The organism is Streptomyces sp. NPDC006739 (assembly GCF_042869815.1).
Classification (GTDB): domain Bacteria; phylum Actinomycetota; class Actinomycetes; order Streptomycetales; family Streptomycetaceae; genus Streptomyces.
This window is the reverse complement of sequence record NZ_JBIAGM010000011.1, coordinates 226984-284654: the sequence shown is the minus strand read 5'-3', so window position 1 is coordinate 284654 and position 57671 is coordinate 226984. Positions and strand designations below refer to the sequence as shown.

49 protein-coding genes, 3 pseudogenes and 1 riboswitch (2 of these 53 only partly in view) are annotated in these 57671 nt (G+C 71.9%); of the genes and pseudogenes, 37 read left to right on the top strand and 15 right to left on the bottom strand.

Annotated elements, in window-relative coordinates:
* Nucleotides 1-343 (top strand): annotated as a pseudogene (locus ACFYMM_RS23230) (NADPH-dependent F420 reductase) (its annotated part extends 335 nt beyond the left edge of the window); the annotation flags it as partial.
* A gap of 16 nt (nt 344-359) precedes the next feature.
* Here the strand turns inward: ACFYMM_RS23230 and ACFYMM_RS23225 are convergent.
* Nucleotides 360-2294 carry a beta-N-acetylglucosaminidase domain-containing protein gene (locus ACFYMM_RS23225; RefSeq protein ID WP_388389509.1) on the bottom strand — a complete coding sequence of 645 codons (1935 nt, stop codon included), beginning with the start codon at nt 2292-2294 and terminating at the stop codon, nt 360-362.
* A 259-nt stretch (nt 2295-2553) separates the two neighbouring features.
* On the opposite strand from ACFYMM_RS23225, the gene ACFYMM_RS23220 reads away from it, so the two are divergent.
* The 6 genes from ACFYMM_RS23220 (at nt 2554) to ACFYMM_RS23195 (ending at nt 11429) form a co-directional block, all read left to right on the top strand.
* Nucleotides 2554-3522, top strand: coding sequence for a hypothetical protein (locus tag ACFYMM_RS23220; protein ID WP_388389507.1), 969 nt, complete (start codon nt 2554-2556; stop codon nt 3520-3522).
* The gene (locus tag ACFYMM_RS23215; protein WP_388389505.1) at nt 3519-5912 is read left to right on the top strand and encodes a hypothetical protein; all 2394 of its coding nucleotides are present in this window, start codon (nt 3519-3521) and stop codon (nt 5910-5912) included. Before ACFYMM_RS23220 ends, ACFYMM_RS23215 begins: the two co-directional genes overlap by 4 nt.
* A complete protein-coding gene (locus ACFYMM_RS23210; protein ID WP_388389503.1) occupies nt 5909-7753 on the top strand; it encodes a hypothetical protein in 1845 nt (614 codons plus the stop codon). Before ACFYMM_RS23215 ends, ACFYMM_RS23210 begins: the two co-directional genes overlap by 4 nt.
* A gap of 70 nt (nt 7754-7823) precedes the next feature.
* Nucleotides 7824-8504, top strand: coding sequence for a hypothetical protein (locus ACFYMM_RS23205; protein WP_388389500.1), 681 nt, complete (start codon nt 7824-7826; stop codon nt 8502-8504).
* Between the two features lie 7 nt (nt 8505-8511).
* Entirely contained in the window at nt 8512-9699 is a 1188-nt protein-coding gene (locus ACFYMM_RS23200) for a protein phosphatase 2C domain-containing protein (protein WP_388389498.1), read from the top strand.
* Nucleotides 9696-11429: a lipopolysaccharide kinase InaA family protein gene (locus tag ACFYMM_RS23195; protein WP_388389495.1), complete on the top strand. Its 1734-nt coding sequence runs from the start codon at nt 9696-9698 to the stop codon at nt 11427-11429. The genes ACFYMM_RS23200 and ACFYMM_RS23195 overlap by 4 nt, the downstream gene beginning before the upstream one ends.
* Before the next feature lie 21 nt (nt 11430-11450).
* Here the strand turns inward: ACFYMM_RS23195 and ACFYMM_RS23190 are convergent, their stop codons facing one another.
* The 6 genes from ACFYMM_RS23190 to gcvT form a co-directional block, all read right to left on the bottom strand.
* The gene (locus ACFYMM_RS23190) at nt 11451-12128 is read right to left on the bottom strand and encodes a Crp/Fnr family transcriptional regulator (protein WP_388389493.1); all 678 of its coding nucleotides are present in this window, start codon (nt 12126-12128) and stop codon (nt 11451-11453) included.
* A 45-nt stretch (nt 12129-12173) separates the two neighbouring features.
* Entirely contained in the window at nt 12174-12731 is a 558-nt protein-coding gene (locus ACFYMM_RS23185) for a glycoside hydrolase family 25 protein (protein WP_388389490.1), read from the bottom strand.
* 128 nt (nt 12732-12859) lie between these two features.
* Nucleotides 12860-14227 carry an L-serine ammonia-lyase gene (locus tag ACFYMM_RS23180; RefSeq protein WP_388389488.1) on the bottom strand — a complete coding sequence of 456 codons (1368 nt, stop codon included), beginning with the start codon at nt 14225-14227 and terminating at the stop codon, nt 12860-12862.
* A 61-nt stretch (nt 14228-14288) separates the two neighbouring features.
* A complete protein-coding gene (glyA, locus tag ACFYMM_RS23175) occupies nt 14289-15566 on the bottom strand; it encodes a serine hydroxymethyltransferase (protein ID WP_388389486.1) in 1278 nt (425 codons plus the stop codon).
* 15 nt (nt 15567-15581) lie between these two features.
* Nucleotides 15582-15959: a glycine cleavage system protein GcvH gene (gene gcvH, locus ACFYMM_RS23170; RefSeq protein ID WP_388389484.1), complete on the bottom strand. Its 378-nt coding sequence runs from the start codon at nt 15957-15959 to the stop codon at nt 15582-15584.
* A 137-nt stretch (nt 15960-16096) separates the two neighbouring features.
* On the bottom strand, nt 16097-17224 hold the full coding sequence (gcvT, locus tag ACFYMM_RS23165) for a glycine cleavage system aminomethyltransferase GcvT (protein WP_388389482.1): 1128 nt from the start codon (nt 17222-17224) through the stop codon (nt 16097-16099).
* A gap of 153 nt (nt 17225-17377) precedes the next feature.
* Nucleotides 17378-17476: riboswitch (glycine riboswitch) on the bottom strand.
* Between the two features lie 176 nt (nt 17477-17652).
* Here gcvT and ACFYMM_RS23160 point away from each other — a divergent pair.
* The 10 genes from ACFYMM_RS23160 (at nt 17653) to ACFYMM_RS23115 (ending at nt 29868) form a co-directional block, all read left to right on the top strand.
* Complete coding sequence (locus ACFYMM_RS23160; RefSeq protein ID WP_388389480.1) at nt 17653-18321, top strand: AAA family ATPase; 669 nt, start codon at nt 17653-17655, stop codon at nt 18319-18321.
* A gap of 66 nt (nt 18322-18387) precedes the next feature.
* Nucleotides 18388-19191, top strand: coding sequence for an enhanced serine sensitivity protein SseB (locus ACFYMM_RS23155; protein ID WP_388389478.1), 804 nt, complete (start codon nt 18388-18390; stop codon nt 19189-19191).
* Nucleotides 19192-19384: 193 nt separating this feature from the next.
* Nucleotides 19385-20143: an enhanced serine sensitivity protein SseB C-terminal domain-containing protein gene (locus tag ACFYMM_RS23150; protein ID WP_388389570.1), complete on the top strand. Its 759-nt coding sequence runs from the start codon at nt 19385-19387 to the stop codon at nt 20141-20143.
* A gap of 356 nt (nt 20144-20499) precedes the next feature.
* Nucleotides 20500-21498, top strand: a complete 999-nt coding sequence (locus tag ACFYMM_RS23145; protein ID WP_388389476.1) for an ABC transporter permease — start codon at nt 20500-20502, stop codon at nt 21496-21498.
* Nucleotides 21499-21530: 32 nt separating this feature from the next.
* Complete coding sequence (locus ACFYMM_RS23140) at nt 21531-23300, top strand: ABC transporter substrate-binding protein (protein WP_388389474.1); 1770 nt, start codon at nt 21531-21533, stop codon at nt 23298-23300.
* Between the two features lie 72 nt (nt 23301-23372).
* Nucleotides 23373-24380: an ABC transporter permease gene (locus tag ACFYMM_RS23135; protein ID WP_388389472.1), complete on the top strand. Its 1008-nt coding sequence runs from the start codon at nt 23373-23375 to the stop codon at nt 24378-24380.
* Nucleotides 24377-25471, top strand: coding sequence for an ABC transporter ATP-binding protein (locus tag ACFYMM_RS23130; protein WP_388389470.1), 1095 nt, complete (start codon nt 24377-24379; stop codon nt 25469-25471). The genes ACFYMM_RS23135 and ACFYMM_RS23130 overlap by 4 nt, the downstream gene beginning before the upstream one ends.
* The gene (locus tag ACFYMM_RS23125; RefSeq protein ID WP_388389468.1) at nt 25468-26973 is read left to right on the top strand and encodes a dipeptide ABC transporter ATP-binding protein; all 1506 of its coding nucleotides are present in this window, start codon (nt 25468-25470) and stop codon (nt 26971-26973) included. The genes ACFYMM_RS23130 and ACFYMM_RS23125 overlap by 4 nt, the downstream gene beginning before the upstream one ends.
* A 784-nt stretch (nt 26974-27757) precedes the next feature.
* On the top strand, nt 27758-29149 hold the full coding sequence (locus ACFYMM_RS23120; protein WP_388389466.1) for a M1 family metallopeptidase: 1392 nt from the start codon (nt 27758-27760) through the stop codon (nt 29147-29149).
* Between the two features lie 56 nt (nt 29150-29205).
* Nucleotides 29206-29868 carry a trimeric intracellular cation channel family protein gene (locus ACFYMM_RS23115; protein WP_388389463.1) on the top strand — a complete coding sequence of 221 codons (663 nt, stop codon included), beginning with the start codon at nt 29206-29208 and terminating at the stop codon, nt 29866-29868.
* Here the strand turns inward: ACFYMM_RS23115 and ACFYMM_RS23110 are convergent.
* Nucleotides 29777-31042 (bottom strand): alpha/beta hydrolase, encoded by a 1266-nt coding sequence (locus ACFYMM_RS23110; protein ID WP_388389461.1) that lies wholly within the window; start codon nt 31040-31042, stop codon nt 29777-29779. The genes ACFYMM_RS23115 and ACFYMM_RS23110 overlap by 92 nt on opposite strands.
* A gap of 158 nt (nt 31043-31200) precedes the next feature.
* On the opposite strand from ACFYMM_RS23110, the gene ACFYMM_RS23105 reads away from it, so the two are divergent.
* The gene (locus ACFYMM_RS23105; RefSeq protein ID WP_388389458.1) at nt 31201-32076 is read left to right on the top strand and encodes a thioesterase family protein; all 876 of its coding nucleotides are present in this window, start codon (nt 31201-31203) and stop codon (nt 32074-32076) included.
* Here ACFYMM_RS23105 and ACFYMM_RS23100 read toward each other — a convergent pair.
* Nucleotides 32063-32284, bottom strand: a pseudogene (locus ACFYMM_RS23100) (TIGR03086 family protein); the annotation flags it as partial. The gene ACFYMM_RS23105 and the pseudogene ACFYMM_RS23100 sit on opposite strands and share 14 nt — an antisense overlap.
* Nucleotides 32285-32288: 4 nt before the next feature.
* Here ACFYMM_RS23100 and ACFYMM_RS23095 point away from each other — a divergent pair.
* A pseudogene (locus tag ACFYMM_RS23095) lies at nt 32289-32753 on the top strand (WYL domain-containing protein); the annotation flags it as partial.
* Between the two features lie 135 nt (nt 32754-32888).
* Here ACFYMM_RS23095 and ACFYMM_RS23090 read toward each other — a convergent pair.
* Nucleotides 32889-33515 (bottom strand): TetR family transcriptional regulator, encoded by a 627-nt coding sequence (locus ACFYMM_RS23090; protein WP_388389456.1) that lies wholly within the window; start codon nt 33513-33515, stop codon nt 32889-32891.
* A gap of 133 nt (nt 33516-33648) precedes the next feature.
* Here ACFYMM_RS23090 and ACFYMM_RS23085 point away from each other — a divergent pair, with 133 nt between their 5' ends.
* The 3 genes from ACFYMM_RS23085 (at nt 33649) to ACFYMM_RS23075 (ending at nt 35440) form a co-directional block, all read left to right on the top strand.
* On the top strand, nt 33649-33816 hold the full coding sequence (locus ACFYMM_RS23085; protein WP_388389453.1) for a hypothetical protein: 168 nt from the start codon (nt 33649-33651) through the stop codon (nt 33814-33816).
* Between the two features lie 90 nt (nt 33817-33906).
* A complete protein-coding gene (locus tag ACFYMM_RS23080; RefSeq protein ID WP_388389451.1) occupies nt 33907-34173 on the top strand; it encodes a DUF4190 domain-containing protein in 267 nt (88 codons plus the stop codon).
* A gap of 103 nt (nt 34174-34276) precedes the next feature.
* Nucleotides 34277-35440, top strand: a complete 1164-nt coding sequence (locus tag ACFYMM_RS23075; protein ID WP_388389448.1) for a cysteine desulfurase family protein — start codon at nt 34277-34279, stop codon at nt 35438-35440.
* A gap of 50 nt (nt 35441-35490) precedes the next feature.
* Here ACFYMM_RS23075 and ACFYMM_RS23070 read toward each other — a convergent pair whose 3' ends face one another.
* Nucleotides 35491-36153 carry an N-acetylmuramoyl-L-alanine amidase gene (locus tag ACFYMM_RS23070; RefSeq protein ID WP_388389446.1) on the bottom strand — a complete coding sequence of 221 codons (663 nt, stop codon included), beginning with the start codon at nt 36151-36153 and terminating at the stop codon, nt 35491-35493.
* Between the two features lie 60 nt (nt 36154-36213).
* Here ACFYMM_RS23070 and mnmA point away from each other — a divergent pair, with 60 nt between their 5' ends.
* Nucleotides 36214-37344 (top strand): tRNA 2-thiouridine(34) synthase MnmA, encoded by a 1131-nt coding sequence (gene mnmA / locus ACFYMM_RS23065; RefSeq protein ID WP_388389445.1) that lies wholly within the window; start codon nt 36214-36216, stop codon nt 37342-37344.
* Nucleotides 37345-37602: 258 nt separating this feature from the next.
* Here mnmA and ACFYMM_RS23060 read toward each other — a convergent pair whose 3' ends face one another.
* Entirely contained in the window at nt 37603-38385 is a 783-nt protein-coding gene (locus ACFYMM_RS23060) for an alpha/beta fold hydrolase (RefSeq protein ID WP_388389443.1), read from the bottom strand.
* 36 nt (nt 38386-38421) lie between these two features.
* On the bottom strand, nt 38422-38745 hold the full coding sequence (locus ACFYMM_RS23055) for a DUF427 domain-containing protein (protein ID WP_388389440.1): 324 nt from the start codon (nt 38743-38745) through the stop codon (nt 38422-38424).
* Between the two features lie 50 nt (nt 38746-38795).
* Here ACFYMM_RS23055 and ACFYMM_RS23050 point away from each other — a divergent pair, with 50 nt between their 5' ends.
* The 5 genes from ACFYMM_RS23050 (at nt 38796) to ACFYMM_RS23030 (ending at nt 45715) form a co-directional block, all read left to right on the top strand.
* A complete protein-coding gene (locus tag ACFYMM_RS23050) occupies nt 38796-39335 on the top strand; it encodes a TIGR00730 family Rossman fold protein (protein ID WP_388389438.1) in 540 nt (179 codons plus the stop codon).
* Between the two features lie 7 nt (nt 39336-39342).
* Nucleotides 39343-40041, top strand: coding sequence for an SDR family oxidoreductase (locus tag ACFYMM_RS23045; RefSeq protein WP_388389437.1), 699 nt, complete (start codon nt 39343-39345; stop codon nt 40039-40041).
* Between the two features lie 43 nt (nt 40042-40084).
* Nucleotides 40085-41092 (top strand): methionine synthase, encoded by a 1008-nt coding sequence (locus ACFYMM_RS23040; protein ID WP_388389435.1) that lies wholly within the window; start codon nt 40085-40087, stop codon nt 41090-41092.
* 15 nt (nt 41093-41107) lie between these two features.
* Entirely contained in the window at nt 41108-43303 is a 2196-nt protein-coding gene (gene ligA / locus ACFYMM_RS23035; RefSeq protein WP_388389434.1) for an NAD-dependent DNA ligase LigA, read from the top strand.
* Between the two features lie 162 nt (nt 43304-43465).
* Nucleotides 43466-45715 carry a putative bifunctional diguanylate cyclase/phosphodiesterase gene (locus tag ACFYMM_RS23030; protein WP_388389432.1) on the top strand — a complete coding sequence of 750 codons (2250 nt, stop codon included), beginning with the start codon at nt 43466-43468 and terminating at the stop codon, nt 45713-45715.
* Between the two features lie 178 nt (nt 45716-45893).
* On the opposite strand, the gene ACFYMM_RS23025 is transcribed toward ACFYMM_RS23030, so the two are convergent.
* Nucleotides 45894-46184, bottom strand: coding sequence for a TetR-like C-terminal domain-containing protein (locus ACFYMM_RS23025; protein ID WP_388389431.1), 291 nt, complete (start codon nt 46182-46184; stop codon nt 45894-45896).
* A 589-nt stretch (nt 46185-46773) separates the two neighbouring features.
* Between ACFYMM_RS23025 and gatC the strand changes: the two genes are divergently transcribed.
* From gatC to ACFYMM_RS22980, 9 genes are all read left to right on the top strand, one after another.
* On the top strand, nt 46774-47070 hold the full coding sequence (gene gatC, locus ACFYMM_RS23020; RefSeq protein ID WP_018531282.1) for an Asp-tRNA(Asn)/Glu-tRNA(Gln) amidotransferase subunit GatC: 297 nt from the start codon (nt 46774-46776) through the stop codon (nt 47068-47070).
* A gap of 5 nt (nt 47071-47075) precedes the next feature.
* Nucleotides 47076-48578: an Asp-tRNA(Asn)/Glu-tRNA(Gln) amidotransferase subunit GatA gene (gene gatA, locus ACFYMM_RS23015; protein ID WP_388389430.1), complete on the top strand. Its 1503-nt coding sequence runs from the start codon at nt 47076-47078 to the stop codon at nt 48576-48578.
* Nucleotides 48575-48817 carry a hypothetical protein gene (locus ACFYMM_RS23010; RefSeq protein WP_388389429.1) on the top strand — a complete coding sequence of 81 codons (243 nt, stop codon included), beginning with the start codon at nt 48575-48577 and terminating at the stop codon, nt 48815-48817. Before gatA ends, ACFYMM_RS23010 begins: the two co-directional genes overlap by 4 nt.
* 15 nt (nt 48818-48832) lie before the next feature.
* On the top strand, nt 48833-50347 hold the full coding sequence (gene gatB / locus ACFYMM_RS23005; protein ID WP_388389427.1) for an Asp-tRNA(Asn)/Glu-tRNA(Gln) amidotransferase subunit GatB: 1515 nt from the start codon (nt 48833-48835) through the stop codon (nt 50345-50347).
* A 260-nt stretch (nt 50348-50607) separates the two neighbouring features.
* A complete protein-coding gene (locus tag ACFYMM_RS23000) occupies nt 50608-52836 on the top strand; it encodes an MMPL family transporter (RefSeq protein ID WP_388389426.1) in 2229 nt (742 codons plus the stop codon).
* The gene (locus ACFYMM_RS22995; RefSeq protein ID WP_388389425.1) at nt 52814-53386 is read left to right on the top strand and encodes a GNAT family N-acetyltransferase; all 573 of its coding nucleotides are present in this window, start codon (nt 52814-52816) and stop codon (nt 53384-53386) included. The genes ACFYMM_RS23000 and ACFYMM_RS22995 overlap by 23 nt, the downstream gene beginning before the upstream one ends.
* 48 nt (nt 53387-53434) lie before the next feature.
* On the top strand, nt 53435-54037 hold the full coding sequence (locus ACFYMM_RS22990; protein ID WP_388389424.1) for a hypothetical protein: 603 nt from the start codon (nt 53435-53437) through the stop codon (nt 54035-54037).
* A gap of 230 nt (nt 54038-54267) precedes the next feature.
* Nucleotides 54268-54468, top strand: coding sequence for a hypothetical protein (locus ACFYMM_RS22985; RefSeq protein ID WP_388389423.1), 201 nt, complete (start codon nt 54268-54270; stop codon nt 54466-54468).
* 59 nt (nt 54469-54527) lie between these two features.
* Nucleotides 54528-57548, top strand: a complete 3021-nt coding sequence (locus tag ACFYMM_RS22980) for an AAA family ATPase (protein WP_388389568.1) — start codon at nt 54528-54530, stop codon at nt 57546-57548.
* On the opposite strand, the gene ACFYMM_RS22975 is transcribed toward ACFYMM_RS22980, so the two are convergent.
* On the bottom strand, nt 57541-57671 hold the final stretch of the coding sequence (locus ACFYMM_RS22975; RefSeq protein ID WP_388389422.1) for a PQQ-dependent sugar dehydrogenase. It continues 964 nt past the right edge of the window; the window shows 131 of its 1095 coding nt (coding positions 965-1095); the start codon falls outside the window, past its right edge; it ends in the stop codon at nt 57541-57543. The genes ACFYMM_RS22980 and ACFYMM_RS22975 overlap by 8 nt on opposite strands.

Here is a 57671-nt window from a genome sequence, read left to right as displayed (position 1 = left end):
CGAGGGGCTGACCGAGAGCCGCTGGACCGAGCAGCACATCGGCCACCCGGTCATCAAGGCCTTCAACGGCACCTACGCCCAGGACATCCTGGAACGCCCCCGCCCGGCCGGCGACCCCGAGCGGATGGCGCTCCCGGTCGCCGGTGACGACGAGGCCGCCAAGGCGGTCGTCCGCGCCCTGATCGACGAGCTGGGCTTCGACACGGTCGACGCGGGCGGCATCGACGACTCCTGGCGCCAGCAGCCCGGCACCCCGGTCTACGGCCTCCGGGAGGGCGTGGACTCCGTCAAGAAGGCCCTGACGGCGGCCTCCCCCGAACGGCCGGCGGACTTCAGGGGATAGCTAGCCCCTACGGCGCTCACCCCAGCGCCCGTGCCACGAACGCGTCCAGTACCCCCGCTCCCACCTCCACCGACCGTGTGCGGTCCTTCCAGTCCACGACGGTGTGGGAGCGGGCCGCGCCGCGCAGGGACAGCACCCGGGCACGGGAGCCCCTGCCCGCGCGCAGGTCCAGGGCTGCCAGCGCGGCCTGGGCCCAGTCGCGGGTGGCGGCGAGCCAGGGGGCGGCCGAGGTGCGCAGCGCTGCCGGGACCGCGTCCGGTGCCGAGGCGAGGACACCCAGCCGCTCCCGCAGCGCCCTCTCAGCCTGCGCGCCGCCGCGCCAGTACGCCGCCGTCAGCGCGGCCAGCTGCGGCGCCTGCGCGGAGTCCAGGCGGGAGGCGTGGTTGACGTCGGCGAAGGCCCGAAGGGCGGTCAGCGCGCGCCCGTCACCGCCGGCCAGCGCGGCCAGACCCGCGTCGAGCGCGTCGGCGGGCCGGTAGGCGGCCGGGTTCCAGGCGTACGCGGCGACCGAGAACAGGGCCGGCTCGGAGGCGGCGGCCTGGGCCATCGGGTTGGCCAGCACACCCGCCACCGCGCCGGGCAGCGACCGGTCGCGGCCGGTGTAGGGGCCGAGCAGGAGATCGGTCGCCGTGTAGTCGTTGACCGGGTAGTTGTCCCACACCATCACCTGGTGGCCGTAGAGCACGGCCGCCTCACGGGCCTGGGCGGCGGTCAGCGACGGCGAGACGACCAGGGGGCCGGTCCACATCACGGTGACGTCCCGGTCCAGACCGCCGGCCAACGCCGTCTTGTAGGCGCTCGCCCGGGCCCCGTCGTACTCCGTCGGCACCGTGATCAGCGGCGCCGCGCCCGTGCGCGGGGCGAGGAACTGGCGCCGCACCTTGTTCAGCAGGTCCGCCTGCGCCCGCCCGACCGCGCCCCGCCCGGTGCCGTACACCGCCGCGTCCCGGGCGCAGTTGAAGCGGTCGACGCCGATGTCGTCCAGCGGCACGGCGAACGCCCGCACCCCCGCCCCGTCCCACAGCTGCCGGAACTTGGCGATCAGCGCGGCGGCGTCGGACGCCGAGGAGTAGCAGACGGACGGCCCGGGGGAGAGGGCGTACACGAAGGACACGTGGTCGTCGGCGGCCCGGCGGGCCAGGGCGCGCAGCTCGGCGAGGCGGTCGGCGGGGTAGGGGTCGCGCCAGCGGTCCCGCAGGTACGGGTCGTACTTGGGGCTGTAGAGGTAGGTGTCCAGTTTCCAGCGGGCGGCGAAGTCCAGCTGGTCCAGGCGGTCCCGCTGCGACCAGGGGGTGCCGTAGAAGCCCTCGACGACGCCACGGGAGGCGGTGGCCGGCCAGTCGCGGACGCGGACGGCGGGCAGGGCCGTGCGGGCGGCCGGCGAGCCGACCGGGCGGACGAGCTGGGCCAGGGTCTGGGCGGCGTGGAAGGCGCCGTCCGGGTCCACCCCGTCGAGGACGGCGCGCGGCCGGCCGTGGTCGGTGCCGACGGCCAGGACGTAGCCGCCCGCGGCCAGGCCCCGGGGCGGATCGACGTCGAAGGGGGCCAGGGCGGTCGCCGAGCCGTCCGACACCACCGTGACCAGCAGCTCCCCCGAGCGGGGCGCGTCCCCGACGCGGACCTCCCGGGCACCGCCCGCGCGCAGCGCCCGCGTCACCGCGTCCAGCGTCGACGGATCCGTGCCGGCGTCGGCCCGCAGCGCCACCCCGCGCCCGATGGGCACCGACCCCGGGTCCCGGCGCACGCTGCGGGGCGCCGGCCACAGCGCGGGCAGCCCGCCCGGGGCGCCCGCGGCGCGCGTGACGCGCTCACCGGCGCCCGACGAGGAGGACGGCGGGGCCGCCGCCGGAGTGCCGGCCGGGCCGCCGCCCCAGGAGCGGGCGAACACCACGACGACCAGCCCGAGCACGAAGCCCGCCAGCAACTGCGGCGCGATGCGGAACTGTCGCAACCGTCCCCCCGACCCAGCGGTTGACAACGAACTCATTCATCCGCCACAGAATATGACGGAACGCCAGTTTTGGATCGAAGGTTTCGGTGAATATGGGCGGGGCATCGTACGCGTCCGTGTGACGTTGTGACGAAAACGCCTGCGAACGGGCTGACAACAGGGCACTGTGCGCCAGATGGCGTAGACACTGCCGCCAGCAGGTTCTATCCAGATATGCGCGGGGCGCACGCGGCCCCTGCTCCAGCTCGGGAGGGCGCACATGGTGGTACAGGACGATCCGCTCAGCTACTGGATCGTGCTCCTCGACATCGAGGACTTCAGCCTGCGCCCGGAAACCACCCAGGCGACACTGCACGACGCCCTGTACCAGGTGGTCGAGTTCGCGCTGGCCCGCGCCGGACTGGAGGCCGGGGGCTACGAGGCACAGGACCGCGGGGACGGCATGCTGCTGCTGCTCCCGGCCGGCACCGGCCCCACCCGGCTGCTGCGCGAACTGGTGCGCGGACTGGACGACGCCCTCGTCAGGCACCGCGACACCTACAACCACGAACACCGGATGCGCCTGCGGGTCGGCCTGAACCAGGGGCTGGTCATCCGCAGCGGGCAGCGCTGGACCGGCACCGGCATCAACGACGTCGCCCGCCTGGTGGACGCCGGACCGGTCAAGGAGGTGCTCGCCCGCGCCGGGCGCGCCCAGCTGGTGCTGGTCGTCTCCGACGAACTGCACCGCCAGGTGGTGCTGGGCCGCTACCCGGGCATCGACCCGGCGGCGTACCTGCCCGCCGACTTCGTCACCAAGCACGGCGAAACACGCCGGGGCTGGGTCACCGTGCCCGGCTATCCGGCACCGCCCGGACTTCCCGTGGGCTCGGGGGAGCCGCCGCGCGTCGCAGGGAGATCCGCGGATCTCCCCGGCACGGGCGGTACCACGGGGACGGCCGGCGGCGGGACCGAACCGGGGAGCCCGGTCCCGCCGCACGCGCCGCGCCCCCTGGGCACCCGTGCGGGAGGCGACCGGCCAGGCACCTACGCGGCCGGTGACCAGATAGGCACGTACGTGGGCGGTGACCAGATAGGCACCTACGTGGGCGGCGATCAGATCGGCACGTACGTCGCCGGTGACTACGTCAACGGCGACTACGTCAACGGGGACAAGATCATCGGCGGGAAGGCCGACGGCCCGAGGGCCGCCCACCGCCCCGGCGCCACCCCGGCGGACGGCTCGTGAGCACCCCGCCCCCGCCCGGCGGCGCCACGACGGCCGCGCCCACGACGACGACGGCCGCGCCCACGACCGGCCCCACCACCCCGGGATCCCCCGCGAACCCGCCGGGCGGATCGACCCCCGGCGGCGCCACGCCTTCCAACGGAGGCCCAGGCTCAGGTGGCGGCGAGGCGGGCGGCGCGGACAGCGGCGGAGCCACGGGCGGCGCCCAGCAGACCACCGCCCCGGCCGCCCCCGACAACACCGTCGGCAAGGGCGAGGGCGCCGGCAACGCCACCGCCCGCGTCGGACTCGGCAGCCTCCGCGCCGGACTGCTGCGCACCGCCTGGACCCGCATCGGCGGCGACCGGGTCGAGGGCGACAAGATCGTCATCCAGGCCGGCAGCGAACGCGGGGTGGTGCTGCGCACCCTGGCCGCGCAGTCCGTCGAGACCGTCCGGCACACCTTCCAGCCACCGCCCCGCTGGGACGACATCGTCGCCGACGCCTGGCGGCGCCGCTCGGTGGTGCTGCGCGGCCCCGTCGGCGCCGGCAAGACCGCGGCGGCCCTGCGGCTGCTGATCGCCGCCCAGGCCAAGACCGTCTACCTGCTGGACTCGGTGGCCGAACTGACCCGGCTGACCGAGGCCGCCCAGCTGACCCAGCTCGGCGGCGGCGCCGGCCTGGTCGTCGACCGGCCCGTCGACCTCGCCGAGTTACGCGGCCCGCAGCTGGCCGGCCTGGAGGACCTGCTGCTGCGGGCCGACGCCCACCTCGTGCTCATCGCCGGACCCGAGGCCGACCTCGACCGGGACGTGGCCGAGTACGTCCAGCGCGTCACCCGCCCCGACCTCCTCGACGACGTCCTGCGCGCCCACCTCACCCACCGGCTCGGCGAACCCGACGCCGACGGCGCCCTCACCGCCCTCGGCGTCGCCGACCTCGCCACCGAACTCCTCGACCGGGCCGCCGCCTGCCGCGACGCCGCCCGGCTCGCCGAGGTCCTCGCCCACGAGCACGGCGCCGGCGCCATCGACCTGGAACGGGTCCGCGCCCGGATGGACCACACCGGCGGCGAGAGCCCCGAGGAGTGGTTCGAGGGGCTCGGCGACACCGGACTGCGCACCCAGGCCGTCGCCCTCGCCGTCCTCGGCGGACTGCCCCAGGAGCACGTCTCCATGGCCGCCGCCTCCCTCCTCAACCGCTTCCGCAGCGACCGGGGCGTCCTCGCCGACAGTGTCCAGAACGGCCCCGTGCCGCTGCGCCAGGACCCCTTCAGCCAGTCCACCCGCCGCCTGCTCACCGAGCAGCTGCGCGCCCGCACCGTCTCCGCCGTCACCCGGGGCGACTACGGCCTGCTGCCGTGCACCGTCGCCGAGTACCGCAACCCCGACTACCCGGCCCGGATCATCCGGCACGTCTGGTCGGAGTACCGCATCCAGCGCGAACTCGTCTCCTGGCTGGGCGAGTTGGTCGACAAGCAGTCCCTGCCGGTGCGCAGCTTCGCCGGCACCGCGCTCGGCCTGATCGCCACCGAGTCCTTCGACCACATCGCCACCGAGGTCTTCCCCGCCTGGATCACCGACGAGGCCACCGGCTACCTGCGCCGCGAGGCCATCGCCTACGCCCTGCGCGTCTGCCTGCGCGACCCCCAGGTACGGCACGGCGTGCGGGCCCTGGTGGACGGCTGGTACATGAACTCCCGGTGGGAGTTCCAGGCCGCCGCCGCCCGCGCCTACGGCCTGTGCCTGGGCGGCGCCGACCTGCCCACCGCCGTACAGCGCCTGTCCCGGCTCGGCACCGTCGACCACATCAAGGTGGCCATCGAGATCGGCGACGCCTTCTCCGACCTGATGGAACAGAACGTCGAGGCGCACGCGCCGGTGGTCCTGCGGGCCATCGCCGAGATGGCGGACGGCTCCGCCAGCCGCCCCTCCGGCCACCTCGCCTTCCTGATCCTCGCCAACGCCCTGCTCACACCGGCGCCGCCGGCCGCCGGCGCCGCCGGCCGCGACCGGCCCACCCTGCTGAAACTGGCCGCCGAACGGCCCCCCGGACACGAACTGCGGCGCCTGCTCGGCTACCTGTGGGCCGAGTCGATCAACGGCGAGCTGTTCTCCGACGAGGCCGGCAACGTCCTCCAGGCCTGGGCCGCCCAGGCCGAGACCGACCCGCAGCTCCTCGACGACCTGGTCCAGGTCTTCGTCCAGGACGTGGCCGTCCGCGGCCCGCGCACCGCGATGCTGCTGCAGCGCTACGTCGCCTCCTGGACCGACCGCGACCACTTCCTCCCCCTGCCCCGCTCCGCCCAGGTCCTCGGCGCCGCCCTGAGCGCCGCACACCCCGAGGCCCAGCCCCCCGTCCGCCTCTTCGCCCAGCCCGTCCGTACCAGTCAGCCAGGAGGTGGCCGGTGAGCGAGCCGGTCTCGTTGATCGCCAACCAGGAACCGGTGCCCCGCATGGCGGTCGCGCCGACCAAGGCGAAGCAGCCGCACCTCGCGGTCGTCTACGCCACCGCCGCCGGCGAGGTGGAGTGCTTCGAGGGCCGCCCGATGACGCCCTCGCAGCAGTGGTTCTCCAGGTTCCGCACCCGCTACGAGGTCGACCTGCGGCCCCGTCAGCGCAGCGCGGTGCTCGGCCGCAACCCCGTCGTCTCCCAGGACGGGGTGCACGCCTTCGAGGTCAAGGTCGACTTCGCCTTCCGGATAGACGGCTGGGAAGGCGCCAAGAACTGGGTGCGCTCCGGCATCGAGGACGCGCTTCCCCTGGTCCACGGCTATCTGGTCAGCCGCTTCCACGGCGCCGGCCAGCGCTTCGCCATCGAGCACTCCTTCGAACTGCAGCGCTACCTCAACCAGTTGTGCGCCCAGCAGGTCACCCTCCCGGAGGGGCTGGTCGTCTACGGCTGCCAGGTCTCGGTACGGCCCGACGCCAAGTCCCTGGCCTACCTGGAGTCCCTGATCCAGGCGGGCCGCCAGGAGACCCTCGGCCAGGCCAACCACACGACCAACATGGGCGACGTGGTGCGCCAGGGCCAGCTGGAGGCCAAGCAGCAGGAGCTGGCCATGGAGGCCTCCGCCCGCCAGGCCAAGGCACTGGAAGGCGTCCGCATCGACAGCGAGGGCCTGATCAGGCAGTACATCAACACCCACCCCGAGGACGCGGCAGGCGCCTTCGAGATGCTGCGCAAACTGGAGGAGGCCCGGTTCGCCACCGCCGAGCTGCAGAACCAGCGCGCGCTCGCGCTGTTCCAGGCGATGGCCGACAAGAACCTGGTGCAGGCCGGCGACCTGGAGGTGATGCGCCAGCTGCTGACCGACGTCGTCGGCCGCGCCGCCGGCGCCGGACCCCAGCTGCCGTCCGCCGCCACCCCCCAGCTCGCCGGCGCCCGGCCCTGGGACGCCCCGCCGGCCCAGCTCCCGTCCGGGCCGGCCCAGGCCCGGCCGCCGTCCGCCGCCCCGGCGTACCCGCCGCCGGCCGCCGGGCCGGCCGGCTCCTCGTACAGCCCCTCGTACGGCTCCTCGTACACCCCGACCCAGACGCAGCCGGCCCATCCCGCCGGCTCCCCGATCACCCCGCCGTACTCAGGCCCGGCCGCCACCCCGGCCTACACCGCGCTGATCTACCTCGTCCTCGACGAGTCCGCCCGGGACTGCCTGGAGGAACTCAACCGGGGCCTGAGCGATCTGCACGCGGCCCTGTCCGGTGCCCCGGACGTCTCCCTGCGGGTGCGCCTGTCCGTGCTCGGCGTGGCCGCCACCACGGAACCCCGGCTGCAGCTCGCCACGGTGACCACCGCCACCGCCACGCCCCTGCTCACCGGCCGCCCGGGACTGTCGTACGGCCACGCCTTCCAGCTGCTGCGGACGGTCGTCGGCCAGGACGTCGGCGTGGTCAAGGCCGAAGGGGTGCAGGTGCTGCGGCCCATCGTGTACTTCGTCACCGGCGGCGCGCCCGACGACGACTGGCGGGGCGCCCACCACGCGCTCACCGACATCGGCGGCAACCCGGCCGCCCCGCACGTGATCGCGCTCGGCCTCGGCCGCGCCGACCCGCGCGCCGTACGCGCCGTGGCCACCCGGCCCGAGTTCGGGTTCATGGCCCCGCCGCACCAGGACGCCGTCTCCGCCGCCCACAGCTGCGCCGCCTTCCTGCGCGACAGCGTCGTCGGCTACGCGCGGCGCATCGCCTCCGGCGACCCGCAGTTCTCGGTGAGCCCGCCCGACGGCTTCCGGCAGGCCGAGGACGCCTACTGAGACCCAGCCACTCCCCACGCAGGCACCACGCAGTCGACAACAGTCCCCATCACGCAAGAACGGAACGACGATGATGGAAAGCAACCGGGGGCACTTGCTCCCCATCTACGTCCTCGCCGACGAGTCGGGCTCGATGACCGAGCACATAGACGACCTCAACGACGGCCTGCGCTCCCTGCACCAGGCGCTGCTCGGCGAGCCCATGGCCGCCGCCAAGGTGCGCTTCTCGGTGCTGGGCTTCTCCGACGACGTCGTCGAGCGCGTCCACCTGGTCGACCTGCGCAGCGCGGGCGAGTTCCCGCAGCTGCGCACCCGCGGCATGACCAGCTACCGCAACGCCTTCGAGGACCTGATCCGGCGCATCCCGAACGACGTGGCCGCCCTCAAGCGCGAGGGCTACCAGGTGCACCGGCCCGCCGTGTTCTTCCTCAGCGACGGCCTGCCCAACCACGGGGAGGACTGGCAGGACGCGTACCGCAGGCTCATCGACCGCCAGGCCACCCTCGGCGCGCCGAACATCATCGCCTGCGGCATCGTCGACGCCGACGCGCACACCATCAACCAGGTCGCCACCGAACCCCAGTTCGGGTTCGTCGCCAACCAGGGCGTCGACGTCGGCGCGGCCATCGCCAAGTTCTGCACGGCGCTCACCAAGAGCGTGATCTCCTCGGGCCGCTCGCTGGGCTCGGCCTCCCCGCAACTGGTGGTGGACAAGCCGGAAGGCTTCACCGTCGCGATCGACGTGATCTGAGGTGCCCTTGTTCCACAACCGCCGCTCCGAGGACGACCGTGGCGAACAGCGGCGCGAGCCACCCCACCCGCCCGCTCCGGCCCCGGCCCTGTACCGGGGACAGGAGCACGGCGCCGGGTACCCCGCGCAGGATCCGGCCCCGGCCGAGGGTGGGCCGGCGCCCGTCTACGACTGGCAGCGGGACGGCGCCTGGCCGCCCGGCGGCCCCACCGCCCGCCCGCCGGCCCCCGCCCCGGCCCCCGCCCCGGCGCCCGAACGCCAGTCCGCTCCCCGGCACGCGGGCGCGCCGGGCACGGTGGCCGCCGAGTGGCGGCCGATCCACCTCGGCACCGCGGCCCCCGAGTTCGACACCAAACCGCCCGCCCGTGTGCTGTCGTACCGCCCCGACACCGTGTGCGACGGCTGGTCCACGCCCGCGCTCGACGTGCGGCTCGCCTCCGTGCGCGGCTACGCCCACCGGGCCGAGGGCCGCCCCCGCGAGGACGACGTGGCCGCGGCCTGGGAGGAGACCACCGGCGCCGTGGTGTTCGCGGTCGCCGACGGCGTCTCCGACGCCGGCCAGCCGCACATCGGCTCCCAGCTGGCCTGCCGCAGCGCGATCGACGAACTGCTCAGGCAGGTGCGGGCGGGCGACGGCTTCGTCACCGACTGGCCCACGCTGCTCGGCACCGTCCACTGGCAGCTGCGCGCGCAGGCGGCCCGGCTGCTGAAGCGCCGGGACGGCCAGGACGCGAGCGTCGAGGAGACCGCCGACCTGCTGGCCACCACGCTGGTCGCCGGCGCGGCCACACCCACCCGGGACGGCGTGCGGGTGGCCCTGGTGTCGGTGGGCGACTCCGGGGCCTGGGCGATCAAGTACCAGGAGCTGTACCCGCTCAAGGGCGGCAAGACCCTCGGCGCCGACGGCCTGGTCTCCTCGGCGGTGCAGCCGCTGCCCTATGTGCCGGCCGATATCGAGCCGTTCCACTTCCATCTGGACCCGGCCAGTGTGCTGCTGCTCGGCACGGACGGCTTCGGCGACCCGGTGGGCGACGGCCGGGGCATGGTCGCCCGCCTCTTCGCCGAGGAACTCGGCGGCCCGCCGCCGCCGCTTGCCTTCGCCTACCTCCTCGACTTCTACCGGGAGACCTTCGACGACGACCGTTCCCTGATCGCCCTGTGGCCGCGCGCGGGGGCGCCGGGAGGGCAGCGATGAGCAACGTGCAGATGGCCTGGGTGCTGCCCGACAAGCTGGGCAGATACACCGACCACAGCCTGGGCAACGGCGGTCAGGGCGTCGTGTACGGCGTGCCGGACCCGCCGGGCCGGTTCGCCGGGGAGTACCTGGCGTACAAGGAGTACCTGCCGGTCGTGTCGTACGACGGCGACGCCCTGTACGACATGGTCTGCTTCCGCCAGCTGCTCGCCCCGTCCGACCGCGCCTTCCTCGACGAGCGGCTGACCTGGCCGCTCGCCCTGGTCTACCGCGGCGACACGCCCACCGACCCGCTGCCCTCCCGCAACCACGGGACCAAGGTCGTCGGCTTCCTGATGCGGCGGGTGACGTCGGCGTACGAACTGCACAGCCCCCAGCTGGGCGGCGTGAAACTGCAGGCGCTGGAGTTCCTGCTCAACGAAGACTCCTACGCCGTGAAGATCGGCCTGGACGTCGACGACGCCCAGCGGCTGGAACTGCTCCTCGACCTCGCCCGCACGGTCGAGCGGCTGCACCGGCACGGGGTCGTGGTGGGCGACCTGTCCCCGAAGAACGTGCTGTTCACGCTGAGCGGCGCGGCCCGCTGTCTGCTCATCGACTGCGACTCGATGCGCTACCGGGGCAAGGACGTGCTGGAGCAGGTCGACACCCCCGGCTGGGAGGTGCCCGAGTCGCAGAAGGCCACCTGGGCCTCCGACTCCTACAAGTTCGGGCTGCTCGCACTGCGCGTGTTCAACCGCGACCAGGACAGCCGGGACCCCGGTCCGCTGCGCGCCGTCTACAGCGAGCTGGCCGCCCTCGCCAACCGTGCCCAGAACCAGGACCCGCAGCGCAGACCTGAGCTGAAGGAGTGGCTGGGGCCGCTGGAGCTGGCGCACGGGCGGGCGGTCAAGCAGCGCGCGAGCGCCGCGATGCGAGCCCAGGCGCAAGCCCAGGCCCAGGCGCAGGCCCAGGCCCGGGCGCAGGCCCAGACGCAGACGCAGGCGCGGCCCCAGGCGCAGACTCCGACGGCGGCGTCCTCCATGCCGGGCCCGGCCCCGCTCTACGTCCCCTCGCCCCGGCCGGCCAAGCCCTCCTCCATCGGCAGCCGGGTGGTGGGCTGGCTGCTCGTCGCGGTGCTGGTCGGTTCGGTCGGCGGTTACGCGGCCACCCACATGGGCTCCACGGGCGACTCGCCCTCCGACTCCACGTCGACGGCCACCGGCACCCCGTTCTCCGCCGGCGGCTCCGGCGGCGGGACCGGCACGAGCTCGGGGGGCGAGACCACCCCTGGCCCGTCCACGGAGACCACCGCTTCCACGGTGGCCGAGGACTCGGGAGCGAGCGTCGACTTCTCCCAGGTCTCCTCCGACTCCTCGGCCCGGGAGATCGCCGGGATGTTCGCGAAGTTCTTCGGCGCGATCAACGAACACCGCTACGACACCGCCCTGAACTACTACGACCCGTCGACCAGCGTCGTCGACCTCGGCTCCGCCTCCGCCCGGTCCAAGTGGAAGGACGTCATGTCCACCACGAAGGACAGCGACTTCGTCCTCGGCAAGCTGGACACGGACGGCCAGTACACGCTCGCCACGCTGAACTTCACCAGCCACCAGGACGCGGGCTACGGGCCCTCGGGCAGCGCCGACGACACCTGCGACCAGTGGACGGTGACCTACCAGCTGACCGACAGCAACGGCTACCGGATCTTCAAGGCGCCGAGGGACGGCGTCAGTTACACCAGCTGCTGACGCCTCCCCGGCCCGGTTCCCTCACTCGCCGGCGGCCTGCCGTTTCAGCTGGTCCACCGAGCGGACCACCAGGGACTGACGCCCCGTCGTGATCCACCCCTGGGCCCGCCACTGCTCCAGCACCCGGCTCACCGTGCGCCGGGAGGTCAGCAGCAGCCCGGCCAGGTCGTCCTGGGACAGGGACAGGCCGATCCGGCGGCCCAGTCCGTCGCCGTCCGGCCGGCCGCAGCGCTCCACCAGGTCCAGGAGCAGCGCGGCCAGCCGGGCCGGGACCGGCTCGGTGATCCCGGCCCGCTGCCAGTCCGCCTCGCGCAGCCGCTGCGACAGCGTCTGCTCCAGGGCGGCGGCTATTCCGGGCCGGGCCCGGGCCAGGACGTGGAAGCGGGTGGCCGGGACGTGCAGCAGGTCGGCCGCGGTGGCCGTGAGCAGGGAGGCCGAGCGCCGCCCGCGCTCCACGGCGGCCTGCTCGCCGAGGAGTTCACCCGGGCCGCGCAGGGCGAGCAGGGCGCGGTAGCCGGCGTGCGACTGCGCGACGACCTTGACCCAGCCCCGGACCACGACGATCAGGTGGTCGGAGTCCTCGCCCTGCGTGACGAACTGCCGGTCGGGGTCCAGCGAGACGCGGGTCGCCGCCCGTTGCACCGCCGCACGGTCACCGGGGTCGAGAGCCTCCCAGAAGGGGGCGGGACGGATCGCCACCACGGCAGTGTGGCCCCGCCGTCGCGTCTCGAAACCTCCTGGGACTCATGTTCCCGTGGCCCACTGCCGCAGCGCGGCCCCGCTCGAGAAGGCGGCCACGTTCTCGTCGCGCGGATCGCTGGTGTACTGGTGGAAGCGCCACTTGGCCTTGATGCGGGGATGGCCGGCGGTGACGTAGTCGGCGATCCAGAGTCCGTCACCGGCGTAGGAGGTGCTGTCGATGTCCAGCCAGAAGTTGCGGTTGCAGTAGAGGACCACCCGGTTGTGCGGCCGCAGTGCCTTCAGCTCGCGGATGAAGCGGTCCTTCTCGGCGTTGCTCGCGTGCGTGCCGTCGCCGGTGGTCTCCCAGTCGACGGCGAGGACGTCACCCGCCTTCTCGGGCGTGTGCTGGAGGAAGTACTGCGCCTGCGCGGTGAGATCGCCGGGCCACAGGAAGTGGTAGAACCCGACGACCAGTCCGGCGTCCCGGCCCCGCTTGGTCTGGGCGGTGAGCCGGGGATTGACGTACGAACGGCCCTCCGTCGCCTTGATGAAGACGAAGGAGAGGCCGTCCGTGTCGTACGAGGACGACTGGTACGCGCTTACATCGATGCCGTGCAGCATGGGGGGACTCCCGGAGTGCCAGTGGGGGGAACAGGAGTTGACGGGAGTATGCCCACCCGGACTCCGGTTCAGCCCGCCCGGCAGGGCGGCCCGCCGCGCGCGACGAGGGGTTCCTGCCGACGGCGGTGTCAGCACTCGATGATGTTCACCGCGAGCCCGCCGCGGGCCGTCTCCTTGTACTTGACGCTCATGTCCGCGCCGGTGTCCTTCATCGTCTTGATGACCTTGTCCAGGGACACCATGTGGGAGCCGTCGCCGCGCATCGCCATGCGGGCCGCCGTGACGGCCTTCACCGCTGCCATGCCGTTGCGTTCGATGCAGGGGATCTGGACCAGGCCGCCGACCGGGTCGCAGGTCAGGCCGAGGTTGTGCTCCATGCCGATCTCGGCGGCGTTCTCGACCTGTTCCGGGGAGCCGCCGAGGACCTCGGCGAGGGCGCCGGCCGCCATGGAGCAGGCGGAGCCGACCTCGCCCTGGCAGCCGACCTCGGCGCCGGAGATGGAGGCGTTCTCCTTGAAGAGCATGCCGATGGCGCCGGCGGCGAGCAGGAAGCGGACCACGCCGTCCTCGTCCGCGCCGGGCACGAAGTTGATGTAGTAGTGCAGGACGGCCGGGATGATGCCCGCCGCGCCGTTCGTGGGGGCGGTGACCACGCGGCCGCCCGCCGCGTTCTCCTCGTTCACCGCCATCGCGTAGAGCGTGATCCACTCCATCGCGTACGCCAGGGGGTCGCCCTCGGCACGCAGTTGGCGGGCCGACATGGCCGCGCGACGGCGGACCTTGAGGCCGCCGGGCAGAATGCCCTCGCTGGACAGGCCGCGCGTCACGCACTCCCGCATCACCCGCCATATCTCCAGCAGGCCCGCGCGGATCTCCTCCTCGGTACGCCAGGCCCGCTCGTTCTCCAGCATCAGGGAGGAGATGGACAGGCCCGTCTCCCTGGTCAGGCGCAGCAGCTCGTCGCCCGTGCGGAAGGAGTACTTCAGGACCGTGTCGTCCAGCACGATGCGGTCCGCGCCGACCGCGTCCTCGTCCACGACGAAGCCGCCGCCGACCGAGTAGTACGTCTTGCTGAGCAGCTCCGCGCCCGAGGAGTCGTACGCCCACAGGGTCATGCCGTTGGCGTGGTAGGGCAGGGCCTTGCGGCGGTGCAGGAGCAGGTCGTCGTCGAAGGAGAACGGGATCTCGTGCTCGCCCAGGAGGCTGATGCGCCCGGATTCCCTGATGCGGGCCACCCGGTCGTCGGCCGTCGCCACGTCCACCGTGCGCGGCGAGGAGCCCTCCAGGCCGAGCAGCACCGCCTTGGGCGTGCCGTGGCCGTGGCCGGTCGCGCCGAGGGAGCCGTACAGCTCGGTGCGTACCGACGTGACGGAGCCGAGCAGCTCCTCGTTGCGCAGGCGCCGCGCGAACATCCGCGCCGCGCGCATCGGGCCGACCGTGTGGGAGCTGGACGGGCCGATACCGATCGAGAACAGGTCGAAGACCGAGATGGCCACGGTGACTCCTCAATTGCGGGGGTGGCGGGGCACCCGGTGCGTCCGGGTGCCCCGCCGGGGCTTACTTGTTCAGACCCGGGTACAGCGGGTGCTTGTCCGCCAGGGCCTTGACCCGGGCGGCCAGGGCCGTCGCGTCGGCCGTCCCGAAGGGGGAAGGCGCCTTCAGCGTCTCGGCGATCACGTCCGCCACCTCGGCGAAGTCCTCGGCCTGGAAGCCGCGGGTCGCCAGGGCCGGCGTACCGATGCGTAGACCCGAGGTCACCATCGGCGGACGCGGGTCGTTCGGGACGGCGTTGCGGTTGACCGTGATGCCGACCTCGTGCAGACGGTCCTCGGCCTGCTGGCCGTCCAGCTCCGACTCGCGCAGGTCCACCAGGATCAGGTGCACGTCGGTGCCGCCGGTCAGCACGTTCACGCCGGCCTCGCGGGCGTCCGGCGCGGTCAGCCGCTCGGCGAGCAGCCTGGCACCCTCCACCGTACGACGCTGGCGCTCGGCGAACTCCTCGGAGGCGGCGACCTTGAAGGAGACCGCCTTGGCCGCGATCACGTGCTCCAGGGGACCGCCCTGGAAGCCCGGGAAGACGGACGAGTTCAGCTTCTTCGCGAAGTCCTTCTTCGCCAGGATGATGCCGCCGCGGGGGCCGCCGAGGGTCTTGTGGGTCGTGGAGGTGACCACGTCCGCGTACTCGACCGGGTTCGGGTGCAGTCCGGCCGCGACCAGGCCCGCGAAGTGCGCCATGTCGACCCACAGGTACGCGCCGACCTCGTCGGCGATCCGGCGGAACTCGGCGAAGTCCAGCTGCCGGGGGTACGCCGACCAGCCCGCGATGATCACCTTCGGGCGGTGCTCCCTGGCGAGCTTCTCCAGCTCGGCCATGTCGACCAGGCCGGTCTCGTCCACGTGGTAGGCGACCACGTCGAACTGCTTGCCGGAGAAGTTCAGCCGCATCCCGTGGGTCAGGTGGCCGCCGTGCGCCAGGTCCAGGCCGAGAATGGTGTCGCCGGGCTGGGCCAGCGCGAACAGCGCGGCCTGGTTGGCGGAGGCGCCGGAGTGGGGCTGCACATTGGCGTACTCGGCGCCGAACAGCTCCTTGACCCGGTCGATCGCGATCTGCTCGGCGACGTCCACGTGCTCGCAGCCGCCGTAGTAGCGGCGGCCCGGGTAGCCCTCGGCGTACTTGTTGGTGAGGACCGAACCCTGCGCCTCCATGACCGCGAGCGGAGCGAAGTTCTCCGAGGCGATCATCTCGAGGGTGGACTGCTGGCGGCGCAGCTCGGCGTCGACGGCGGCGGCGACGTCCGGGTCGAGCTCGTGCAGGGGCGTATTAAGAACGGACATCAGATGTACGACTCCTCAGCCGGCGGAAAAGGCGGTGTACTCGTCGGCGGACAGCAGGTCGGCCGGCTCCTCGGTGACGCGTACCCTGAACAGCCAGCCGCCCTCGAAGGGGGCGGAGTTCACCAGGGACGGATCGTTGACGACGTCCTCGTTCACCTCGGTGACCTCGCCGGCGACCGGGGAGTACAGGTCGCTGACCGACTTCGTCGACTCCAGCTCGCCGCAGGTCTCGCCCGCGGCCACGGTGTCACCGACCTCGGGGAGCTGGACGAACACGACATCGCCGAGCGCGTTGGCCGCGTGCTCCGTGATGCCGACCGTCGCGACGCCGTCCTCGGCGGCCGACAGCCACTCGTGCTCCTTGCTGTAGCGCAGCTGCTGCGGGTTGTTCATGGCCTGGATTCTCCTGTACGCGGGGGAGTGCTGCTGAATCGGGGACTGCGGGAAACACTGGTGAGCAGGCGAAATGTGCGCAGGGTCACGTCCGGCCCGGCGGGCCGCGCCCAGTGTCCGCCTCTGGCGCCCAGTGTCTACTTCTGGCGCTTGTAGAACGGCAGTGCCACGACCTCGTACGGCTCGTGCCTGCCCCGGATGTCCACGGCGACGCCCGCCGTGCCCGGCGCCGAGTGCGCCGCGTCGACGTACGCCATGGCGATCGGCCGGCCCAGCGTGGGGGAGGGCGCGCCGGAGGTGACCTCGCCGACCACCTCGCCGCCCGCCACCACCGGGTACCCGGCGCGCGGCACCCGGCGGCCCTCGGCGACCAGGCCGACCAGCACCCGGGGCGGGTTCGCCCGGGCCCGCTCGGCCGCCTCGGCGAGCGCCTCGCGCCCCACGAAGTCGCCTTCCTTGCCGAACTTCACCACCCGGCCGAGCCCGGCGTCGAAGGGGGTGAGGGAGGTGCTCAGCTCGTGCCCGTACAGCGGCATGCCCGCCTCCAGGCGCAGGGTGTCCCGGCAGGACAGCCCGCAGGGGACGAGACCGACGCCCTCGCCCGCCCCGGTCAGCGCCTGCCACAGCTCCACGGCGTGCTCGGGCCGCACGAACAGCTCGAAGCCGTCCTCGCCGGTGTAGCCGGTGCGGGCGATGAGGGCCGGTACGCCGGCGACCGTGCCCGGCAGACCGGCGTAGTACTTCAGACCGTCGAGGTCGGCGTCGGTGAGGGACTTGAGGATGCCGGGGGACTCCGGGCCCTGGACGGCGATCAGCGCGTAGGCGTCCCGGTCGTCGCGTACCTCGGCGTCGAAACCGGTCGACCGCTCCACCAGCGCGTCGAGCACGACCTGGGCGTTGGCGGCGTTGGCGACCACCATGTACTCGGCCTCGGCCAGCCGGTAGACGATCAGGTCGTCCAGGATGCCGCCGTCGGCCCGGCAGATCATGGTGTAGCGGGCACGGCCGACGCCGACGGCGGCGATGTCGCCCACCAGCGCGTGGTTCAGCAGCTGGGCCGCCTGCGGCCCGGTGACCGTGATCTCGCCCATGTGGGAGAGGTCGAAGAGGCCGGCCCTGGTGCGCACGGCCAGGTGCTCGTCGCGCTCGGAGCCGTAGCGCAGGGGCATGTCCCAGCCCGCGAAGTCGGTCATGGTCGCGCCCAGCGCGCGATGCACGGCATCGAGCGCGGTGAGCCGCGTCTGTACGGGGTCGGTACTGCTCATCGGACGGTCGTCTCCCAAGGCATGACGGGCGAGGTCGTTCCTCCCCATCTGTCATCGGAACCTGAGAGGTTCGCCATGATCCGCCCGCAGGGGAGTTCATGGTTTGCACCTTGGGTGGAGCCACTGACACAGCGGCCCGCTTTTCAGATGTGCCTCGCCCGCGCGGTAACGGGGCCTGAGAGATTCAAGGGAGGGACTTGCTCCTTCGGCGCCCCAGAGCGCTGCTGCTGGGGACTCTCCCGCGCGGATTCAAGCGGCCGGTATGCAGTTGGCGCGGCCATCATTGCATGCCCCGCCGCCGCCCGACAGGGCGATCCACTTGTGACAGCCCTGTGGCCGGACGCGGACGGAACCGCGAGACCCGTGCATTACCTTCTCTTTACATTAGGTGGGGAGAACCTTTCCTGAGCACAGGGAGGACGATCACGGTGAACAGGACCACGGCCTACGCGACGGACACGGGCCTCGCGGTGCCCCGGCAGCCCGCCGCCCCGGCCCGCGAGCGCCACGCCCGGCGGCCGGCGCCGGTCGTCCGCGATCTGCGCGACCGCGCCGGCCACAGCCCGCACGCCCTGCTCTTCGGCCCCCGCGACCTGGTCGTGGTCACGGGCCTGCCCGGCAGCGGCAAGTCGACCCTCATGCACCGCGCGGTCCAGGGCGTACGCGTCGACTCCCAGGACGCCCGGGACGGCTGGGCCCGCCGCATGCCCCGCTTCCTGCCGTACGCGCTCTACCGCCCCCTGGTCCGCCTCGCCCACTTCGCCGGACTGCGCCGCGCCCTGCGCGGCGGCGGGGGAGTCGTCGTGCACGACTGCGGGACGCAGGCCTGGGTGCGCGGCTGGCTGGCCAGGGAGGCCCGCCGCCGGGGCGGCACCCTCCATCTGATCCTCCTCGACGTCACCTCCCGGACGGCGCTCAAGGGCCAGCGCGAACGGGGCCGCGGCGTCTCCCGGTACGCCTTCCTGCGCCACCGCCGGGCGGCGGCCCGCCTCTTCGCCGGGGTGGAGAAGGGCGAGCTGCCCGGCGGCTGCGGCTCGGCGGTGCTGCTGGACCGGGACGCGGCGGACGTCCTGCACCGCATCGGCTTCACGGGATGAGGCCCTGTCACAGGCACCCGCTAGCCTTTCTGGCCACAGCAGTGGTTACCAGCAGGCGGTAGGCAGATGGACTTCCCGGATCTCCCGGCGGATCTTCCCGCGGGCTTCCCGGCACAGACACACCCCCACCCACACGGCGGATGGCCGGGCAACGAGCTGGAGGAGGTGCTCTCGGCGTCCCTCGGCATACCGGCGGCCGCCGGCCGGATCGTCGAGGTGCTGGGCCGCAGCTTCCTGTGGATACCGCTGCCCAGCGGCGGCGGCCCGCACAGCGGCCCCCTCGACCTGCCCACCCTGGAGATCGACGGCCAGGCCTACGTCCCGGTCTTCAGCTCCGAGGAGCAGTTCCGCCAGGCCGCCGGCTCCCACCTGTCGTACACCATCGCCCCCGCGGTGGAGTTCGCCCGCGGTCTGCCGCCGCAGGTCGGCATCGCCGTCAACCCCGACGGCGTGGTCGGCGTCCCGCTGCCGCCGGAGGCGGTGGCCGAGCTGTGCCGCGCCGGCCGTACCCCCCTGGACGGCCCGGCCAGTGGCGGCCGGGTCCGCCTCTTCGAGCCGGACTGGCAGGACGACCCGGTCGACTTCCTCGCCGCCGCGTCCGCCGAGTTCGCCCTGACGGGGGTGGTCGTCACGGCCCGCCGCTGCCTGGCCGTGATCGAGACGGCGGACCCGGTGATGTTCGTGGGAGTGGAACTCTCCCAGTGGGAGGGCGATCTGCGCGCCCTGCCCCTGGAGGCCCTCGGCAAGGCCCTGGGCCGGATCCAGGTCCCCTGGCCGGTCAACCTGGTCCTCCTGGACGTGACCGAGGACCCGGTGGCCGACTGGATGAAGCACCACGTCCGCCCCTTCTATCAGCACGGTCACCTCTGATCCCACCGGTCCTGCTGGGGGCGGTGCCGTGCGGAGCCGCGGCGCGCGGGCCCGGCAGGTCACGAACGAACCGCACCCGCGGAGGAACCTCAGGTCCCGGGCCCCCGGGCGCTTAAGCTGATTCCACACGCGGGCCATCCTCGAAGGGGCGGTACAACAGGTGAGCGCGACCGGCAGCGGCAGCGTCGAGCACATGCTGCGCCAAGTCACTCCTGGGCGCTACGACGCCTACGAGGCACTGCTGCGCGCCCTCGCGACCCCCTCCTCCGGCCAGGTCTGGATGCTCCTGTGGCACGGCCAGTCCGGCTCCCCGGACGCCCAGTACGGGAACATGGAGGTCGACGGCTACGGCTACGCCCCCTGCGTCACCTCCGCCCAGGAACTGTCGGCCAGCGGCTGGAACCGTTCCTACGAGGTGGCCGACGGGATCGACGTCGCCCGCACCCTCTACCCGGACCACTTCGGCCTCTGGCTCAACCCGCACGCCCCGGGCGGCGGCGTCGGCATCCCCTGGCTCGACCTGCGCCGCATCGCCACCGGTCTGGACCGCCAGCCCGCCGGCCCGCTGCGCCTGTCCGAACCCGGCATCGAGGTCCCGCAGTTCTACGCCCTGCTCACGCAGAACGCGCACCGAACCCCCGCGCTGCGCTCCCTGCGCCGCGCCTGGGTGCAGCCCGCGCTCGGGGCGCCGTACCTCGCCATCGGCCTGGACGTCTTCGACACCTCGCCGGCCGCCGTCGACTCGGTGCGCGCGATGATGCAGCAGTCCGTCGGCGCGGTTCCGGACGGTCTGCCGGTGTCGACGGTCGCGATGACCGACGAGTACGACCCGGTCGTGATGTGGATGAGAGCCAACGCCCGCCCGTTCTACGACCGTGAGGCGCACGCCGTCGCCCAGCCGCCGGCCCCCACCGCCGGATACGGCTACCCGCCCGCCCGCGGCGCCTACTGACCGTCGGCCGACCCCCGCGCCGAACGGCCTCGGGTCGCCCGTAGAGTTTTCCGTGTCGTCGGACCTCTTCGCGCGTAGATGACCGCCGAAGGACCCGATGTGCGAGGAATCAGCGTTTTGTCACAACTGCCCCGCGTCCGAGGGGCGTTACCCACTGTTCGGATAACGGAATCCTCCGCACTGCATCACGGTTGCGCATACTTTCGCCGTCAGCTCTGGCGGGTGATCGCGGCCACGCTGAAGACTCGCGAGTCAGACACGAGGTCGACGGCCTCGTGATCGAGTGCAAGTCGACAAAGCCGCTAATCCGCGGCAGGCACAGGCCGGTCACCACCGGCGAGAGGGGTCGGGTCATAGTGACCGCACCGATCGAGACCACCGGGGCGGCAGCCGAGGTACGGCCGGAGGCCGTGCTGGAGGGTGCCGATAAGGGGCAGATCGAGGGCCGTTCCCTTGGACAGATCGCCTGGTCCAGATTCAAGCGGGACAAGGTCGCGGTGGCCGGCGGCATCATCGTGATCGTGCTGATCGTCGCCGCGATCCTGTCGCGGCCCATCCAGGCGATGTTCGGCCTCGACCCCAACGCCTTCCACCAGGACCTGATCGTGCCCGACACCTCGCTGCCCAAGGGCAGCTGGGGCGGCATGAGCCTGTCCCACCCGCTGGGCGTGGACCCGAAGTTCGGGCGTGACATCGCCACCCGCGTCCTGGAGGGCTCCTGGGTCTCCCTGGTGGTCGCCTTCGGAGCCACGATCCTGTCCAACGTGATCGGCGCGGTCATGGGTGTCGTAGCGGGCTACTACGGCGGACGGGTCGACTCGATCATCAGCCGGCTGATGGACATCTTCCTGGCCTTCCCCCTCCTGCTGTTCGCGATCGCCATCTCCGCGACCCTGCAGGGCGGTGCCTTCGGCCTCAACGGTCTGCCGCTGCACCTGAGCGTGCTCATCTTCGTCATCGGCTTCTTCAACTGGCCCTATCTGGGCCGGATCGTGCGCGGACAGACCCTCGCCCTGCGCGAGCGCGAGTTCGTGGACGCCTCCCGGGGCATGGGCGCCAAGGGCCCGTACATCCTGTTCCGCGAGCTGATGCCCAACCTGGTCGGCCCGATCATCGTCTACTCGACGCTGCTGATCCCGACCAACATCCTCTTCGAGGCGTCCCTGAGCTTCCTCGGCGTCGGCATCCAGCCGCCGCAGGCGTCCTGGGGCGGCATGCTCCGGGAAGCCGTCACGTACTACCAGGTCGATCCCCAGTACATGATCGTGCCAGGGCTCGCCATCTTCGTCACCGTCCTGGCGTTCAATCTGCTCGGCGACGGTCTCCGCGACGCTCTCGACCCCCGCGGCCGCTAGGCAGCTCCGAGAGCCCATCAAGTTTTCCGATTATGGAGGGGAAGCAGACCATCATGCGAAGGTCAGCGCTGGCCGCGGTCGCGGCCATCGGCTCCGCGAGCCTGCTCGTTGCAGGCTGCAGCAAGGCCGATGACAACAACAACAACCCGAAGGCGGCCGGTGCCAACGCGGCGACCAAGGGTGTCGTCAACGCGTCCGACAAGAAGGGTGGCACGGTCACCTACGAGATGTCGGACGTTCCGGACTCGTTCGACCCGGGCAACACGTACTACGCGTACATGTACAACTTCAGCCGGCTGTACGCCCGTCCGCTGATGACGTTCCAGCCCGCGCCCGGCGAGAAGGGCAACACCCTCGTCCCGGACCTCGCGGCGAGCAAGGGCGTCTCCAGCGACGGCGGCAAGACCTGGACGTACAAGCTGCGTGCGGGCCTGAAGTACCAGGACGGCACGCCGATCACCTCGAAGGACGTCAAGTACGCCGTCGAGCGGTCCAACTTCGCGCGTGACGTGCTGTCGCTCGGCCCCAACTACTTCCAGCAGTACATGCAGGACGGCGACAAGTACAAGGGCCCGTACAAGGACAAGGACCCCAAGGGCCTGTCCTCGATCGAGACGCCGGACGACACCACGATCGTCTTCCACCTGAACCGTTCCTTCCAGGAGTTCGACTACCTGGTGGCGGCCCCGCAGACGGCCCCGGTGCCGCAGGCCAAGGACACCGGCGTCGACTACGTCAAGCACATCGTGTCCTCCGGCTCCTACCAGTTCCAGAGCTACGAGGACGGCAAGCAGGCCGTTCTCGTCCGCAACAAGAACTGGGACCCGAAGACCGACCCGCTGCGCAAGCAGCTGCCGGACAAGATCGTCGTCAACCTGAAGGTCAACCAGGAGACGATCGACAAGGACCTGCAGTCCGGTGACGCCACCGTCGACCTCGCCGGTGCCGGCGTCCAGGCCTCGACCCAGGCCAGCCTGATCAACTCGGCGGACGGCAAGGCCAGCACGGACAACACCTACGGTGGCCGCCTCGTCTACGCGGCGCTGAACACCAAGGTCAAGCCGTTCGACAACGTCGCCTGCCGCAAGGCCGTCGAGTACGCCATCGACAAGGTCTCGGTGCAGACCGCAGAGGGCGGCCCGATCCGCGGTGACATCGCCTCCACCGTGCTCCCGCCGGACATCACCGGCTACCAGAAGGCCGACGCCTACGCGACCCCGGGCAACAAGGGTGACGTGGCCAAGGCCAAGGAGCAGCTGAAGGCCTGCGGCCAGACGACGATCAACACCAACATCTCGGCCCGCTCCGACCGTCAGTCGGAGGTCGACGCGGCCACGGCGATCATCAGCTCGCTGAAGAAGGTCGGCATCAACGCCTCCCTGAAGCAGTACCCGCAGGGCAAGTACTTCACCGACTACGCGGGCGTGCCGAAGTTCACCGAGCAGCAGAACATCGGCATCATCATGATGCAGTGGGGCGCCGACTGGCCGTCCGGCTACGGCTTCCTGCAGCAGATCCTGAACAGCAAGGCCATCAGCCAGTCCGGCAACACGAACCTGTCGCAGTTCCAGAACAACGACGTCGACGCCAAGCTGGCCCAGGCCATCGCCTCCCCGGACGTGGCCACGCGCAACGGCCTGTACGCGGACATCGACAAGATCGCCATGGACCAGGCGGTCATCGTCCCGCTGACCTACTTCAAGGTCCTGCTGTACCGCTCGCCCTGGGCGACCAACGTGGTCTCCACGGCCGCCTTCAGCGGTCAGTACGACTACCTCAACCTCGGCACCACGAAGAAGTAGCAGCCCCGGAAGGCAGGTGAAGGCATTGGTGCCCGCGGGCTTCGCGGCCCGCGGGCACCAGCGCCGGTCCCCGTGATCTCGTACATCCTCCGTCGGACGCTCGCGGCAGTGATCCTGCTGCTGGTCGTCTCCGCGGTCACCTTCGCCATCTTCTTCGTGCTGCCGCGACTCGCCGGCCAGACGGCGGACCAGCTGGCGCAGCAGTACATGGGCAAGAGCCCGTCGAAGTCGGACATCGCCGCGGTCAAGCACAACCTCGGTCTGGACCAGCCCGTTTACGTCCAGTACTGGCACTTCATCAAGGGGCTCGTGGCGGGCGCCACCTACAACCTCGGCCCCACCACGGTGCACTGCAACGCACCCTGCTTCGGCTACTCGTTCAAGTCGCACGAAGAGGTCTGGCCGCAGCTCACCTCCCGCCTTCCGATCACCCTGTCGCTCGCCCTCGGGGCGGCCGTCCTGTGGCTGGTCTCCGGTGTGGCCGTCGGCGTCGTCTCCGCGCTCAAGCCGCGCTCGTTCTTCGACCGCAGCTTCATGGGCGTCGCCCTCGCCGGTGTCTCGCTGCCCATGTTCTTCACGGGCAACCTGGCGATCCTGCTCTTCACCTACAAGTGGCCGATCTTCGGCCGCACCTACGTCCCGTTCACCGACAACCCCTCGCAGTGGGCCAACACGCTGTTCCCGGCGTGGTGTTCGCTCGCGTTGCTCTACTCCGCCATCTACGCCCGGCTCACCCGCTCGGGCATGCTGGAGACGATGAACGAGGACTTCATCCGCACGGCCCGCGCCAAGGGCCTGCGTGAGCGCAAGGTCGTGGTCCGGCACGGACTGCGCGCCGCGCTCACCCCGATCATCACCGTCTTCGGCATGGACCTCGGTCTGCTGCTCGGCGGTGCGGTGATCACCGAGACCGTGTTCTCGCTGCACGGCATCGGCCAGTACGCGGTGCAGGCCATCGACGACAATGACCTGCCCCCCATCCTCGGCGTCACCCTGCTGGCCGCCATCTTCGTCGTCATCGCAAATCTCCTGGTGGACCTGTTGTATGCCGCCGCCGACCCGCGCGTGAGGCTCTCGTGACCGAACTGTCCAAGACCGGTGCCGCAGTGGGGGAGCCCACTTCCCCCGGCAAGACACCCGAGGCCTTCCTCGAGGTCCGCGACCTCAAGGTGCACTTCCCGACCGACGACGGCCTGGTCAAGTCCGTCGACGGGCTCAGCTTCAAGCTGGAGAAGGGCAAGACCCTCAGCATCGTCGGCGAGTCGGGCTCCGGTAAGTCCGTCAGCTCGCTGGCCATCATGGGCCTGCACCGGCTGGGCGCGCGCGGCAAGAACGTGCAGATGTCCGGCGAGATCTGGCTGGACGGCAAGGAACTGGTCTCCGCCGCCCCGGACGAGGTGCGCAGGCTGCGCGGCCGCGAGATGGCGATGATCTTCCAGGACCCGCTGTCCGCGATGCACCCGTACTACAAGATCGGCGACCAGATCGTCGAGGCGTACCGGGTACACCACGACGTCAGCAAGAAGGTCGCCCGCGCGCGGGCCGTCGAGATGCTCGACCGGGTCGGCATCCCCGAGCCCGGCAAGCGCGTCGACAGCTACCCGCACGAGTTCTCCGGCGGTATGCGCCAGCGCGCGATGATCGCCATGGCGCTGGTCAACAACCCCGAACTGCTCATCGCGGACGAGCCGACCACCGCCCTCGACGTCACCGTGCAGGCGCAGATCCTGGACCTGATCCGGGACCTGCAGAAGGAGTTCGGCTCCGCGGTCATCATCATCACCCACGACCTCGGCGTGGTCGCCGAGATCGCGGACGACGTGCTGGTGATGTACGGCGGCCGGTGCGTGGAGCGCGGGCCCGTCGACGAGATCTTCGAGAAGCCGCAGCACCCCTACACCTGGGGCCTGCTCGGCTCGATGCCCCGGATCGACCGCGAGACCTCCGACCGGCTCATCCCGGTCAAGGGCCAGCCGCCGAGCCTCATCAACGTCCCCTCGGGCTGCGCCTTCCACCCGCGCTGCCCCTACGCGGACATCCCCAAGGGGAACGTCACCCGCACGGTGCGTCCCGAACTGGAGCAGGTGGGCGGCGGGCACTGGTCCGCGTGCCACCTCTCGGCGGAGGACCGTACGCGGATCTGGACCGAAGAGATTGCGCCGAAGCTGTGAGTGAGACGAAGAAGAACGAGTCCGCGAGCGGCTCCGCGAACGGGTCGGGGTCCGGTTCCGGTTCCGCCGACGGTGAGGTGCTGCTCAAGGTCGAGGGCCTGACCAAGCACTTCCCGATCAAGAAGGGGATCCTGCAGCGGCAGGTCGCCGCGGTGAAGGCCGTCGACGGCATCGACTTCGAGGTGCGCAAGGGCGAGACCCTGGGCGTGGTCGGCGAGTCGGGCTGCGGCAAGTCGACGATGGGCCGGGTCATCACCCGCCTCCAGGACCCGACGGGCGGCTCGATCCACTTCGAGGGCCAGGACATCACACGGCTGAGCACCGGGCAGATGCGTCCGCTGCGCCGTGACATCCAGATGATCTTCCAGGACCCGTACGGCTCCCTGAACCCCCGGCACACCATCGGCTCGATCGTCTCGGCGCCGTTCAGGCTGCAGGGTGTGGAGCCCGAGGGCGGGGTGAAGAAGGAGGTCCAGCGGCTGCTGTCGCTGGTGGGTCTGAGCCCCGAGCACTACAACCGCTACCCGCACGAGTTCTCCGGCGGTCAGCGCCAGCGCATCGGCATCGCCCGCGCGCTCGCCCTGAAGCCGAAGCTGGTGGTGGCCGACGAGCCGGTGTCCGCGCTGGACGTGTCGATCCAGGCCCAGGTGGTCAACCTCATGGACGACCTCCAGGAGGAACTCGGCCTCACGTACGTGATCATCGCGCACGACCTGTCGGTGGTACGGCACGTGTCGGACCGCATCGCGGTGATGTACCTCGGCAAGATCGTCGAACTGGCCGACCGCAGCTCGCTGTACGAGGCGCCGATGCACCCGTACACCAAGGCGCTGATGTCCGCGGTCCCGGTGCCGGACCCGAAGCGCCGGGGCGCCAAGAGCGAGCGCATCCTGCTCCGCGGTGACGTGCCGTCCCCGATCGCGCCGCCCTCCGGGTGCCGGTTCCACACCCGCTGCTGGAAGGCGACGGAGATCTGCACGACGACCGAGCCGCAGCTCGTGGAGCTGAAGCCCGGCCAGCGGGTCGCCTGCCACCACCCGGAGAACTTCGCCGACCAGGCCCCCCAGGACACGGTCCTCCTCTCGGCGGCACGAGAGGCCTCGGAACTGGTGGGCACCGCGGTGACCTCCACCACCCCGCCCGAGCCGGCGGCTACCGCCGAGCCCGAGCCGACGTCTGAAATCGAGCCGGAGCCCGGAGCCGAGGCCAAGTCCGCGACTGATGCGGAGCCGGTGGCCGAGGTCAAGTCCGCGACTGATGCGGAGCCGGTGGCCGACGGCGAGTCTGTGGCTGAGCCGGTGGCCGACGGCGAGTCTGTGGCTGAGCCGGTGGCCGGCGGCGAGTCCGCGGCTGATGCCGAGTCGGGCACTGCCGCCGAGTCCGGGGCTGAGGTGGAGTCGGTAACTGACGGCGAGTCGGCGGCCGACACTGAGCCCGAGTCCGACGCCGAGCGCAAGGCCGGCGGCAAGCCCGCTGCCGAGGCCGAGCCAAAGGCCGACTGACGCGGAGCCGGGGGCCCGGCACCGCCCCTGTGGCTGGTGCCGGGCCCCGGTCCGTGTACGACTGCAGGGGCCGCCCGGCGAGGGCTGATGCCGGTCTGGCGGCCGGCGTCGAGCCGTCGGCTGCCAAGTCGGCGGTCTACGGTGAGGCGGTAGCCGATACCTCGGGCGAGGGGGCCGAGGCCGCGGAGAAGGCGGGCGACGAGCCCACGCCCAACGCGGAGCCCGCCGTCAACCCGCGGCTAGGACCAGGCGTCGCCTGACGCCGAGTCCCCGCCGACCCACCTCCGGAACAGAGCGCACGCCCCGCCAAGCCCACAGGGCGACCGCGCCTCAGGACCAAGCCCGCAGCCCGCGTTGAAGCACCCACCCCCGGCCAAGCCCGCAAGGCGCTCGGAACCCCTCCGTCAAGCCCGCAGCATGCGACGGACTCCCACCGCCAAGCCCGCAGCCCGCGTTGAAGCACCCACCCCCGGCCAAGCCCGCAAGGCGCTCGGAACCCCACCGCCAGGCCCGCAGCATGCGACGGACTCCCACCGCCAAGCCCGCAGCCCGCGTTGAAGCACCCACCCCCGGCCAAGCCCGCAGCATGCGACGGACCCCCTCCGCCAAGCCCGCATCAGGTGAACGGCCCCCCACCGCCAAGCCCGCTGCAAGTGAGGGTCGTCCAGGAGTCAACCGAGCAGTCGCACATGACAAGTGGGCAAAGTCATGTACATGCCCGCACGGCAGGGTGCAGAGTCGTCCCCGTCCGTCCACTGATCGGAACACGCTCGAAGGGACGACCATGGCATTCTCCCGTTCGGCACGGGCCGGGGCCCTCGCCACCGCGGCTGCCTCCTTCCTCCTCATCGCGGCCGCCCCCGCCCCCACCCCCGGCGGGCCCGGCATCGGCGACACCTACTTCCCCCAGCTGGGCAACGGCGGCTTCGACGCCCGCCACTACGACCTGGACGTGGCGTACGACCCGGCCACCGCCCGCCTCGACGGCCGTACGACGCTCACCGCACGTGCCACCCAGGCCCTCTCGTCCTTCGATCTGGACCTGCAGAAACTGGAGGTCACACGGGTCGAAGTGAACGGCAGACCCGCCCGGTTCACACGCGACGGCGACGAGATGACCATCATCCCGCACAGTCCCCTGCCCAAGGGCCGCACCTTCACCGCCACCGTCACCTACGGCGGGGTGCCCGAACCCCTCGGCGGACCCATCGTGTTCGGCTCGCACTACGGCTGGATGAAGACCGCCGACGGCGTCTTCGTCGCCTGCGAGCCCAACGCCGCCTCCACCTGGTTCCCGTCCAGCGACCACCCCTCCGACAAGGCCACCTACGACATCCGCATCAAGGCGCCCGAGGGACTGACCGCCGTCTCCAACGGGCGGCTGGTCTCGACGTACGACAAGGGCGGCTCGACGTACACCCACTGGCGCGAGAGCAGGCCCATGGCCACCTACCTCGCGACCGCGACCATCGGCAAGTTCGACGTGCGGACCGGCCGGACCCCCGGCGGCATCCCCATCTACGTCGCCATCGACCCCGCCCTGAAGAACGGCAACGCGGTCGACGTGTACGCCGTCACCGCCGCCGCCACCGACTACTGGTCGCGGGTCTTCGGCCCGTACCCCTTCGAGGAGACCGGCGCGATCGTCGACGACATGCCGGAGGCCGGTTTCTCGCTGGAGGTGCAGAGCAAGCCCGCCTACTCCGCCGTGCGCAACGAGACGACGATCGTGCACGAACTGGCCCACCAGTGGTTCGGCGACTCGGTCAGCGTCGAACGGTGGAAGGACATCTGGCTCAACGAGGGCTTCGCCACCTACGCCCAGTGGCTGTGGGCGGAGCACCAGGGCACCCGCTCGGCCCACGACGCCTTCCTGGCCACCTACAACGGCATCCCCGCCGGCTCCGCCTTCTGGCAGACCGAGGTCGCCGACCCGCAGCGCGACACCATGTTCGCCTCCGCCGTCTACCAGCGCGGCGCGATGACCCTCCAGGCCCTGCGCGAGCGGATCGGTGACAAGGCCTTCTTCAGGCTGCTGCCCGCGTGGACGAGCCTGCACCGCTACGGCAACGCCGACACCGCCGACTTCGTCCGCCTCGCCGAGCGCGTCAGCGGGCAGAAGCTCGACGATCTCTTCCAGACCTGGCTTTTCACCACAGGTAAGCCGACCCTGTAGGCCCGGCAGACCTGGCTTTGTAAGGTTGAGGCGCCCCGCCGGGTGAGAATGGCAGGGTGCAGCAGCTCCAGCTGATCTTCAGTCCCTCCGTCCAGCACACGCTCGATGTCATCGGCATCTTCGTGTTCGCGATCTCCGGCGCGCTGCTGGCCGTCCGCAAGAACTTCGACGTCTTCGGCATCGCCGTACTCGCCGAGGTCACCGCGCTGGGCGGAGGGCTCTTCCGCGACCTGGTCATCGGGGCCGTACCGCCGGCCGCCTTCACGGACCTCGGGTACTTCGTCACCCCGCTGGTGGCCGCCCTCGTGGTCTTCTTCCTGCATCCGCACGTGGAGCGCATCCAGTCGGCCGTCCTGGTCTTCGACGCGGCAGGCCTCGGCCTGTTCTGCGTCAGCGGTACGACCAAGGCGTACGACTACGGCCTCGGCCTCACCGCCTCCGCGACCCTGGGCCTGGCCACCGCCGTCGGCGGCGGCGTCCTGCGGGACGTGCTCGCCAACGAGGTGCCGTCACTGCTGCGCTGGGACCGCGATCTCTACGCGGTCCCCGCGATCGTCGGCGCCACCATGGTGGTGCTGTGCATCCGTTACGACGTGCTCACCCCGTACACCAGCGCGCTGGCGGTGGTCACGGCTTTCGTCCTGCGCCTGCTTGCGATGAGGTTCCACTGGCGAGCGCCGCGTGCGTGGAACCGCCGGTCAACGGTGACTGAGGAGTAGTACCCCTCGCCCCCGGCCGGCCCGACTGTCCGAGGCCCGCGCCCTTGACGTGGTTCTGGCCCATCTGGAGCGTCAGCCAGCGGAAGACCGTGGTGATCTGCGGCCGCCACAGCCCCATGCTGTGACCGCCCGCGCTGCGCGGCAGGAACACCACGTGCACGGTCGTCGGCGCCTTGGCGACCGCCTCCATGGCCACGCCGGCCTGGTAGCCGTCACCGGACTCGCCGGAGATGTACAGGGCGATCCTGGGCGGGGTGGGCGCCTTCTTGAGGAGAAGGTAAGGATTGTTGGCGTTGCGCAGCGCGGGGCTCTGTGCCGCGAGCGAGTTGCGCTCGCCGATCGGGTCGTTGTAGCCGGACAGTGCGATCGCGGCCCGGTACCGGTCCGGGTGGGCCACGGCGAGCTTGGCCGCGCAGTGGGCGCCCGCCGAGTACCCGGCCGCCGCCCAGCCCTGCGGCGCCGACTCGGCGCGGAAGTTGTCCGTGATCATCTTGGGCACGTCGATGCTCAGCCAGCTGTCGGCGTTCACGGTGCCCGGGATGTTGGCGCAGCCGGTGTCCACACCGGCCAGCAGGTTGGTGCGCGGCGAGACCAGGATGAACGGCGCCACCTTGCCGCTCTTCATCAGCGGCAGCAACTGCTCGTGCACCCTGAGCGACCCGTACCAGGCCTTCGCCGAGCCGGGGTAGCCCGACAGCAGCTCCACCACCGGGAACTTCTTGTTCCGGTAGGCCGGATCGTCGTACTGCGGCGGCAGCCAGACGTAGACCTCGGCGTTCACGCCCGACACCCGGCCCTTGAGCTGGGTGACGCGCACCCCGCCGGCCGAGTGCATATGGGGCCCGTCGGCGGGCTTGAAGTCCTGCTTCACCTTGGGCAACCGTTTCAGCGCTATCCCACCGGTGCCGTCCTGGCCGAGGTCGGCGGCCTGCTGGACGTGGTTGCCGGTACCGAGCAGGTCCGCCCAGTTGTCGTACAGGTTGTTCTGGTTGTTGACCAGGACGAACACCAGGGTGACGGCCGTGACCTGGGCGAACAGCAGCATCAGTACCCGGACGGCGACGCGCACGGCCTTCGGCCCGCGCATCCTGGACCACAGGACGAGCGGCAGTATGAGGGCGACCAAGCACAGCGCGACGGTCGTATAGAGGAACGGAGTCCCGGTGAGGCTCATGTCCCCATAGAGGGGAATCACCGCTCCGGGGTTACGGACGTGTCAGGTCGCTTACCGAGAAATTGCCGGAAGCTCACTCGACAGGGTGGTTCGTCATGTCATAGGACCGCAATGTTCCAAAGCTACCGCTTAGTAATTTCCTGTTGTACGGTTCAGTCATGCCAGAAGCAGCTACCGCGCCCTCGCGGGCCGTGATCGGAGACAGCGAGTTCGACCGTGACACGGCGGTCACCCGGCGCGAGCCCGCGACCCCCGGAGCCCCGGGGGTCTACGACATCGACCTCTCCGCCGGCTGGACGATCATCAACGCCGTCAACGGCGGCTATCTGCTGGCCGTGCTCGGCCGGGCCCTCGCGGACACGCTCCCGCACCCGGACCCCTTCACCGTCTCGGCGCACTACCTGACGGCGTCCCAGCCGGGCCCCGCGGTCGTCCGCACCGAGACCGTGCGCACCGGCCGCACCCTCTCCACCGGCCAGGCCTCGCTCTTCCAGTACGACGACAAGGGCGACGAGGTCGAACGCATCCGCGTCCTCGCCTCCTACGGCGACCTCGACGCCCTCCCCGACGACGTCCGCACGACGGCGACGCCGCCCGCGATCCCGCCCATGGACCAGTGCTTCGGCCCCGAGGACGGCCCCACCCCGGTCGACGGCAGCTCCGCCATCACCGACCGGCTGATGCTCAAGCTGGACCCCGCCACCCTGGGCTGGGCGCTCGGCGCGCCCTCCGGCAAGGGCGAGATGCGCTCCTGGTTCGGCCTCGCGGACGGCCGCGACGCCGACCCCCTCTCCCTGCTCCTCGCGGTGGACGCGCTGCCGCCGACCGCCTTCGAACTCGGCCTCAAGGGCTGGGTCCCCACGGTCGAACTCACCGTCCACGTACGCCACCGCCCGGCCCCTGGCCCGCTGCGCGTGTCCATCACCACCCGCAACCTGGCCGGCGGCTTCCTGGAGGAGGACGCCGAGGTCTGGGACCGCGAGGACCGCCTGGTCGCCCAGTCCCGGCAACTGGCCCGCGTCAGACTCGGCTGAGCGGCACCCTGCCCAGCCAGGCCGCCAGTTCCCCGTAGGGGCCGGCACCCTCGGGAGCCTCGGCGCGCGCGGCGAACGGGGTCAGCGCGTCCCGGGGCCGGGAGTCGGGCAGGACACGGCGGGCGTTGGCGAGCGAGAACGCGGCGAGTTCCGGGTCGAGCTCCCGGGGGTGGCCGAGGGCCTCGGAGAGGTCCCAGGTGTGGGTCACGAACGGGCTCGTCGCCAAGGCGGGCGCCTGGTACCTGGTCGCCGACCGCGGGGGCAGGCCCCAACTCTTCCGGGCCGACCGGGTGCACTCCGCGCGGCTGCTCGACGATCCCGTGCGGCGCCGCCGGGGTGTCGAACTCGCGGACGTCTGGGAGGTGTTGCGCCGCGAGGTCGAGGAGCGGCCGCGCGGGATCGAGGTCACCGTCCGGGTCCGACGGGAGCGCCTGGACATGTTCCAGCGCTTGCAGGCCGCCTCGCTCACCGGACTCCCCGACGACGACGGCGAGGGCCCGTGGATCACCGCCGGGCTGTCGTACGCCGTGCTGGGCGCCGTCCGTCAACTCCTGCAGTTCTCCGACCACCTCGAGGTCCTCGCCCCGCCCGAGGCCCGCGCCGAACTGGCCGAGGCGGCGCGTTCGGTCGCGGCCCTGTACCGGGGGCGGCCCGGGGCGGCGGCTTTGCCTGATTGACAGGCCGGCTCGCTGCTGCTCGACCGCGTGCGGCTCCGAGGACCCCTCGTCCTCCTCCGGCGGCGGGAACCCCGGCGGGGGACAGGCCGCGGGCCGGTCCGGAGGCGGGTCGCAGCAGGGCTGACCGAACGGGGGTTACTCCCGCCAGTGCCGGCGGCCGATGCTGATCAGCCGCATCTGCCGGGTCGCCACCTGCCGGACCCGCTCCCGGTCCTCCTCCGGTCCGTCCAGGGCCTCCAGGAAGAGGGAGGCGGTGATGAGCATCTGGTCGACGTAGAGGTGCGCGAGCATCAGCAGGTCGTCGGCGCTCCAGCCCTCCGCCTCCGGGTCCTTGGCCAGCTCGTCCCTGACCTCCTCGGCGAACCGGGCCAGTTGGGCCCGTATCGCCTCACGCACCGGCTGGACCCCGCCATGTCGCTCCCGGGCGATAAACCGGACATGTGCGGGGTACGCGTCCACATGGCGGGCGATCAACTCGACGGCACGCGTGATGCGTTCCTCGCTGTCGCCCGCCGTGGACACCGTCGTCCGCACCATCGGGTGCAGGCTGCCCAGCGCCTCCTCGACCAGCGCCACACCGAGGTCGGCGGTGGAGCGGAAGTGCCGGTAGAAGGCGGTCGGCGCGACGCCGACGGCCCGCGTGACCTCGCGCAGACCGAGGCTGCTCAGGCTCTGGTCCTCCAGCAGGGCCAGGGCCGCGTCGAGGAACGCCTGCCGGGTCTTCTGCTTCTGGGCCTGCCGGATGCCGAGGGTGTGACTCATGTCATCCAGTTAACAACTGTTCTCTGGAATTGAAAAGCCGGGGAACGCGCTAGACTCAAAAGTCAGTGAACAAGTGTTACTACAAGCGTTCACTCAAACTTCACACCGCCACCCCGAAGGGGGATCCGATCCCATGCTGTTCCTCGTCGCCGCTCTCATGCTGCTGGGCGTCGTCCTGGGCACCGTCGCCCACGCGCCGCTGACCTTCAGCGTCGCCGTCGCGGCCGTCATCGCCGTCTGGCTCGGCATCTTCGCGCTGCGCGAGCGCCACGGGCGCCGTCGCGGCACCTCCGCGAACTGACCGCGACCACCGACGCCCGCGCACCGCGACCACATCCGCCCACGCACCGCGGCACTTCCTCGAACTGACTTCTGTCGGGAGCTGATCATCATGCAACTCACCGCACCGGCAACCAGCCGTACCGGTACGCGCGACGCCGACGGCATGGCCGTCGCCTCCTTCATCCTGGGCCTGCTGGGCCTGCTCGTCCTCAACCTCTTCCTCGGGCCGATCGCCATCGCCCTGGCCGGCGTCGCCCTGTGGCGCGGCACCGCCCGCCGTGGCCGGGCCCTGCTCGGTCTCACCCTGGGCGTCGCCGACCTGGTGGTCCTGCTGGCCTTCATGCAGGTGGACAGCACGGTGTCCTGGAGCTTCTAGCCCGATGGCGAGTCGCGTGAGCGCGTGTCGTGCGAAGTGAGCGGGAAGCGGCCGGGGACGAGCCGCGACCACCGCCCGTCAGGCCCGTAGAATCGGGCTCACCATGGCTTACCTCGACCACGCCGCGACCACTCCGATGCTCCCGCAGGCGGCAGAGGCACTGACCGCCCAGCTGAGCATCACCGGCAACGCGTCCTCCCTGCACGCCTCCGGCCGGCAGGCCCGCCGTACGGTCGAGGAGTCCCGCGAGACCCTCGCGGACGCGCTGGGCGCCCGCCCCAGCGAGGTCGTCCTCACCTCGGGCGGCACCGAGGCCGACAACCTCGCGGTGAAGGGCCTGTACTGGGCGCGCCGCGACGCCGATCCGGCCCGTACCCGGGTCCTGGCCAGCCCCGTGGAGCACCACGCCGTCCTGGACGCCGTGCACTGGCTCGGCGAACACGAGGGCGCGACGGTCGAGTACCTTCCCGTCGACTCCTACGGCCGCGTCCACCCCGAGGCCCTGCGCGAGGCGATCGCCCGCGACCCCGACGACGTCGCCCTGGCCACCGTGATGTGGGCCAACAACGAGATCGGGACGGTCATGCCGGTCCACGAACTCGCCGACGTGGCAGGGGAGTTCGGCGTCCCGCTGCACGCCGACGCGGTCCAGGCGTTCGGTCAGGTCCCGGTCGACTTCGCCGCCTCCGGGCTCGCCGCGATGACCGTCTCCGGTCACAAGATCGGCGGCCCGTACGGCATCGGCGCACTGCTGCTGGGCCGCGAGTACACCCCCGTACCCGTGCTGCACGGGGGCGGCCAGGAGCGTCATGTCCGCTCCGGCACCCTCGACGTCCCGGCCGTCGCCTCCTTCGCGGTGGCCGCCCGCCTCGCCGCCGAGCAGCGCGAGTGGTTCGCCCGGGAGATCGGCGCCCTGCGCGACGCCCTCGTCGAGGCCGTCCTCACGGCGGTGCCGGACGCGATCCTCGGCGGTGATCCGGTGGACCGCCTCCCCGCCAACGCCCACTTCACCTTTCCCGGTTGCGAGGGCGACTCCCTGCTGCTCCTGCTGGACGCCCAGGGCATCGAGTGCTCCACCGGCTCCGCCTGCACGGCGGGCGTCGCCCAGCCCAGCCATGTCCTGCTGGCCACCGGCACCGACCCGGACCTGGCCCGCGGCACCCTGCGCTTCTCCCTCGGGCACACCTCCACGGAGGCGGACGTGAAGGCGGTGGCCAAGGCGATCGCCCCGGCGGTGGAGCGGGCCCGCGCCGCGGGCCTCACCTGACCCGGTCCGACGCCGACCGGCCCACACCCCCGACTGCTACATGGCGTGCGTCACATCTGCTGTCGTACGAGCCCCATGTACCGCTTCCAGTCCCAGTACCGCCCCGGATCCGTGTGGTCCGTCCCCGGCACCTCCACGTGCCCGATCACATGCTCCCGGTCGGCCGCCATGCCGTACCGCCCGCATATCGTGGCCGTCAGCCGCGCCGAGGCCGCGTACATCGCGTCCGTGAAGGACGACTTCCGGTCCACGAACCCCTCGTGCTCGATGCCGACACTGCGTTCGTTGTACTCCCGGTTGCCCGTGTGGAAGGCCACGTCCAGTTCCCTTATGAGCTGGGTGACCCGGCCGTCCCCGCGCACGATGTAGTGCGCCGCCGCCGCGTGCGCCGGGTCCTGGAAGGCCTTCACGGCGCTCGCGTAATCGCCCTGCGTGACATGGATGACCACCCGGTCGATCGGATAGTCGTCCGGCCGGTTCGCCCGCCGGTAGTTCGCCGGGGAGGCCGCCACCCACCGCGCACCCCGGAAGTCCACCGCGCCCGCCACCCGCGGCTTCTCCACCCCCGGCAGCCGCCACCACAGGTGCGACAGCTCGTCCCGGGCCAGCGCGGCCGTGCCCACGGCGGCCGCGGCCCCGCCGACCAGCAGGGCCCGCCGCCCCAGCCGCCGGTCCGAGTCGCCGCTCGCCGTCCCCGCCCGTGTCACACCCATGTGATCGTCAACGGACGGGCGGAGGTCCGGGTTCCCGCGCCCCCGTACCCTGGAAGGGCTATGACTGACACCTCGCAGCCCACCCGCCCCCTCCGCGTCCTCGCCGCCATGTCCGGCGGCGTGGACTCCGCCGTCGCCGCCGCCCGCGCGGCCGAGGCGGGCCACGACGTGACCGGAGTCCACCTCGCGCTCTCCGCCAACCCCCAGTCGTTCCGCACGGGCGCGCGTGGCTGTTGCACCATCGAGGACTCCCGTGACGCCCGCCGCGCCGCCGACGTCATCGGCATCCCGTTCTACGTCTGGGACCTCGCCGACCGCTTCCGCGAGGACGTCGTCGAGGACTTCGTCGCCGAGTACGAGGCCGGCCGCACCCCGAACCCCTGCCTGCGCTGCAACGAGAAGATCAAGTTCGCCGCCCTGCTCGACAAGGCGCTCGCCCTCGGCTTCGACGCCGTCTGCACCGGCCACTACGCCAAGGTCGTCGTCGGCGAGGACGGCACGCGCGAGCTGCACCGCGCCTCCGACATGGCCAAGGACCAGTCCTACGTCCTCGGCGTCCTGGACGAGAAGCAGCTCGCCCACGCCCTGTTCCCGCTCGGCGACACGGTGACCACCAAGGACGAGATCCGCGCCGAGGCCGAGCGCCGGGGCCTCGCCGTGGCCAAGAAGCCCGACTCGCACGACATCTGCTTCATCGCCGACGGCGACACCCAGGGCTTCCTCGCGAAGCGCCTGGGCAGGGCGGAGGGCGACATCGTCGACGAGTCCGGCACCAAGGTGGGCACCCACGAGGGCGCCTACGGCTTCACCATCGGCCAGCGCAAGGGGCTCAGGATCGGCACCCCGGCCCCCGACGGCAAGCCCCGCTACGTCCTCGACATCTCACCGGTGGACAACACGGTGACGGTCGGCCCGGCCGCCGCCCTCGACGTGACGGCACTGACCGCGATCAAGCCGCGCTGGTGCGGCACCGCCCCCACCGGCCCCGGCACCTACACCGCCCAGCTGCGCGCACACGGCGGCGAGACCGAGGTCGGCGCCGAACTGGTCGACGGGGAACTGCGGGTGGCCTTCACCGAGCCGGTCCGCGGTGTCGCCCCCGGCCAGGCGATCGTCCTGTACGACGGCACACGCGTGGTGGGCTCGGCGACGATCGCCACCACCCTGCGCGCGCCGGCCGCGGCGGTGTGACCGGCGCCCCGGCCACTCGGTGAAGAACCCCCCTAGTGCTGCGACCGGAAAGGTTCACCGGCTCGCGACGCCCCGGCACGGCACTCCCCCAGCCTTCGGCCGGGGGTACCCCCACGCCGCGTTGTCGCATCACCCGAGTACGTCCAGTAAGCGGGCGACGCTCCGCCTTGCGATGCTCCCCCACTGCCTGAACGGCGTGGGAGGTGCCCCCAGCACCGGACGCCGCGAGCTTCTCGGCAAACCTTTCCGGTCACAGCACTAGTCGGTGAAGAACTCCGCCAGAACGGGCTTGAGGACGTCCGGTTCCACCATGTGGGTCTGGCCCTCCAGCACGTGGTACGAGCCCCGGGGCACCGCCTCGGCGATCTCCCGGTTCGCCGCGCGCATCCACTCGGGGCTCGCCCCGCCCGCGACGCACAGCACCGGCACGGAGATCGCGGCCAGCCGCTCCCGGGGCAGCAGACCGTCCCCCAGGACCGTGTCGTCGTACGCCAGACTGGGTGCGACGGCCTCCATGCCGGCCCACATCGGGGACTGGCGGGCGCCCTGGATCATCTCCTCGCCCAGGCCCGTGAGACGCAGGAACAGCTCCACGGCGTCCCCGCGCCGGTCCTCGGCGAGGGCCGCGTCCAGGTTCTCCCGGTAGGTGGCCTTGTCCTCGGCGCCGCCCGCCATGAAGTCGAGATAGGGCGCCTCGTACACGGCGACCCGGCGCACCGGCAGCCCGCTCGCCGCCGCCTCCAGCACCAGCGCACCGCCCGAGGAGACCCCGAACAGCGCCGCGTCACCGCCCACCACGTCGATCAGCGCCGCCAGGTCCTCGACCTCACGGGCCACCGCGTACGGCGCCGTGTCACCGCTCGCGCCGCGACCCCGGCGGTCGTAGACGACGGCCGTGCAGCGGTCCGCGAGCCGCCGCGCCAAGGGCGCCACGGTGCCACCGGTGGACATCGCGCCGCACACCAGGATCACCGTGGGGCCCTCGCCGGTCACCTCGTACGCCAGGGACGTGCCGTCGCGGGAAATCGTCTTCTTGTCCATGTCCGTGCAGACTGCCGCACGGCACGGAACTCATCGCTACGACACGTCGACGTCGTAGAAGCAGAGGTGATCCTTGATCTCGGCCACCTCCGGCTTCGGGTCCGGATACGCCCACACCAGGTCCGGCGCGTCCGGCAGCGACCAGTACGACGCCGTGCCCTTGAAGGGGCAGACGGAGTGGCTGTCGGAGGGCGTCAGCAGATCGAGCCGTACGTCCTCGGCGGGGATGTAGTACCGCACCGGACAGCCCGTCTCGCGCAGTACCAGGGGGCGGTCGGTCTCGGCGAGCACCTGGTCCCCGTGCACCACGCGCACGTGCCGCTCGCCCTGTTCGACGGTGATCGTGTGTCCTTCGGCCATACCGGAAGAGCGTTCGCCGGGCGCCGGTTGTTCCCGCGTACGGTGAGCCCATGCGTATCTGCGTCTTCCTCTCCGCCGCCGACCTCGACGACCGCTACACGCGCCCCGCGCGCGAGTTCGCGGAACTGCTCGGCAAGGGCGGCCACACCCTGGTCTGGGGCGGCTCCGACGTGGGACTGATGAAGGTCGTCGCGGACGGTGTGCAGGAGGCGGGCGGCCGGCTGGCCGGCGTCTCCGTGGGCTTCCTGGCCGCAAAGGCCCGCCCCGGTGCCGACGAGATGGTCATCGCCGCCGACCTGGCCGAACGCAAGAGGCTGCTGCTGGAGAACGCCGACGCGGTCGTCATCATGGTGGGCGGCACCGGCACCCTCGACGAGGCCACCGAGATCCTGGAGCTGAAGAAGCACGGGCACACCGACAAGCCCGTGGTGCTGCTGAACACGGCGGGCTTCTACGACGGCCTCAAGGAGCAGTTCCGCCGCATGGAGGACGAGGGTTTCCTGCCCCGGCCGCTGACCGACCTGGTGTTCTTCGCCGAGGAGCCGGTCGGCGCACTGGCCTACCTGGAGGAGAGCCAGGGCATCCGATGATGCGAGCATGGCGGACATGGCTACCCATGTGATCACCGGAGCGGGCTCCGGCATCGGCGCGGCCGTCGCGCACCGTCTGCACGCGCGCGGGGACGACCTCGTGCTGCACGCCCGCGACGCGGGACGGGCGAAGGAACTGGCGGCGCGGTTTCCCGGAGCCCGCACCCTGGTCGGCGACCTCGCCGATCCCGACAAGCTGAGCTGGGCCTTCTCCCACCAGACGCTGCCCGACCGGGTGGACTCCCTGCTGCACATCGCCGGCGTCGTCGACCTCGGCCCGGTGGGCGAGCTGACCCCGAAGTCATGGCGCCACCAGCTCAACGTCAACCTGATCGCCCCCGCCGAACTGACCCGCCACTTCCTGCCCCAACTGCGCGCGGCACGCGGCCACGTGGTGTTCGTGAACTCCGGCGCGGGACTGAACGCGGGCGCCGGCTGGTCCGCCTACGCCGCCTCCAAGCACGGCCTGAAGGCCCTCGCTGACGCGCTGCGCGGCGAGGAGCACGGCAACGGCGTCCGCGTGACCTCCGTCTACCCCGGCCGCACCGCCAGCCCCATGCAGGCCAAGGTCCACCAGCAGGAGGGCAAGGAGTACGACCCGGCCGAGTGGATCGACCCCGAGTCGGTGGCGACGACGATCGTGATGGCCCTGGACCTGCCCAGGGACGCCGAGGTCAACGACCTGACGGTACGGCCGGGCCGCTGACCTGCCCGCCGATCCGGCCGTGGCGGCGCCCTAGGCTGTCCTGGTGAGCGAAAAGAGCGTGTTCAGGTTCGGTGCCGCCACCGGGGTCGGATCCATGCCGGGAGGCGACGCCCGGGAGGCCGCCAAGACCGTCGGCGGGTCCTTCGAGGACTTTCCCTTCCTCGCGGAACTGCCCGCGCGCGGGCCCGGCGCCGACATGATCGGCCGCACCGCCGGGATGCTCGTCGAGCTGTACGCGCGCGTGGAACCCAGCGGCTGGCGGCTCGGGGACCGGCCGGGCCGGGACACCAGGCGGGCCAGGTCCTGGCTGGGGGAGGACCTCGACGCCCTGGAGGAGTTCACCCAGGGGTACGAGGGACAGCTCAAGGTGCAGGCCGTCGGGCCGTGGACGCTGGCCTCCGCCCTGGAGCTGAGGAACGGCGAGGCCGCGCTCTCCGACCCGGGCGCCTGCCGCGACCTCGCCGCCTCGCTCGCCGAGGGGCTGCGCCTGCATCTCGCCGAGGTCCGGCGCCGTATCCCCGGCGCCCGGCTCGTCCTGCAGCTCGACGAACCCTCCCTCACCGCCGTACTGCGCGGACAGGTGCGCAGTGCCAGCGGCTACCGGACGCACCGGGCCGTGGACCGGCAGGTCGTCGAGGCCATCCTGCGGGACGTCATGGCCGTGCACGGCGGCGAGCCCGTCGTGATCCACTCCTGCGCGCCCGACGTCCCGTTCGCGCTGCTGCGCCGGGCCGGCGCGGCCGCCGTCTCCTTCGACTTCTCCCTCCTCACCGAACGTGACGACGACACGATCGGGGAGGCCGTGGAAGGAGGCACCCGGCTGTTCGCCGGTGTCGTCCCGGGCACGGACGGCCCATTGTCAGACCCTGCCGGTAGCGTCGTGGGTGTCAGGACGCTGTGGCGCAGGCTGGGGCTGCATCCGGGGCTTCTCGCGGAGGCGGTCACGCTCACCCCGGCATGCGGACTCGCGGGCGCTTCCCCCGAGTACGCGCGCCGGGCGCTCGCCCACTGCGCCCGGGCGGCGAGATCCCTCGCGGACAACCCAGAGTAACGGGAGGACAACACGGTGGCCGGCGACAAGCAGCAGGCGGAGACGAACGTGCCCGCCGAGGCACGGGAGAAGCACCGGCAGCTCGCTGAGCAGATCGAGGAGCACCGCTTCCGGTACTACGTGAAGGACGCTCCCGTCATCAGCGACGCGGAGTTCGACACCCTCCTGCGCACCCTGGAGGCGCTGGAGGAGGAGCATCCCGAACTGCGCACGCCCGACTCACCGACCCAGAAGGTCGCCGGGGCGTACCAGACGGACTTCACATCGGTCGAGCACCGCCGGCGCATGCTCTCCCTCGACAACACCTTCAACGACGACGACCTGGCGACCTGGGTCGACCGCATCGCCCGTGAACTCGGCGAGCAGGCGTACCACTTCCTGTGCGAGCTGAAGGTCGACGGCCTCGCGGTCAACCTCACCTACGAGCACGGCCGCCTCACCCGCGCGGCGACCCGCGGTGACGGCCGCACCGGCGAGGACATCACCCCCAACGTCCGTACGATCGCGGAGATCCCGGACCGGCTGACGGGCGACCGGGTCCCGGACCTCGTGGAGATCCGCGGCGAGGTCTACTTCCCGATGGCGAAGTTCGCGGAACTCAACGAACGCCTGGTCGCGGCCGGTGACAAGCCCTTCGCCAACCCCCGCAACGCGGCGGCCGGTTCGCTGCGGCAGAAGGACCCCCGGGTCACCGCCACCCGCCCCCTGCACATGGTCGTCCACGGCATCGGCGCCCTCGAGGGGTACACGGGCATGACCCGGCTCTCCCAGGCCTACGACCTGCTCAAGACCTGGGGCCTGCCGACCTCCCCGCACAACCGGGTGGTCGACGGCCTCGACGGCGTACGGGAGTTCATCGCCCACTACGGCGAGCACCGCCACTCCGTGGAGCACGAGATCGACGGCGTGGTCGTCAAGCTGGACGAGATCCGCCTCCAGGGGCGCCTGGGCTCCACCGCGCGGGCACCGCGCTGGGCGATCGCGTACAAGTACGCGCCGGAGGAGGTCAACACCAAGCTGATCGACATCAAGGTGGGCGTCGGCCGTACCGGCCGGGTCACGCCGTACGCCCAGGTCGAGCCGGTCACGGTGGCGGGCAGCGAGGTCGAGTTCGCCACCCTGCACAACCAGGAAGTGGTCAAGGCCAAGGGCGTTCTCATCGGGGACACCGTGGTGCTCCGCAAGGCCGGTGACGTCATCCCGGAGATCCTCGGCCCGGTCGTCGACCTGCGCGACGGCAGCGAGCGCGAGTTCGTCATGCCGACCGAGTGCCCGGAGTGCGGGACCCCGCTGCGGCCCATGAAGGCGGGCGACATCGACCTCCGCTGCCCCAACGCCCGTACCTGCCCGGCCCAGTTGCGCGAGCGCGTCTCCTACCTCGCCGGCCGTGAATGCCTGGACATCGAGCACTTCGGCGAGGTGGCGGCGGCGGCCCTGACCCGCCCGCTGGAGCCGGCCGACCCGCCGCTGGCCGACGAGGGCGACCTGTTCGACCTCACGGTGGAGAAACTGCTGCCCATCAAGGCGTACGTCCTGGACTCGGCCAGCGGCCTGCCCAAGCGCGACCCCAAGACGGGCGAGAAGAAGGTCGTCACGGTCTTCGCCAACCAGAAGGGCGAGCCGAAGAAGAACACCCTCGCGCTGCTGGAGAACATCGAGGCGGCCAAGACCCGGCCGCTGGCCCGGTTCCTCAACGGGCTGTCGATCCGCCATGTCGGGCCGGTGGCGGCCCAGGCCCTGGCCCGGGAGTTCCGCTCCCTCGACCGGATCGAACAGGCCACCGAGCAGGAGCTGGCGAACACCGACGGCGTCGGCGGGATCATCGCCGCCGCGCTCAAGGAGTGGTTCGCCGAGGACTGGCACCGCGAGATCGTCCGCAAGTGGAAGGCGGCCGGCGTCCCGCTGGAGGACGAGACCTCCGGCGAGGAGGAGGGGCCCCGTCCGCTGGAAGGGCTTACCGTCGTCGTCACCGGCACGCTGGAGCACTTCACCCGCGACGGCGCCAAGGAGGCGCTGCAGAGCCGCGGAGCGAAGGTGACCGGTTCGGTTTCGAAGAAGACGTCTTTCGTCGTCGTAGGTGACAACCCCGGATCGAAATACGACAAGGCGATGCAACTCAAAGTGCCGGTTCTGAACGAGGAGGGTTTCGGGGTCCTGTTGGAGCAGGGACCCGAGGCGGCGGCGGAAGTCGCGCTTCCGACCGGGGAGTAGCGGTTGAAGGCCACCCGATCGGCGCATATCAGATGCATACGGGTGGCGAGGGCGCATTCGGGCAACCGTATGCGACCGCTGCCCGTGGAAGCCTTCTGCGGCCTACTGTTGAGGTGTGCGCCTGCCCTGGCGTGGGCACCGCCGGCTGTGAGAGGGACGGGAATGGAACCGACCGAGAGCGCCGCCCCGGACTCGCGGCTGCGCCTGCGCCGCCGTCCGGGCGCCTGGCGGGGGAGCAGGTGGGCGGCGCGGGCCGGCCGGCGCACCGGCGCGCTGCTGCGCCCGGACGGATTGGCCGCCGTGGCCGACGCGCACACCCCCGTACCGCCGGCCGTCGAAAGCGCTGCCGGGCTGCCCGGCGCCGAACCCGAACGGCACCCGTCCCGGCCGGCGCTGCCCGCCGCCGTCGCGGCAGCCGCGGGATTCGTGCTGGGCGCCGGTTTCTACCGCGCCTTCACCTACGGCCACGCGCTCTTCCCGAGCGGCACGGCCGGCTGGTCGCTGGCCGTGCTCGCCGGCGTCATCGTCGGCCACCTGGTGATGCTCGGCCACGCCCGCTGGTGGGGCGGGACCGGCTCGGGCGCCGCACTCACCCTCGCCGTCCTGCTGCTGTACGGCTGGGTGCCCGCGGGGATGGTGAGCCTCACGGTCGTCGTCCTGGTCGGCATGGCCAGACGCAACCGCTGGCGCCAGGGCCTGCTGCACGGGGCGGTGGACATCCTCGGCATCGGTGCCGGGGCCCTGGTGCTCGGTGCCTTCGGGCGCGTACCGACCGTCGAGTCGCCCTGGCGGCCCGCCAGTTGGACCTTCGCCACCGCGCCCGAGGTGGTGCTGGTCGCGTTCGCCTACCTCGCGGTCACCCGCGGTCTGCTGTGGTACCTGCACGCCCCGCGCGGCGGCGGGCTGCCCACCGTCGCCCGCACCGCCCTGCTCAGGCAGGGCCTGGTCGCGGTCGCGCTGCTCGGCATCGCCCCGCTGGTGTGCGTCGTCGCCGTCGCCCAGCCGATCCTGCTGCCGCTGTTCGCCGTCCCCCTGATAGCCCTCGACTCCACGCTGTGGATGGCCCGGGCCCGGGCGGAGGAGCAGCTGCGCGACCCGCTGACCGGGCTGCCCAACCGGCAGTGGCTGCTGGAGCGGATCTGGACCGCCCTGGACGACGCCGAGCGCATCGGCGCGCGGGCCGCGCTGATGCTGATCGACCTCGACCGTTTCCGCTCGGTGAACGACACGCTCGGTCATCTGGCCGGTGACCGGCTGCTGTTGCAGATAGCGGACCGGCTGCGGGTGGCGCTGCCGCGTGGCGCGGAGGCCGCGCGTCTGGGCGGGGACGAGTTCGCCGTGTTATTGCCGGTCGCCGACTCCACGACGTCGGCGACCCGGGTCGCCCGCGGCCTCGTCACCGCGCTCAGTTCCCCGCTCGACCTCGACGGGCTCACCCTCGTCCTGGAGGCCAGCGCCGGGGTCGCCGTCTTCCCCGACCACGCCCTCGACGCCGAGGGGCTGCTGCGGCGCGCGGACGTGGCGATGTACCAGGCGAAGCGGGACCGTACGGGCGTCGAGGTCTACGAGTCCAAGCGGGACTCCAACACCCCCGACCGGCTGGGCCTGCTGGGCGATCTGCGCCGGGCGCTGGACGCCCACGAGGTGCAGCTGCACTACCAGCCGAAGGTCCGGTTCGACGGGCAGGTGGCCGGCCTCGAGGCGCTGGTGCGGTGGGTGCATCCCGAGCGCGGGAAGGTGCCGCCGGACGAGTTCATAGCGATCGCCGAGTCCTCCGGGCTGATGCCCCATCTGACGGAGTACGTGCTGGACACCGCGCTCGCGCAGGTCGCGCGGTGGCGGGCGCAGGGGCTCAGGGTGCCGGTGGCCGTCAACGTCTCCCCGCGCGATGTCCACACCCCCGGTTTCGCGGGGTCCGTCGCCGCCAGGCTGGCCCGGCACGGGGTCCCCGCGGGAGCGCTCCAGCTGGAGATAACGGAACACGTCCTGCTGGAGGACCCGCAGCGGGCCGCGGACACCCTGGCGGGGCTGACCGGGCACGGCGTGAAGATGTCCCTGGACGACTTCGGCACGGGGTACTCCTCGCTGGTCCATCTGCGGCGCCTGCCGGTCAGCGAGCTGAAGATCGACCGGTCGTTCGTGGCGCGGCTGGCGGTGGACACCGAGGACGCGGAGATCGTGCGCTGCACCGTCGACCTGGCGCACTCCCTCGGCCTGCTCGTCGTCGCGGAGGGCGTCGAGGACGACGAGACCTGGGAACGCCTGCGCGATCTCGGCTGCGACGCGGTGCAGGGCTGGCTGGTCGCCGCGGCGATGCCCCCCGAGGAGGCGACGGCGTGGCTGCTGGCCCGGGGCTCACGCGGCTGGCAGCGCCCCCGAGCGGCCCTGCCGGCCGCCGCGACCGACGAGTGACGCCTGACGCCTGACGCCTGAGCCGGCCTTCCAGCCCGGGGCCGCTCGGGCGGGCCGCCCCGCCCGCCCCCGCCTCTCAGCCCGTCCCGCTTCTCAGCCCGTGCCGCTTCTCAGCCCGTGCCGCTTCTCAGCCCGTGCCGCTTCTCAGCCCGTGCCGCTTCTCAGCCCGTGCCGCCTCTCAGCCCGTCCCGCCCCGAAGTGCTCCGCCAGCAGGGTCAGCCGTTCGGCGTGGGTCTGTGGCTGCCGGGAGGCGGCCGCTGCGGGTCAGGGTGGCCAGGCCGTGCAGGGCCGCCCAGTAGGCTTCCGTCAGGATGCCCGGGTCGTCACCCCCGGACGCGGTCGGCACGACCGCCTGCAGCAGTTCGCCGAACGCCTCCTGCAGCGCCGCCGGCGCCTCCGCCGTGGCGAACGGCAGGTCCACGGTGTGCATGAACATGGCGTCGTAGAGGGCGGACCGGCACCGCGCCAAGGACGTGTACGCCTTGCCGGCAACGCTAGTGCCGCGGCAGGCGACGTTCGCCCCGTCGCGACGCCCGGCACGCGCCCCCACCCTCGAACCGGCTTCGCCGCCTCGGGCGGGGGGACCCCCTTCGCCGCGCCGGCCGAAAGTCCAAGTACGTCCAGTACGAGGACTTCCGGCCGGCACTCCCCCAGCCTCCGGCCGGGGGGACCCCCAGAGCACGCACCGGACGCCGCTCCTTGACGGGCAAACGTTGCCTGCCGCGGCACTGGATCTCCTGTCGATGCTCTGCTGGTTCCGCTACGGCGTCCCCGCCCGGCCCGACGGCGACGCCGGCGCCTGCCTCACGATCAAGGGCCTGCGGGACGGACGGCGCCTTCGGCCTGGTGGGCCGCGCGCCGCTGGTCGCCGGGCCGCGCGCGGAGGCCCTGTTCCTGCTCGGCGTCTGCTCTTCCGCGGCCGACGCGGCCGACGCGTCCGACCCCTCAGACCCGTCGGTGGCGGCGCCGGTGGGCAAACCGTTTCACGGGCACCGGGCGCCGACCCATAGGATTGGGCCAGTCGCACACCACCCACACTCACCCCAGAGGATCGCTGCATGCCTGGCATCACGCGCGAGGAGGTCGCCCACCTCGCCCGGCTGGCGCGTCTGGAGCTGAAGCCCGAAGAACTCGACCACTTCGCCGGCCAGCTGGACGACATCATCGGCGCGGTCGCCCGCGTCAGCGAGGTCGCCGACCAAGACGTACCGCCGACCTCGCACCCGCTCCCGCTGACGAACGTCATGCGCGCGGACGAGGTCCGTCCCTCGCTCACCCCCGAGCAGGCGCTCTCCGGCGCCCCGGCCCAGGAGCAGCAGCGTTTCAAGGTGCCGCAGATCCTGGGGGAGGACTAACCGCCATGACGGACCACGCCACCATCATCAAGCTCACCGCCGCCGAGACCGCCGCGAGGATCGCCTCCGGCGAACTCACGGCCGTCGAGGTCACCGAGGCCCACCTCGCCCGCATCGAGGCGGTCGACGAGAAGGTGCACGCCTTCCTGCACGTCGACCGAGAGGGCGCCCTCGCGCAGGCCCGTGCCGTCGACGAGAAGCGCGCCAAGGGGGAGAAGCTCGGCCCGCTGGCGGGCGTCCCCCTCGCCCTCAAGGACATCTTCACCACCGAGGGCGTTCCGACGACCGTCGGTTCGAAGATCCTCGAGGGCTGGATCCCGCCGTACGACGCGACGCTCACCAAGCGCCTGAAGGCCGCCGACATCGTCATCCTCGGCAAGACCAACATGGACGAGTTCGCCATGGGGTCCTCCACCGAGAACAGCGCGTACGGGCCGACCGGCAACCCCTGGGACCTCACCAAGATCCCCGGCGGCTCCGGCGGCGGCTCGTCCGCCGCGCTCGCCTCCTTCCAGGCGCCCCTCGCCATCGGCACCGACACCGGCGGCTCCATCCGCCAGCCGGCCGCCGTCACCGGCACGGTCGGCGTCAAGCCGACGTACGGTGCCGTGTCCCGCTACGGCATGGTGGCGTTCAGCAGCAGCCTCGACCAGGGCGGACCCTGCGCCCGTACGGTCCTGGACGCGGCCCTCCTGCACGAGGTCATCGCCGGCCACGACCCGCTGGACTCCACCTCCATCGACACGCCCGTCCCGCCGGTCGTCGAGGCCGCCCGCAACGGCAGCGTCGAGGGCATGCGCGTCGGCGTCGTCAAGCAGTTCCGCGGCGAGCACTACCAGGCCGGCGTCATCCAGCGCTTCGACGAGTCGGTCGCCCTCCTCAAGGAGCTGGGCGCCGAGATCGTCGAGCTGGACTGCCCGTCCTTCGACCTCGCCCTGTCGGCGTACTACCTGATCGCGCCCTCCGAGTGCTCGTCCAACCTCGCCCGCTTCGACGGCCTGCGCTACGGCCTGCGCAGCGGCGACGACGGCTCGCACTCCGCCGAGGAGGTCACCTCCCTCACCCGTGCGGAGGGCTTCGGCCCCGAGGTCAAGCGCCGCATCATGCTCGGCACCTACGCCCTGTCGAGCGGCTACTACGACGCCTACTACGGCTCCGCCCAGAAGGTCCGCACGCTCATCACGCGCGACTTCGAGAAGGCCTTCGAACAGGTGGACGTGATCGTGTCGCCCACGACCCCGACCACCGCCTTCGCGATCGGCGAGCGCGCCGACGACCCGATGGCGATGTACCTGGCCGACCTGTGCACCATCCCGACGAACCTGGCGGGCAACGCGGCCATGTCACTGCCCTGCGGTCTCAGCCCGGAGGACAACCTCCCGGTCGGCCTGCAGATCATCGCCCCGGCGCTGAAGGACGACCGTCTGTACAAGGTCGGCGCCGCCGTCGAGGCCGCCTTCGTGCAAAAGTGGGGGCACCCGCTGCTGGAGGAGGCTCCGTCGCTGTGAGCAAGGCACTGTCCAAGGCCAAGGGCTTCAAGAAGTCCAAGTCCGGTACGTACCTGTCGATGGCCACCACCGCGTTCGGCGCGGTCAGTGTCGTCAAGCAGATCAAGAAGGCACGGCTGGAGAACGACACGCTGCGCCTGATCGACGCCACCGTGTCCGCCGCCGCCATCGTCACCGGCCTCGCCATCCTCTACCGCGAGCTGAAGCGGCTGGGCGACGACGACGTCCTGCTGGGCTGAGAGGGAAGTTTCACCGTGACCACCACGACCGACCTGGTGTCGTACGAGGACGCGCTGGCGTCGTACGACCCCGTCATGGGCCTCGAGGTCCATGTCGAACTCGGCACCAAGACCAAGATGTTCTGCGGCTGTTCGACCGAACTCGGTCAGGACGCCAACACGCAGACCTGCCCCACCTGCCTCGGCCTGCCCGGCTCGCTCCCGGTCGTCAACGCGACCGGCGTCGAGTCCGCGATCAAGATCGGTCTCGCGCTGAACTGCGAGATCGCCGAGTGGTGCCGCTTCGCCCGGAAGAACTACTTCTATCCGGACATGCCGAAGAACTTCCAGACCTCCCAGTACGACGAGCCGATCGCCTTCGACGGCTACCTCGACGTACAGCTGGAGGACGGGGAGACCTTCCGCGTCCAGATCGAGCGCGCCCACATGGAGGAGGACACCGGCAAGTCCACCCACGTGGGCGGCGCGACCGGCCGTATCCACGGCGCGTCGCACTCCCTGCTGGACTACAACCGCGCCGGCATCCCGCTCATCGAGATCGTCACCAAGCCGATCGAGGGCGCGGGCGAGCGCGCTCCCGAGGTCGCCCGGGCGTACGTCCGTGAGCTGCGCGAGCTGATCAAGGCGCTCGGGGTCTCCGAGGCCCGTATGGAGATGGGCCAGATGCGCTGCGACGTGAACCTGTCGCTGCGCCCCCACGGCACCGAGAAGTTCGGCACGCGTTCCGAGACGAAGAACGTCAACTCGCTGCGGTCCGTGGAGCGTGCGGCCCGTTTCGAGATCCAGCGGCACGCGGCCGTGCTGTCGTCCGGCGGCACGATCATCCAGGAGACCCGGCACTTCCACGAGGACACCGGGTCCACCACCTCGGGCCGGGTGAAGGAGGAGGCCGAGGACTACCGGTACTTCCCCGAGCCGGACCTGGTGCCGGTGGCCCCCTCGCGCGAGTGGGTCGAGGAGATCCGCGCGGCCCTGCCCGAGCTGCCGCTGGCCCGCCGTACCCGGCTGCTGGCCGAGTGGGGCATCTCCGCCACCGACATGCAGGCGATCCTCAACGCCGGCGCGCTGGAGCCGATCGTCGCCACGATCGACGCCGGTGCCGACGCGGCCTCCGCCCGCAAGTGGTGGATGGGCGAACTGGCTCGCACCGCCAACGAGTCGGGCACCTCGCTCGACGAGCTGGCGATCACCCCGGCGCAGGTCGCCCGGGTCACCGAGCTGGTCTCGAAGGGTGACCTGAACGACAAGCTGGCCCGCCAGGTCATCGAGGGCGTCCTCGCGGGCGAGGGCACCCCGGACGAGGTCGTCGAGAAGCGCGGTCTGAAGGTCGTCTCCGACGACTCCGCGCTGGGTACGGCGGTCGACGAGGCCATCGCCGGCAACCCGGGCGTCGCGGACAAGATCCGCGGCGGCAAGGTGGCGGCGGCCGGCGCCCTGGTCGGCGCCGTCATGAAGGCGACCCGCGGCCAGGCCGACGCGGCCCGCGTCAAGGAGCTGATCCTGGAGAGGCTCGGCGTCAGCGAGGGCTGAGGCCCACCCGCGCCCCCGGGGGGATGCACCGGTCCACGGTGCATCCCCCCACGCGTGCCGCGCCGTGCCCGGTGACAGAGTTCCCCGAACTGTCCTGTGACGTGCCTCGCACTCTGCCGGACAAGCGCGGTAACGGGGTAAACGATCACTTTCGCCTGCGAGAGTGTCCTGCGATTGCTCATGCGTTCTTTGCGGGCTGTTCACTCCATGGACGATGATTCCCGGCCAAAGATCCACACATCATCCCTGGGAGCACGACCGTGGCAGCCCTCGCCCGTTGGTGTGTCCGGCACCGTCTGGTAGCCGTCCTGCTGTGGCTCCTCGCCTTCGGCGGGGCCACCGCCGCCGCCACGCTGGCCGGTTCGGCGTACTCCGACGACTACGAGGTCCCCGGCACCGAGTCGGGCCGCGCCACCGAACTGCTGCGCGAGGGCTTCCCCGGCCTCGGCGGCGACAGTGACACCGTCGTCTGGCACACCACCTCCGGCACCGTCCGGGCGGCCGACGTCGAACAGACGATGAACCGCGCCCTCGACCGGATCGCCGACCTGCCCGGGGTGGCCTCCGTGAGCGGCCCGTACGGCGGCCAGGGCACCCACCGCATCAGCGCCGACGGCCATACCGCCTACGCCACCGTCACCTTCGAGGAACAGGCCCGGAACATCGGGAAGTCCGAGGCGGAGGCCGTCGTACGCACCGCCCGGGCCGCCGCCGGCGACGGACTCCAAGTGGAGCTGGGCGGCAGCGCGGTCGCGCTCACCCGGTCGAGCGGCGGACACCTCGCCGAGGTGGTCGGCGTGCTCGTCGCCGCCCTCGTGCTGTTCCTCGCCTTCGGCTCGCTCGCCGCCTCCCTGCTGCCGATCGCCACCGCGCTGATCGGCGTGGGCACCGCCTACGCCGCGGTCGTGCTGCTCGGACACGCCATGGTGGTGGCCGACTTCGCCCCCATGCTCGGCACGCTGATCGGTCTGGGGGTGGGCATCGACTACGCGCTGTTCATCGTGACCAGACACCGGCGCGGACTGAAACGCGGACTGAGCGTCACCGAGGCCGCCACCGACGCCGTCGCCACCACGGGACGCGCGGTCGTCTTCGCGGGTGCCACCGTCTGCATCGCCCTCCTGGGCATGCTGGTCCTGCGCCTGAGCTTCCTCAACGGCGTCGCCGTCGCCGCCTCGACGACGGTCGTCCTCACCGTCGCCGCCTCCGTCACCCTGCTGCCCGCCCTGCTGGCCTTCATCGGGCCGCGCTCCCTCAGCCGCCGCGAACGGCGCCGGCTGGCCGAGCACGGCCCGCAGCCCGAACTGCCCACCGGCCTCGCCGCCCGCTGGTCCGCGTTCGTCGAGCACCACCCCAAGCTGCTCGGCTCGCTGGCCGTCGCCGTCATCGCGGCCCTCGCACTGCCCACCCTCTCCCTCCACCTCGGCACCTCCGACCAGGGCAACGACCCCCGGTCGTCCACCACCCGGCAGGCCTACGACCTCCTCGCCGAGGGCTTCGGGCCCGGCGTCAACGGCCCCCTGACGCTGGTGACCCGGGTGGAGAGCGCCGAGGACAGGCTGAAGCTGGACAGCCTCGACACCACCCTGCGCCGGACCCCCGGCGTCGCGTCGGTCACCCCGGTCGTCTACGACACCGGCGGCGACACCGCGTACCTCACCGTCGTCCCCGACTCGGCGCCCCAGTCACAGCGCACCAGCGACCTGGTGGACCGGCTGCGCACCGACGTCCTCCCGCGCGCGCGGACGGGCACCTCGCTCGACCTGCTGGTGGGCGGGGTCACCGCCGGCTACGACGACTTCGCCGACGTCATCATCGGCAAACTGCCGCTGTTCATCGGCGTCGTCATCGGGCTCGGCTGCCTGCTGCTGCTGGTCGCCTTCCGGTCCCTCGGCATTCCGCTGAAGGCCGCCGTGATGAACGTCGCCGCCGTCGCCGCCGCCTTCGGGATCGTCGTCGCCGTCTTCCAGTGGGGCTGGGGGAGCGAGCTGCTGGGACTCGGGCGCGCGGGACCCATCGAACCCTTCCTTCCCGTGATCATGGTGTCGGTCCTGTTCGGACTCTCCATGGACTACCAGGTCTTCCTGGTCAGCCGGATGTACGAGGAGTGGCTGGAGACCGGCGACAACCGGCGGGCGGTACGCGTCGGGCTCGCCGAGACCAGCCGGGTGATCAACTCGGCGGCGGTCATCATGATCTCGGTCTTCCTCGCCTTCGTACTCAGCGGCGACCGTGTCATCGCCATGTTCGGCATCGCCCTGGCCTCCGCCGTCGCCGTCGACGCCTTCGTGCTGCGCACGCTTCTCGTGCCGGCCCTGATGCATCTGCTGGGCGCGGCCAACTGGTGGCTGCCGGCCTGGCTGGAGCGCCGTCTGCCGCGCATCAGCATCGAGCCGCCGGAATGCCGCGCCGCCCATGAGAGGCTCGGTCGGGTCGTGGCGGAACTGGAGAAGGAGCAGCGACACGATGTACGCGACATCCCTGGGTGACGGCGCCGAACTGCGGCCCCTGGAGACCTGGCACGCCGGGGAACTCCTCGCCAACATCGACCGGGGACGGGAGTTCATCGGCCGGCACATCGGCCTGCCGGACGTGGTGCCGGACCTGGAGTCGGCCCGCGCCTACCTCCGGTCGTACGCCGACAAGCGGGCCGCCGACGCCGGCAGCCTGCACGGGGTGTGGCTGGAGGGGAGGCTGGCCGGCGGTCTGCTCTTCCGTGTCTGGGACACCGCCGCCGGGGTCTGCGAGGCGGGCTGCTGGCTGGAGCCGGCGGCGGCCGGGCGCGGTCTCGTCACGCGCGGCATGCGGACGCTGCTGGACTGGGCCTTCGACGAGCGCCGTATGCACCGTGCGGAGTGGCATGTGGCGTCGGCCAACGAGCCCAGCATCAACGTGGCCCGGCGGCTCGGCATGACCCGTGAGGGCGTGCTCAGGGAGCACTACCTCTACCGGGGTGTGCGCACGGACACCGAGATCTGGTCCGTGCTCGCCCCCGAATGGCGGCAGGCACGCGCGCGTGCCGTCCGCGACGGTCATTGATTCCGATCATTAAGAGACCTCTCATACAGCGTCCGTACGGTGCGGGGCATGGCAACGAAGACAGCGGCCGAGAACGCCGTGACCGGCGAAGCACAGACCGGCGATGCGAAGGACGAAGCGGTGCGGGACGGAGCGGTGAAGGACGGGGCGGAGCAGCACCGGGAGGTGGCGGCGCAGGTCACCGGGGACGGGGAGCCGGCCGATGCGGTCCCGGACGACGACGGGGCGGCCCTCGCCGAGACCGAGCAGGAGGGCCCCTCCGGCATCGGACAGGGTGCCGGGGCCGTCGTCTCCGCCGCGCTGGGCCTCGTCTCGCTCACCGGCGGCTGGATCGGCACGGTGGCCTCCGCCCGCGAGACCCTCGTGGGCCAGCTGCGGACCTCGTCGAGCGCGAGCGTCGCCAAGCAGGTCAAGGCGGTGTACGGCGACGCCTGGCACGCCACCGCCCTGTGGGCCGGCCTGTTCGCGCTGGCCGCCCTGGTCACCGGTGTCGTCGTCCTCGCCCGGCCCGCGTTCGGCGCCCCCGGCAGGCCGCAGGCGGCCTGGATCAAGTCGGTCGCCTGGGCGGGCGTCTCGCTCGGTGTCATCGGCCTGATCCTGGCCGTCCTCAAGTACTCCGACGCGCTGCTCGCACTGCCCTCGACCGGCTGAATCCGCGCAGCTCACCAGGGGCCTCAGGGCGTCCGTAAGCACCTTACGGACGCCCTGAGGCCCCTTAGGCGTGTCCGGGCCCGGGCACGCGCCCGAAGATGCGGAACTCTCCCGATGTGGCGGACCCCGCTGGGAGACGAAGGTGGAGGCATCGCGGACCTCACGGAAAGCGAAGCCAGACCCGAAGTCGACCTCCGAAGCCCGAAACCACTCTTCTCAGGGGACCCACCATGTTCGAGCTCGAACTCCACCAGCTCCGTGCCGCCGAACTGCGCCGCCAGGCCGACGGCGAGCGCCTCGCCCGCGAGGCCGTACGCTCCCTCCGCGCCGCCCGCCGTGCCGCCCGCGGCGAGGAGGAGGCCCGGCACACCGCCGGCACCGAGGCCCATACCGACCGCCCGCGCCGCCACCGACACCCTCACACCGCGTGAGTACGACGAACACACCGGGCCTGTGGAAAACCGCTGCCCCGCCGTACGACCCGCGTGCGATGCTCGGGCCCGTGGAGACCAGGTCCGTCAGTCCCGTGTTCGTCGGCCGCGGCGACGAGTTGGACACGCTGAACGACGCGCTCGCCCGTGCCGGTGCGGGCCAGCCGCAGGCGCTGCTGCTCGGCGGGGAGGCCGGGGTCGGCAAGACCCGCCTCGTCGAGGAGTTCACCACGGCCGCCGGCCGCCGGGGCGCCGTCGTCGCCCTGGGCGGCTGCGTGGAGATCGGCGCCGACGGTCTGCCCTTCGCCCCCTTCTCCACCGTCCTGCGCACCCTGCGCACGGCGCTGCCCGAGGAACTCGCCGCCGCGGCCGCGGGACAGGAGGAGGAACTGGCCCGGCTGCTGCCGGAGCTGGGCGAGGCCCCCTCGGGCCGCCACGACGAACAGGGCATGGCCCGCCTCTTCGAACTCACCGCCCGGCTGCTGGAACGGGTCGCCACCGACCGCACGGTCGTCGTCGCCCTGGAGGACCTGCACTGGGCCGACGCCTCCACCCGCCACCTGCTCGCCTACCTCGTGCGCACCCTGCGCACCGGCCGGCTCGTCGTCCTGGCCACCTACCGCTGCGACGACATCCACCGCCGCCACCCCCTGCGCCCCCTGCTCGCCGAACTCGACCGGCTGCGCACCGTCCGCCGTCTCGAACTGGCCCGCTTCACCCGCGCGGAGGTGGGCCGTCAGATCGCCGGCATCCTCGCCGCCGAACCCGACCCCGCCCAGGTCGACGAGATCTACGAACGCTCCGACGGAAACGCGTTCTTCGTCGAGGAACTCGCCGTCGCCGCCCGCGAGGGCTGCCGCACCGGTCTCACCGACTCCCTGCGCGACCTGCTGCTGGTGCGGGTGGAGGCGCTGCCCGAGAGCGCCCAGCGGGTCGCCCGGATCGTCGCCGAGGGCGGCTCCACCGTCGAGTACCGGCTCATCGCCGCCGTCGCCCGGCTCACCGAGGACGACCTCATCGAAGCGCTGCGGGCCGCCGTGGGCGCCAACATCCTCGCCGCCGCACCCGAGCGCGACGGCTACCGCTTCCGGCACTCCCTGGTCCGCGAGGCCGTCGCCGACGACCTGCTGCCCGGCGAACGCTCCCGCCTCAACCGCCGCTACGCCGAGGCCCTGCGAGCGGACCCCACGCTGGTCCCCGCCGACGAGCGCGTCATGCGCCTGGCCAGCTACTGGTACCACGCCCACGACGCCGCCCAGGCCCTGCCCGCCGTCCTGGACGCCTCCGTGGTGGCCCGCCGCCGGCACGCCTACAGCGAGCAGCTAAGGCTGCTGGAGCGGGCGATGGAACTGTGGGACACCGCCCCCGCCGAGGTCCGGGCCGCCCTGCGCCCCGTCGACCACACCGAGGTCTACCCTCCCTGCGGCTGCGCGCCCCAGACCACCCCGCTGCACTACCTCGACCTGATGGCGGAAGCCGCCGTCGCGGGCCGCTTCTGCGGCGAACGCGAACGCGCACTGAAGATCACCAAGCGGGCGCTGCACCTCCTGGAGGAGGACCCCGACCCGCTGCGCGCCGCCTGGTTCTGGGTACAGCGCTCCCGGCTGGTCCAGGCCCAGGCCCGCGGCGACGGCTGGAAGGAACTGGGCACCGCGCAGGACCTGGTGCGCGGGCTGCCGCCGTCCGCGGTGCACGCCGAGGTGCTGGCCACCGTCGCCAACTGGTCCATGCTGCACGAGCCCGGACCGGACGCCTTCGCCGCCGCCGAACGGGCCGTGCAGTACGCGCGGATGGTGGGCGCCCGCGAGATCGAACTGAACGCGCGCCTCACCCTCGGCGGCCTCGTGGTCGAAACCGGCGACGTGGAGACCGGGCTGGCGCAGATGCGCCAGGTCAAGGACGACGCGCTCCGGGAGGGCGTGGCACCCGTCGCCGGCCGCGCCTATGTGAACCTGCCGGCCGCCCTGCAGTCGGTGGGCCGGTCCCGGGAGGCCGTGCCGCTCATGCGCGAGGGGATCACCTTCACCCGACGGTTCGGGCTGCTGGACACCGAGGCGTGGGTGTGGAGCAACCTCGCCGAGTCGCTGTACACGCTCGGCCGGTGGACGGAGGCGGGCGAGGCGGCGGCGCAGGCACGGCGGGTGGGGTCCAGCGGCAAGCCGCAGGGGGCGGGCGCCCTGCGGCTTGCCCATCTCGCGCTCGCCCGGGGCGACTTCGCCGAGGCCGGCCGCCACCTGGCCACCGCCCGCGCCCGCTACGGCACCCACGACCCGATGCCCCAGCAGTGGCTGCCGGTCGCCCGCGTCGCCATCGGGGTCGCCGCCGGGGAGGGCCGGATCCTCGACGTCCGAGCCGAACTGCGCACCGCCCTGGACGCCGGCTTCCCGCCCGGCACCCACCGCTACGCCTGGCCGCTGCTGCTGGCCGCCGCCACAGCCGAGGGCGACGCCCGCGCCCTCCCCGCCGCCATGGAGGGCCGCGCCGAAGCCGTCGAACGCCTCCTCGGAGCCGTCAAGAAGCTCACCACCGGTGTCCCCGTCTGGCGCGCCCACGAGCAGTGGGTCCGCGCCGAACTGCACCGCGCGGAGGGCCGGGACACCGCCGACACCTGGTCGCAGGTGGTCACCGCCTTCGAGTGCCTCGACCGCCCCTACGACCTCGCCCGGGTCCGCCACCGCCTCGCCCAGGCACTCCTGGCGGCCGGCGGCGAGGACGACCGCGACCGCGCCACGGAACTGCTCCGGCTCGCCGGGGCCGTAGCCGGCCACCTCGGCGCCCGCCCGCTCGCCGACTCCGTCGCCCGCCTCGCCCAGCGCGCCCGCCTGCCCCTGACCCGCGCCCCCGGACAGGCACTCACCCGCGCCGACGCCCTGGGCCTCACCAGCCGCGAGCACGACGTCCTGCGCCTGGTGTCGGCCGGCCGTACCAACCGCCAGATAGCCGAGGAACTCTTCATCTCCCCGAAGACCGCGAGCGTGCACGTCTCCAACATCCTGGCCAAGCTCGGTGTCTCGGGGCGGGGGGAGGCGGCGGCGGTGGCGCACCGGCTGGAGCTGTTTCCGCCGGCCAGGGCTACCTGACCGCCAGCTCCAGGATCCGGTCGTCCCCCTTCGTCGGGGAGCCCCTGCCGTCCGTGTTGCTCGTGACCAGCCAGACCTTGTCGTCGCCGGCCGCGACGACGGTGCGCAGGCGGCCGTACCGCC

Coding starts and splice junctions, on each gene's coding strand:
- gatA (WP_388389430.1), top strand. CDS start 47,076: ATGACGGACCACGCCACCATCATCAAGCTCACCGCCGCCGAGACCGCC.
- glyA (WP_388389486.1), bottom strand. CDS start 15,566: ATGTCCGTTCTTAATACGCCCCTGCACGAGCTCGACCCGGACGTCGCC.
- mnmA (WP_388389445.1), top strand. CDS start 36,214: ATGACTGACACCTCGCAGCCCACCCGCCCCCTCCGCGTCCTCGCCGCC.
- ACFYMM_RS23090 (WP_388389456.1), bottom strand. CDS start 33,515: ATGAGTCACACCCTCGGCATCCGGCAGGCCCAGAAGCAGAAGACCCGG.
- ACFYMM_RS23155 (WP_388389478.1), top strand. CDS start 18,388: ATGGACTTCCCGGATCTCCCGGCGGATCTTCCCGCGGGCTTCCCGGCA.
- ACFYMM_RS22985 (WP_388389423.1), top strand. CDS start 54,268: ATGTTCGAGCTCGAACTCCACCAGCTCCGTGCCGCCGAACTGCGCCGC.
- ACFYMM_RS23185 (WP_388389490.1), bottom strand. CDS start 12,731: ATGCTGCACGGCATCGATGTAAGCGCGTACCAGTCGTCCTCGTACGAC.
- gcvH (WP_388389484.1), bottom strand. CDS start 15,959: ATGAACAACCCGCAGCAGCTGCGCTACAGCAAGGAGCACGAGTGGCTG.
- ACFYMM_RS23050 (WP_388389438.1), top strand. CDS start 38,796: ATGCGTATCTGCGTCTTCCTCTCCGCCGCCGACCTCGACGACCGCTAC.
- ACFYMM_RS23055 (WP_388389440.1), bottom strand. CDS start 38,745: ATGGCCGAAGGACACACGATCACCGTCGAACAGGGCGAGCGGCACGTG.
- ACFYMM_RS23105 (WP_388389458.1), top strand. CDS start 31,201: ATGCCAGAAGCAGCTACCGCGCCCTCGCGGGCCGTGATCGGAGACAGC.
- ACFYMM_RS23205 (WP_388389500.1), top strand. CDS start 7,824: ATGATGGAAAGCAACCGGGGGCACTTGCTCCCCATCTACGTCCTCGCC.
- ACFYMM_RS23150 (WP_388389570.1), top strand. CDS start 19,385: ATGCTGCGCCAAGTCACTCCTGGGCGCTACGACGCCTACGAGGCACTG.
- ACFYMM_RS23085 (WP_388389453.1), top strand. CDS start 33,649: ATGCTGTTCCTCGTCGCCGCTCTCATGCTGCTGGGCGTCGTCCTGGGC.
- ACFYMM_RS23140 (WP_388389474.1), top strand. CDS start 21,531: ATGGAGGGGAAGCAGACCATCATGCGAAGGTCAGCGCTGGCCGCGGTC.
- ACFYMM_RS23080 (WP_388389451.1), top strand. CDS start 33,907: ATGCAACTCACCGCACCGGCAACCAGCCGTACCGGTACGCGCGACGCC.
- ACFYMM_RS23030 (WP_388389432.1), top strand. CDS start 43,466: ATGGAACCGACCGAGAGCGCCGCCCCGGACTCGCGGCTGCGCCTGCGC.
- ACFYMM_RS23070 (WP_388389446.1), bottom strand. CDS start 36,153: ATGGGTGTGACACGGGCGGGGACGGCGAGCGGCGACTCGGACCGGCGG.
- gatC (WP_018531282.1), top strand. CDS start 46,774: ATGCCTGGCATCACGCGCGAGGAGGTCGCCCACCTCGCCCGGCTGGCG.
- gcvT (WP_388389482.1), bottom strand. CDS start 17,224: ATGAGCAGTACCGACCCCGTACAGACGCGGCTCACCGCGCTCGATGCC.
- ACFYMM_RS22980 (WP_388389568.1), top strand. CDS start 54,528: ATGCTCGGGCCCGTGGAGACCAGGTCCGTCAGTCCCGTGTTCGTCGGC.
- ACFYMM_RS22995 (WP_388389425.1), top strand. CDS start 52,814: ATGTACGCGACATCCCTGGGTGACGGCGCCGAACTGCGGCCCCTGGAG.
- ACFYMM_RS23045 (WP_388389437.1), top strand. CDS start 39,343: ATGGCGGACATGGCTACCCATGTGATCACCGGAGCGGGCTCCGGCATC.
- ACFYMM_RS23220 (WP_388389507.1), top strand. CDS start 2,554: ATGGTGGTACAGGACGATCCGCTCAGCTACTGGATCGTGCTCCTCGAC.
- ACFYMM_RS23120 (WP_388389466.1), top strand. CDS start 27,758: ATGGCATTCTCCCGTTCGGCACGGGCCGGGGCCCTCGCCACCGCGGCT.
- ACFYMM_RS23075 (WP_388389448.1), top strand. CDS start 34,277: ATGGCTTACCTCGACCACGCCGCGACCACTCCGATGCTCCCGCAGGCG.
- ACFYMM_RS23060 (WP_388389443.1), bottom strand. CDS start 38,385: ATGGACAAGAAGACGATTTCCCGCGACGGCACGTCCCTGGCGTACGAG.
- ACFYMM_RS23110 (WP_388389461.1), bottom strand. CDS start 31,042: ATGAGCCTCACCGGGACTCCGTTCCTCTATACGACCGTCGCGCTGTGC.
- ACFYMM_RS22990 (WP_388389424.1), top strand. CDS start 53,435: ATGGCAACGAAGACAGCGGCCGAGAACGCCGTGACCGGCGAAGCACAG.
- ACFYMM_RS23195 (WP_388389495.1), top strand. CDS start 9,696: ATGAGCAACGTGCAGATGGCCTGGGTGCTGCCCGACAAGCTGGGCAGA.